Here is a 57,219-nt window from a genome sequence, read left to right on the forward strand (position 1 = left end):
CGGCGGGCTTCATCAGGTCGAGCTTATTGGCCAGGCGGCGGAAGCCGGCAAAACCGTTGTAGCTCACCACCACCTTGCCTTCGCGGCCCTTTTTGGTGGTGATAATCACAACGCCGTTGGCGCCACGGGCACCGTAGATGGCCGTAGCCGAAGCATCCTTGAGCACGTCAACGGAGGCAATATCCTGGGGTGAAATCACGCTCAGCGCGTTTTCCACCTGGATACCATCCACTACATACAGCGGCGAGTTGTCCTGCGTGATAGAGCCACCACCCCGCACCCGAATCTGCACGTTGGCGTTGCCGGGCGTGCCTTCGGCGGAGGTGAGCTGCACGCCGGCCAGACGGCCCGTCAGGGCTTCGGCGGCGGAGTTCACCGGAACGTCTTTAATCTGCTGCGCACCCACCGACGAAACGGAACCAGTCACGTCGCGGCGCTGCACTTCCTGGTAGCCAATTACCACCACGTCTTCCAGCACCTTGCTGTCTTCGCGCAGCGTGATGCTCACGTCAGTCCGGTCGCCGACTGTCACTTCCTGCGCTACGTAGCCGATGTAGCTGATGCTGAGCGTCGGGTTGCCGCCGGGCGGCAGCGTGAGCGAGAAGCGGCCGTCGCCGTCGGTGGAGGCCCCGTTGGTGGTGCCTTTTACCACTACTGTCACGCCGGGCAGGCCTTCGCCCTTATCCGATTTCACAACCCCCTGCACCCGGCGCTGCTGCGCCCAGGCGGGAGCCGCTGCGCACACCATGAGTGGTGCGAGCAACAGTAAATTTCTTTTCATGGTGTGGGAATTTGGTAAGTGAAGAGCAAAGCAAGCCGTGAGTGTCAGCGCCGAACTGGCTAGCGCAAGTCCGGAATGGCCACGGGGTCCATGTCGGTGTATTCCTGGTTTTCGCCGCCCATGCCCCAGATGAAGGTGTAGCCGGCCGTGCCGCAGCCTGAGTGAACAGACCACGGCGGCGAAAGAATGGCCTGCCCCTCGCCTACCCACAAATGGCGGGTTTCCTGGGGCTGGCCCATGAGGTGCAGCACGCGCTGGCCCTCGGCCAGATCGAAGTAGAGGTAGGCTTCCATGCGCCGGTCGTGGGTGTGGGCGGGCATGGTGTTCCAGACGCTGCCGGCGTGCAGCTGCGTGAGGCCCATTACCAGCTGGCAGCTCTGGATGCCTTCGGAGTAGATGTACTTGTAGATCGTGCGCTGATTGGCGGTTTCCAGGGCGCCCATGGTCACGGGCGTGGCCTCGGCCTGCGTCAGGCGGGTGGTAGGATATGCGGCGTGGGCCGGCGTGGAAAGCAGATAGAACTTGGCCGGCTCGGCGGCATCAGCGCTGGCAAATGTCACCTCGCGGGCGTCCTTGCCCACGTACAGGCAGTCCTGGCGGCCCAGCTCGTAGGTGGTGCCATCTACGGTCACGGTGCCGGCCGCACCAGTGTTCAGGATACCTAACTCACGGCGCTGCAGAAAGAACTCGGCCTTCAGGTTAGCGGGGTTCGGCAGCTCGATGGGCGTAGCAGTGGGCACCACCCCGCCTATCATCATCCGGTCGTAGTGCGTGTATACCAGCTGAATTTCACCGGCCACAAACAAGTTTTCGAGCAGGAAATTCTCCCGCAGCTCGGCAGTGTTCATTGCTGCTGTTTCGCGTGGGCCGATGGCGTAATACTGACGCATGTTTGGGTGCTGATTGTTGAGAGGTTAATTGATGATGGCGTGTTGTTGATTTGCTGCCGAAGTGGCCGATGCAAAGTGCAATCAGCCAATCAACACATCAATAATCAGCACATCACCTACCCATCCAGCCGCCATCGACGGTAAGGATGGTGCCATGGATATAGTCGGCGGCTTCGGAAGCCAGAAAAACGGCAGGGCCTTTGAAGTCATCGGGGGTGCCCCAGCGGCCGGCCGGAATGCGGCCCAGGATGCTGCTGCTGCGTTCGGGGTCCTGGCGCAGGGCCTCGGTGTTGTCGGTGGCAATGTAGCCGGGCGCAATGCCGTTCACGTTCACGCCGCGGCCGGCCCACTCGTTGGCCAGCGCCTTCACCACGCTACCAATGGCACCCTTGCTGGCCGCGTAGCCCGGCACGTTGATGCCGCCCTGAAACGAGAGCAGCGAGGCCGTGAAGATGATTTTGCCACTCCCCTGCTGCAGCATGCGGCCGCCAATGGCCCGCGCCAGCCGAAACGGCGCGTCCAGGTTGATGGCTAGCACATTGTCCCAGTCGGCGTCGGAGTGCTCGGCGGCGGGGGCGCGCCGGATGGTGCCGGCGTTGTTGATCAGAATATCGATGCGTGGAAAATCCTGCTGCACCTTTTCGAGGAAGGCGTCCACGGCGGTGCGGCTGCTGAAGTCGGCCTGATAGGCGTGAAACTGGCGGCCCAGGGCCTGCACTTGCTGCGCGGTTTCGGAGCCTTCCAGCGCCAGCGTGGCCGACACACCGATGATGTCGGCGCCAGCTTCGGCCAGGCCCAGCGCCATGCCCTGCCCAATGCCCCGGTTGCAGCCCGTCACCAAGGCTACTTTACCCGTTAAATCGAAGGCTTTGGCAAGTGACATACAGCGGGAACAGGTTTGTAGACTATTTGAAGAAGATCAGCCGGCGCGCAACCCAGTGAGGGTGTTTAGCCGTCAATAAGGTTAGTGTTTGCTTGCGCCAAACGGAAAAAAAGGCGGATGTTTATTCGCGCAATCGTTGTCGGGAACGTTGCCATTTTCGGTTTTGGCACCTCTGGCTCACTTGCATCGTTGATAATCAGTGAGGGGTCACTACTTTCAGCCCCTCAAGCGGCCTTGCCTGATTGCGGTGCGGTGTTGTACTTTAGACAGCCGCGCCATTTCCACCGCTTCCTTTTTCCCTAATCCGTTGGAAACCTACACCATCAAAGACATTGCCCGCGAGCTGGGACTTTCCACTTCCACGGTGTCGCGGGCCCTGCGGGGCAGCTACGAAATCAACCCCGAAACCAAGCGGCTGGTGATGGAGTGCGCCGAGCGGCTCAACTACCGCCCCAACCCCATTGCGCTCAGCCTAAAAGGCAGCGCCAGCCGCGCCATCGGCGTGATTCTGCCCCAGATTGCCAACTATTTTTTCTCGCAGGCCATCAACGGCATCGAGGCCATTGCCTACAACCGCGGCTACCACGTTATCATCTTCCAAAGCCAGGAAAGCTACGAGCGGGAAATGGCTAACGTGCAGCAGGCTATGTCGCGCAAAGTGGATGGCTTGCTGATGTCGCTGTCCAGTGAAACGTCGGATGTGACGCATTTGCAGGAAGTGCTGGACAAAAACGTGCCGCTGGTGCTATTCGACCGGGTTTCAGCTGATCTGAACGTAACGAAAGTGGTGGCCGATAACTTCGGTGGGGCCTTTGCGGCCACTGAGCACCTGATTCAAGCGGGGCGGCGGCGCATTGCCCACCTCACCATTCAGCCCTGGCTGAGCATCACGCAGGAACGGCTGGCTGGCTACCGCGCAGCATTGGAAAAATACGGGCTGGAGTACGACGAAAACCTGGTGCGCTACGGCAACTTTGGCCCTGACGAAGTAGGACCCATGATTGACGGCCTGATGCACCTCGATTTGCCGCCCGACGCCTTCTTCACCGCCTCCGACCGGCTTGCAGTAGGCTGCCTGCAGGCTCTGCGCCAGCGCAAGCTCCACATTCCCGATGATGTCTTGCTCATTGGCTTCACCAACCTGAATGTGGCCGACCTGCTGGACCCGCCCCTGAGCACCGTAGTACAACCCGCGCAGGAAATCGGCCAGATAGCCGCCGAGCGCCTTATCGACCAGATTGAGCGCAAGCTCCGCGCCTTGCCTATCGAAACCGTGCGGATTCCTACCGAGCTCATTGTGCGTAGCTCTACGCGCCTGGAAGCGGTGAAGCTGTAGACTGATGGTGCCATTCTGAGTTGCACAAAGGCCCCTGTTATCTTGCTGCTATCTTGAGCCCAGCGAAGAACCTTATCCTGTTAGCAAGTCGTAACAACGGCTTGTTCTAACTGCGTCAGGTTTTTTGCTGTGCTCAGGATGACGGGTTGTGGGGTTACTGCCCTGCTTCCACCCGAAACCTGTCAACATCGGCACTTCCCGCGTCGTTGGTTTTGCCAGTACGGGTGCAGAACAGCCCCATTTTGGCTCCAATCCACTTGCCTTCCCGAGCCTGAAACTCGGCACCCAACGGCGTGAACACCTGACCGTCGAGGCTGTAGCTGAACTGGCATTTGGCGCCCTTTTGCACTGCCACGCGCAGGTAAATGGGCTGGCGCGCGGGCATGGCTACGGGTGGAGCAGTGGCGGTTTCGGGGGTAAGCTTATCGGCATCTTTGCACACCGTCTGGTTTAGCTGCAACTGACCGCCGATATTGGTGAGCGTTAGCGTGGCGTAGTCGAGGCCCATCATTACCAGTCCTACCTTTTCGCCCTCGAAGCGGGGCATGACGGTTAGCTTGGCGGTGGCGGTGAACTGCTCGGCGGGCAGCTTCTGCAACAGTAGGTTGGGCACCTGCCAGAGGTTTTTGGCGCCATCTGGCAGTGGCACCGAGTAGAGGCGCAATGTACCTGAACTCTGGTTCAGAAATGCCCAGCCCGGCTGCGGATTGGCGTGCCACTGCCACTGCAGGCCCAGCGCGGCGCTGCTGAACTCATCGGAAGTGGCGGGTGTGGCCACAGGCTGCGCGGCCCCTTTCACGGCGGGTTTGCGGTGGGTTAGCACAGGCTGGCCTACTCCGTCACCGTCTGGGTCTTCCCCAATGGTGGGCCAGTCGTTGCGCCACTGCATGGGCTGCAGGTGCACCACGCGGCCGTAGGCACCCTGGTCTTGGAAGTGCAGAAACCAGTCTTCTTTGCCATCAGGCGTATCCACCCAGGCGCCCTGGTGCGGGCCGTTGATGGGCGTTTTGCCCTGGCTCATTACAATCCGGTCTTCATAGGGGCCGAATACGTTTTTGGACCGCAGCACCACCTGCCAGCCGGTACTAACGCCTCCGCCGGGCGCAAAAATGTAATAGTAGTCGTGGCGCTTGTAGAATTTGGGGCCTTCGATGGTGGGGTGCTTCTCATGGCCGTCGAATACCAGCACTTCATCACCCAATAAGCTCAAACCATCCGTACTCATGCGGCTCACGGCCAGCACACTCTTGAAGCCTGCCCGGGAGCCAGCAAAGCCATGCACCAAATAGGCCTGGCCATCCTCGTCCCAGAGCGGGCAGGGGTCAATCCACCCTTTGGCTTCCTTGATGCAGATCGGTGCACTCCAAGGCCCGGCCGGATTTTTCGCCTTGGTCACAAACAACCCCAAGTCGGGGTCGGGATAATAGATGTAGAACTCCTTGTTGTGGTAGCGGATGGCCGGAGCCCACACACCGTTGCCATGCTGGGGCTGGTTGTAGCGCGCCAAAGGTGGCTGCTGACTGAACGCGGCCCCGATGATGGTCCAGTTCACCAAGTCGCGGGAATGCAGAATCTGCAGGCCGGGGGCGCTGTTGAAACTTGACGACGTGAGGTAGTAATCCGGTCCTACCCGCACCACGTCGGGGTCGGAATAATCGGCGTAGAGCACCGGATTTTTGTAGCTGCCGTTGCCCAGATCCGGCACCCACACCTGCGAGAGAGGCGACTGGGCGCAGGTAACAAGCGGCAATAGAAAGGCCAGCAGAACTAGGTGAAACTTCATGCAGAAGCAGTGTTAAGACATGGAAGCGGGCAGTGTAATAGCGCGAATTTTGTAGTTCGCGCTACTGCCGTTTGGTCTGGCTGGCTCTCTTGGCGCGAGGATGCGAACTGCACAGTTCGCGCGCTATTGCCCGGCGGCTGAGGCCAAAAACCGTCATTCCGACCAACCGGAGTCTTCTGCAGCAATCGGCTGGGCCGAACCTCAGATGGCTCCGGTTGGTCGGAATGACGGGCGGCAGCACCTGAACTGGCAACTCACTCACCAAGCAGCCAACCCAACTGCCTGCCGCTACTTGCGGCCAGACTGTTGCAGCAGCCAGGTTGCCAGGTCGCGGGCGGCGTTGTAGTTCTCGAACGAGGCGGGAATCTTGCGGCCGTCCACGTACTCGTTGTACAGCCACGGGTCGCCGACGGCCAGCACGGTGCCCTTGCCCACTTTGGCGGTAGCAATGACGGTGTGCTCCCCCATCTTGACGAGCGGCGTGGCCGGGGCCTGCACCTTCAGCGGGGCCAGCTCCTTGATGTAGGCCGATTTTGAGGTTTTGAACACCGGGCCGCCGGCCGGCAGGTTTACCCGGCCCTGCTCAAATTCGCTGCCTTTCACCATATTCAGATTCAGGGGCAGAAACTCCATGCCAAAGGCCCGGGCCAGGGTGTTGAAGCGCGGAATTTCGCAGTTGCTGGTGTCGTTAGCCATCAGCACCAGCGTACCGCCGTCCTTCACCCATTTGGTGAGCACCTGCACGTCGGCGGGCTGCACAAAGTTGGGCTGCGGGGTTTCCTTCCGGGTGTCGGGGTCTACGATGATGAACACGTCCACGCCTTTAAGCGCAGCGGCTGTGGGCGCGGTGCTGATGGTGGCGGTTTTCGCGCCCAGGTCGCGGAACTGCTGGCCCCAGAAGTAGAAGCCGCCGTGGGTGCGGTCGTCCCAGGTGTAGTGCCAGGTTTCGGGCTGGCCGCTCAGGGCATTTTTGCGCAACTCGTGGTTGAAGTAGTTGTCCACGGCTACGGTTTTGCTAGTTCCCACGGCGCTGGCGACGGCTTCCATCTCCACGCTGGCCAGAATGAACGGGCCCACGCCTTTCAGGTCGTTCTTGCGCAGCGGCTCGGTGAGGTAGTACTCGAAGCTACCGTCGCGGTAGGGCTTGCCGCCGAGGCCGCCCACGCTCACGGTGCCGTTGAAGGCCAGCGCGCCGTTTTCCTCGGCCACGAACTGCTTAATCAGGCCATCATACCCCTTACGGGCGGCGGCGGCGTACTTCTTATCGAGGTAGCCCATGCGCACGCCTTTCTGCAGGAAATACACGAACATGCTGCTGCCCGACGCTTCCTGGTAGTTGCCCTTCCGCGCGGCCTGATCCATCACCAGCGCCCAGGTACCGGCGGTGGCATCCTGATACTTCACCAGCACCGGCGCGAGGCGCTGCACGTTGCGGATGAGCTGCTGGCGCTGTGGGTGGTTTTGGGGGAAATAATCGAGCACGTCCACCAACGCCATGGCGTACCAGCCCAGACCCCGGTCCCAGAAATTGGCCGACTGGCCGGTGGTTTTGTTGGCCCACTGCTGCTCCCGGCTTTCGTCGTAGCCGTGGTATTTCAGGCCGGTTTTGGGGTCGGTGAGGTGCTGCTCAATCAGCGCAAACTGCTTGGCGATGTCGTCGAAGCCAGCGGGCTGGTGGAAAACCTGGCTGTACTCGGCGTAGAACGGCTCGGCCATGTACAAGCCATCGAGCCACATCTGGTTGGGGTAGATTTTCTTGTGCCAGAAGCCGCCGGCCTTGGTGCGCGGCTGCGTTTCCAGCTGCTGGCGCAGCTGCCGGGCCGCCTTCTGATACTTCTCGGCCTGCGGCACCGACATTTGGGCCAGCGTGAGCAAAGCGTGGCCGGTGGTCAGGTTGTCGAGGTTGTAGTCCTCCAGCTTGTAGGTGCGGATGCTGCCGTCGGGGCGCACAAACTGGTCGAGGTCCTTCTGAATGTAGGTGAAGTAGCGGGTGTCGCCGGTGCGATGCCACACGCGTTCCAGCGCCTTCAGCATCAGGCCCTGCTCATAGTCCCAGCGGGCAGTTTTGCGGCTGCCGATAAGGATGGAATCCGGGTGCCAGCTGATAAACGCATCAGCCATGCGCTGCGACATCGGCCGCGTGGCTGGCGCTGTCTGGGCCTGGGTGGAAAGCGAGGCCGTGAGCAGGCCGGCCAGTAGGAAAGGGCGGAAGGACATGGGTAGGAAGCTAGAGCTAAAAACTAGTTCCCCTCCTTGGAAAGGAGGGGCTAGGGGTGGTTGATTCGTTAGACGGTTCGGGGTTAGGTCGTTCAAGTAAACAACATCAGCACGAGGGTCAACCACCCCAGCGTCGGCTGCGCCGCCGCGTCCCCTCCTTTCCAAGGAGGGGAGCTTCGTTCATTACAGCTTGCTCACCGTCACCGTTTTCTTGGCCACCTTCTCCCCCATTTCCACGCCTTTTTTGGCGGGTTTGGTGTCGGTGTTGCGCAGGGTGACGGCTTTGCTGCGGGCACCCGTTACACGCAGCAGCAGCTCGGCGCCGGGCGTGTAACGCAGGTTATCGAAGCTGATGTTGCGGCTGTTCTGGACTTCCAGCACGGGCTTGGTTTCCTGGGAAAGCAGAGTCACGTTTTTAAGGCGGATACCGTCGGCTTCCTGGCACACCATTCCTTTGTTGCATTCCAGCACGGTGTTTTCAATTTCGATGCTTTGCACCGCCATTTCGGGCAAGCCGCGCACCAGAATGCCGGTGTTGGCGCCCTTGCAGGTCACGTTGGTGATGCGAAAGTTGCGGAACTGCGGCGTGCCTTCGCCTAAGGGCTCGGCCTTGATTTCGGGCAGGGCCTGGGCATCACCGTTCACCTGCACGGGGTCTTTGGCGGCGTAGTACATATCGAACAGGATGGCCTCGCCGGCAATGTCGGTCATGTCCACGCCATCCACGAAGATATTCTCCACCACGCCGCCCCGGCCGCGGGCCGTCTTGAAACGCAGGCCCACATCGGTGCCCATGAAGGTGCAGTTGCTCACGTACAGGTTGCGCGCGCCGCCCGACATTTCCGAGCCAATTACAAAGCCACCGTGGGCGTGGTACACTTTCGTATCCCGAATGATGAAGTTCTCGGTCGGCACGCCGCGGCGGCGGCCTTCCGCGTCGCGGCCCGATTTGATGCAGATACCGTCGTCGCCCACGTCAAAGGTGCAGCCTTCCACCAGCCCGTTGCGGCAGGATTCCAGGTCCAGGGCGTCGGTGTTCTGGCCGTACCAGGGGTTGCGGGCCGTCACGTTGCGCAGCGTGATGTTGTCGCAGAGCAGCGGGTGAATCGTCCAGGCCGGGGAGTTCTGGATGGTGAAGTCTTCCAGCAGAATCTGCTTGCAGCGCTGCAGGCTAAGCATGTTGGGCCGCAGGAAATCCTTGAACTCGGCGTACTTGCTGAAGTCGGGCTCCTGGCCGGCGGTCAGGGTCCAGGGCTTGCTGAGAGTGGAGCCTTTCAGCGAGCCGGCCGAGGGGTACCAGGTGGTGCCCTTCTCATCCACCACGCCGCCCGATTTTACGAGACGCTGCCACTGGCCAGCATTGAGCTTTTCCTTTTTCACCATGCGCCAAGCGTCGCCGGCCCCGTCGAAGGTGCCCTGGCCGGTAATGGCAATGTTTTCGAGGTCGTAGCCGGAAATAGGCGACTGGTTGCGCACGGCGTCCTCCCCTTCCCAGTTCGTTTTCACCAGTTGAAAATCGGACAGCCGGTTGCTGAACTGCACCAGCGCACCTTGAGCCACGTGCAGGTTCACGTTGCTTTTCAACTGAATGGGGCCGGTGAGCCAGAGGCCGCGCGGCACCAGCACTACGCCGCCCCGCTGGCTACATGCGTCGATGGCCTTGCGGAACGCCTCGGTGTTGAGCTGCTGCCCGTCGGCCACCGCGCCGTACTTGGTGATGTTGAAGGTATCCTTGCGGAAATACGGCTGCAGCACCACGGGCAGCTCGTAGGCGTATTTGCCGGCGAAGGCCAACGGCCGCAGGTGAGCGGCAATACCGAGGTTCTGTTTTTTCACCTCCTGGGCCACCAACTGGGCCACCCGCTCGGCTCCGTAGGCCGAGAAATGGGTGTTGTCGAGCTTGGGGGCGTCGGCCCCGTTCTGGTAGCTCCAGAACAGGGGCTTGGTGCCCGCGTCGCCGAGCTGGGAGTACATGGCCCAAGTGGCTTCGTGGGCGTCAATCAGCGGCACTTTCTGGGCTTTGGCTACTTCGCGCACCACGCCGGGGTATTCGCCGTGGTCGTCCTTGCGCTTGCCGGCCTCGTCGAAGTAGCGGCGGCCGACGGGCGTCAGCAGCACCGGGTTGGCACCTTTGGCGCGGGCTTCCTGCACGTAGCGGGTCAGGTTCTGGCGGTAGGCCGTTTGGGGGGCGGCGTAGCGGGCGGTGTCCTCCTGCTTGCTGTCGTTGTGGCCGAACTGAATGAACACCCAGTCGCCGGGCTTAAGCTGCTCCAGTACCTTGGCCCAGCGGCCTTCGTGGCGGAAGTTGCGGGTGCTGCGGCCGTTCATGGCATGGTTCTGCACGGCCACGCCTTCCTTGAAAAACTGCTGGAAGTACATGCCCCAGCCCCGCTCAGCCTTGTCCAGGGGCTTGTTGGACATCGTGGAGTCGCCGACGAGGAAAATAGTGGGATTCCGGTCGTCGGCGGCTGGGCGGAAGGCCAGCAGCAGCACGACCAGCATGGCAAGGCACAGGTATTTCATATCGGGTGGGAATGGAGGCGGGCGAAGCAGCGCAGCAGCCAACGAAACAGCAGTTTCCAAGGATGTTGCTGCCGGTCAGAGCAGTGGACTGGTTGATAAGGTTACTGGAATAGTTGGGGCCTTTTGCACCGGCCGTCCCTATTTTTTGCGCAATCGTTATCGGGAACGTTGCCAACACGCCGCAACACCCACTTGCAGGGGCGCGGCTCTGCCACTCAGGCACCTGTTCTGCTCATAGCTTAGGGCACTCCCGCTTCCACTATGAGCTGCCGGAATTGCATTATACCTGCTGAATTACGGCAATGGATAAAAGGGTTGCCTGCGCTGCACCTGACCAATTGCTGCCCGTAACAATTCAACCTTCTACATTCGCGCTACAGCGGATATAGCCCTGCAGCCAAGTACCCGATTTGCCAGTCTTTATGAAAGCTCTCCTGCTGATAGATATTCAGAATGATTTTGTGCCCGGCGGCGCACTGGCCGTACCCGGCGGCGACGCGGTAATCCCGTTGGCCAATGCGCTACAGCCCCGTTTTGAGTTGGTAGTAGCCACCCAGGACTGGCACCCGGCCGGCCACGGCAGCTTCGCCAGCAGCCACGCGGGCCGGCAGCCGTTCGAGCAAACCGACCTGCACGGCCTGCCCCAGACGCTCTGGCCCGACCACTGCGTGCAGGGCACGCCCGGCGCCGACTTCCACCCCGCCCTCGATCAGCACCGCATCGAAGCCATCTTCCGCAAAGGCACCAACCCCAACCTCGATTCTTACAGCGGCTTCTTTGACAACGGCCACCGCAAAAGCACCGGCCTCGCCGACTACTTGCGCGGCCGCGGCGTCAGGCAGGTGTACCTGGCCGGCCTCGCCGCCGACTACTGTGTGTACTTCTCCGCCAAAGATGCTTTGCAGGAAGGCTTCGAGGTATTTTTCATTGAAGACGCCACCCGTGCCATTTCCGCGGAAGGCTACCAACAGGCCCGCACTGACCTTTTGCAGCGCGGGGCAAAGTTTGTGACGGCAGCTGAGGTGCAGTAAGATGTCATTTCGAGCGGAGCGAGGAATCTGGGCTAATCGACTTTACAGATGCGGCCCAGATTCCTCGCTCCGCTCGGAATGACAAGCTACTTTTTTTGGGCTACCACCGAGTATATCATCGGCAGCTTACCGCGCAGGTGCGGAAACTGGTAGCGCCGCTCCCCCACGTCTTCCAGCCCGGCAAAGCAGTTGTAGGGCGAGTAGTCGTATTCGTCGAAGTGCTGGATTTCGAGGCCGTGGCGGAGCAGGGCGCCCAGCACTTCGCTCAGGCTGTGGTTCCAAGAAACCGACGTGGTTGCTATGGGCGCGGCGCGGTCGGCGTAGGTGCCGGTTTCCTGCTCCGTAATGGTTTCGCGGTTGAAATAGGAGTAGTCGAAGCGGGTGAAGGTGTTGTCGAACATCCAGACCACGGGGTGAAATTCCACCAGCAGCAGGCGGCCGCCGGGCTTCAGAAAGTGCGCCACCACGGTTGCCCAGCGGTCCAGGTCGGGCAGCCAGCCCAGCACACCGTAGGTGGTGAACACCACGTCGAACTGCTGCGCAAGATGCTGCGGCAGCTCGTACACATCGGAGCAGATGAACTGCGCATCCAGCCCCAGCTGCGTGTTCAGGGCGCGGGCTTCGGCAATGGCCTTGTCCGACAAATCCACGCCCGTTACCTGCGCGCCCATTCGGCTCATCGACAACGAATCCTGCCCGAAATGGCACTGCAAGTGTAGGACGCTTTGCCCGGCTACGTCGCCCAGCAACGCCAGCTCAATGGCGTTCAACGACGTTTCGCCGGCCACAAAGCCGGGCACGTTGTAGAACTCAGAGGACACATGATGCACGGTTTTGGTGTTCCAGAGCGTGCGGTTTATTTCGGTGTAGTTGGCGGGGTAGTCGGGCATGATGTGGGGGCGGCTATACGCCGGCAGTGTGTGCGGTGGCAAATTCGCGCAGCACTTCGAAAAACGCGCCGTCTATGCTGCGCAGCTTATTAGGCAGAAAGCCATTGCCGCTGAGTGGATGGTAGCCCGCCAGCTGCTCGAACTTCTCGGGCGAAGCAGTAGCAAAGCCCATCGACCAGTCGGGAAAAGACCGTCTGGTGATGGGGCCGTCGGCTAGCTTGCAGAGGTGGGTGTGGCGAATGTCGCGGGCAATAATGGCGTAGAGCTGCTCCACAGCAGACTGTTCGCCTTCCAGCACCTGCAGAACTTCGCCTTCGCTTACCAGCAGCAAACCGGTGATGGCGCGAGCCTGGTTTTTGCGCCGGGAGTGCAGCAGCAGTTGCTTTAGTTGCAACTCGTCCAATTCGCCGGTTGCGGAGCTGAGATATACAATCCGATGCATATAGTAAGTGTAACCTATTTTTTTGCTGGCTGCGGCAGAGTACGCAGGGAAACTACCGGCCAATGAAGCGAAATTTACGCGGTTAGCGGCACAACTCAATCAGGCAACAGCTAGCCCTGAGTGCTCATCCAGACTACAACCTTTGCGGGAGGACGTGGGTACAGGACAGCACGGCCCGCCGGTTTGTGGCGGCTTTTCGCCCTTTCCTTATGCCATTCCAACTTCCCGATTTGCTTCCCGACCAAGTGGAAACCTTGTTGCGTACGCTGGCTATTGTGGCAGGCAGCCTGGTGGCAGGGTGGTTGCTGAAGGTGGTGGTGTTTGGCACGCTGGCGGCTTATGTGCGGCGCGAGCCGACCAGCCTGCTGGCCAGCTCGGTGCTGCTTCACCTGCGCCAACCCAGCGCGTGGTTTTTTCCGGTACTGGTGCTGTCGTTTGTGTTGCCGCTCACAGCCTTGCAGGACCGCACGCTAGAAGTGGCGCGGCGGCTGGTAGAAACGGCGCTGCTTACCACTTTCGCCTGGGGTTTGGTGAAAACCGTGGACGTCATCCAGGATCTGGTGCAGCAGCACTACCAGATCAATGGCGAGGACAATCTGCGGGTGCGCAAGCTGTTTACGCAGCTGCAATTCGTGAAAAAGCTAACGGTGTCGCTCATCATCTTCGTGGCTATTGCGCTGGTTCTGATGAGCTTTGCCACGGTGCGCAAAATCGGAACGGGCCTGCTGACGTCGGCGGGCATTGCCAGCGTAATTGTGGGCTTTGCGGCTCAGCGCTCCATCAGCAACCTGCTGGCTGGCTTCCAGATTGCCTTCACCCAGCCCATCCGCCTCGACGACGTGCTGGTAGTGGAAGGCGAATGGGGCCGGGTGGAGGAAATTACATTTACGTATGTGGTGCTGCGCATCTGGGACGAGCGGCGGCTGGTGCTGCCCCTCAACTACTTTATTGAGAAGCCCTTCCAGAACTGGACCCGCACCACTTCCCAACTGCTGGGCACGGTGTTCCTGTACACCGACTACACCATTCCGGTGGAAGCCGTGCGCGCCGAGTTGCAACGCGTGGTGGCCGCGCACCCGCTCTGGGACCAGCGTGTGTGTGTGCTGCAGGTTACGGATTCCAAGGAGCGCACCATTGAGCTGCGGTGCCTGGTGAGTGCAGCCAACTCCAGCCAGGCGTTTGATTTGCGGTGCGCAGTGCGCGAGCAGCTGATTGCCTTCATTCAGCAGCGCTACCCGCACTGCCTGCCCAAAACCCGCACCCTCACCGAACCCACCGACCAGCCATTCACGCCGAGCATAGTGGAGGAGTAAGTGCCGCGCCTGGATGGTATCAGCCTTGTATCAGCCGGCAAATACAAACCGGCGCTGCCGCAGCCAGCTCTCCAGCAAGTGTGCATCCGCCGAAATGCATCCAACCACGCGGTATTTGGAGCGCAGCGCTGCCGAAGTAGTGGCATCCTCGTCCACTACCTGGGCCTTGCCCAAATAGGTAGAATGGATAAACCGTACTCGCCCAGCCTGCACCAGCAAAAAGCCCACGTGAAAGTCCAGCCCTACAATGTAGAGGCCACTGCCAAGCTGCTGCATCTGCTCCACAAACCGGACCTGCGGCACTTGGCGGTAGCGCCGGATGTGGGCTTCATCAGTCAGGTTCTGAATGAGCTTTTCGGAGGTGGTTTTGGCCAGGGCTATCCGGTCGAGGCGCAGGCCGGCGTCGCGCAGCGTGGTAGTTACGAAGTAGCCACAGGCAATAGAATCCTGTTGTGGCTGCTGGCTGGTACCATAGAAGGCCCACGGCGTGCCGTACCACGCCGGCCAAATGGTGGTGTCCAGACTCGCAACCAGCAAGTGCCGCGCCTGCTGTAGCACTACGGCTTTCTGCGCGGTGGTGCGGGCCTGCCGGTAGCGTGCGGCCAGCATTGCCCGTTGGGCTGCCAGCCGCGCCACACGAGGCCTGTACTCGGCTGCCGCAGCAGGATCGGGTACTGGTTCTATGGAAGCTGTAGCGTTAGCAGATGTATCAGAATGACAGGCCCCGGCAAGCACAGCCAGCAACAGCGGCAGGTATTTCAACGACATGGCAGCAACAGAAATGGAGAGGCCGCAAGCTAACGTCGTGTACGTCGTTTATTGTACTATCCATCTATAGCATGCTACTATTCGACCGCTGCGCAGAATAATCAGGGCCGGCCGGTGCAAGCACAACAATCGGCCCGCGCGCCGCCGTACCTTCGTGTGGCCGGCCGGGCTGATGTTCCGGTTTCCTGCGCACGGCAGCTTTTCCCTGATGCTTTCATGATCCGACTCGAATACTTCACCCCGGCCGACTTTCCGCAGCTTATCGACTGGATAACCGATGCCAAGCTGCTCATGAACTGGTCGGGCTCTTTGTTCAGCTTCCCGCTCACCGAAGACAAGCTGGCCTGGTACCTCGAAGACACCAACGACCCCGCTACTTCCGACGCTCTGATTTACAAGGCCATCGAAACCAGAACCGGCGAGGTAGTGGGCCACATTTCGCTGGGCGGAATCAGCCGTAAGAATAGCGCCGCCCGCATCAGCCGGGTGCTGGTGGGCAACAGCACGGCGCGGCGGCGCGGCATCTGCCAGGGCATGATGCAGGCCATTTTGCGCATCGGTTTCGAGGATCTGGGTTTGCACCGCATCGATCTGGGCGTGTACGATTTCAACACGGCCGCCATCCGCTGCTACGAGAAGGCCGGCATGCAGCAGGAAGGCCTCTCGCGCGACATTCTGCGCTACAATGACGAGTACTGGAGCCTCATTGAAATGAGCATGCTCGACCACGAGTGGCAGGCCCTGCACCCGGCATCCTGAGCCATAAGCCATAAGCCGCAAGCTGACGTTGGAGAGTCAGCTTGCGGCTTATGGCTTAGCACACTACGTCCAGTACAATACCGGAGCCTGCGGAAAGCGGCGCTGCCACTCTTCGTAGAAGAACTGCCGGAGTGGCCGCATGTCCTCGGGCTGGTACACGTATTTCACGCCGCCAAACTTATTGCGCTTGGCCGCCCGCAGGCTTTCATCGAAGTTGAGGGCCGTGTTGGGGTACCATTCCTGCAGCACGTCGCGCGAGTTGGGCGTGAAGCGGTGCGTGATGAACTCCACTGTCAGGTCGCACTCAAAATCCAGGGCAGCGGCCAGCTGGTCGAGCAATTGAGTGTAGTGCTGCTGCCAGTCGGGAACGAGCATAATGGGCGCCAGCACCACCCCCACCGGGTAGCCGCCCCCGCCCTGCGACACGGGTAGCGCCAGTTGCCGCAACGCCTGCAGCCGCGCCTCCACCGAGGCCGTACCGCCTTCCATGCGGCGCACCACCGGCTCGGCATTTAAGCTGATGCGGGCGCGCGTGCGGCCCTGGTGCGGCAGCCCTAGCAGCGGTTCTACATGGCCATATTTGCTCACGAAGCGCAGCCGGGCTCCTTCACGGGCGCCAAAGTAGCGGATGCACTCGGCCAAGCTGCCGGTGAGGTGCTCAATGCCCAGCACATCGGTGTAGCAGCTCACCTCGAAGCTGGTGAGGCGGCCGGGCTGTTCGTAGCTTTCGGTGTTTGCCAGCAGCTGCGGCAGGTTGGCGAATACGCGCACCACTGGCGGCCCCTGCAGGCTGCCGGCCAGGTAGCAGTATTGGCAATGGGCCGGGCAGCCTTCGGCCAGGTTCATCTGCCAGTCGGCAGACGGCGGCGTGGGCTGCAGACGTAGAGCGCCGGGTGGCGCTTTCACCACGGCCAGCGTGTTTTTGGCGTTGCGGTAGGTTTCGCGGGGGTCGGCGCCGCGCAGGTTGGTCAGGCGGTTGCTCTTCAGGAGTTCCACTTCCAGTCCGTGCGCCTTCACGCGGGTTAGTATCTGCTGGCCAAACGGCTCGTCCAGCGCGTCGGGCGTAAACAGTACGCGCTTGGGCAGCCACACCTTGGCAGAGCGCGCTACTGGCTGGTTTTCCAATGGTGGCAGGCCAGCGGCCGGCTGGTTGAACAACGGCAAAACGGGCAGAGAATCGAGCATCAAACGGCAGCTTGGTGAGTCATACTGGCAACATCAAACTGCGCCGGATAAGTCCGTAGAAAAGGGCAAATCATTGTTTTTTGAGGCATTTTTGCGCTGAATTTTAGCTTCTCCGACTTCTGTCCTGATGCCGCTAGCGCAGAGGGCTGGGTGGGCGCTGCCCGCGTAGAGAAAAGCTTGCATTGCTGCTGGCCGGGCAGCATTTGCCCGCAATGGCAACTGGCTCATTTTACATGCTGGCACTACTTTTCTGCAACTTCCCTCGTAGTATGGCTGCTTCACCTTCTGACTGTATGACCACCACCAATACCTCTGCTACTCCGACCACTGATGTTGTGCTGATTGGGGCCGGCATCATGAGTGCCACCCTGGGTTTGATGCTCAAGGAGCTGGACCCAAACCTGACCATCACAATTCTGGAGCGCCTGGACGTAGCGGCCGCCGAAAGCTCTGACGCCTGGAACAACGCCGGCACCGGCCACTCGGCTTTTTGCGAGCTGAACTACACGCCCGAAAAGCCCGACGGCACTATCGACATCAGCAAGGCCCTTAAAATTGCCGAGCAGTTCGAGGAAAGCAAGCAGTTCTGGGCCTACCTCACCGAGCAATACAGCGTGAAAGAAATCCAGCGCTTCATCAACCATATTCCGCACATCAGCTTTGTGTGGGGCGCCGAAAATGTAGAGTATCTGCGCAAGCGCCACGAGGCTCTCACGCAGTCGGCCTTGTTTGAGGGCATGGAATTCAGCACCGACCCCGCCGAGCTCCGTACCTGGATGCCGCTGGTGATGGAAGGCCGCGACCCGCAGCAGCCCGTAGCTGCCACCCGCATGGATTTGGGCACCGACGTTAATTTCGGCTCCCTTACGCGCGGTATGTTCTATCTGCTGCAGGAAAAGCCCGGCGTCACGATGCACTTTCATCATGAGGTTAAGAAGCTGCGCCGCAAAGATGATGGCTCGTGGAGCGTGAAAGCAGAAGACCGCACCACCGGCCAAACCGTGAAAGTGCGGGCTAAATTCGTGTTTATCGGGGCTGGTGGGGGCTCGTTGCCGCTGCTCGAAAAATCCGGAATTCCGGAGGCGGATGGGTTTGGCGGTTTCCCGGTGAGCGGGCAGTGGCTGAAGTGCACCAACCCCGCCGTTATTGCCCGTCACGATGCCAAAGTCTACGGCAAAGCCAGCGTCGGCTCGCCGCCTATGTCGGTGCCGCACCTCGACTCGCGCATGATTGACGGCCGCAAGGAGCTGCTGTTCGGCCCTTACGCCGGCTTTAGCACCAAGTTTCTCAAAACCGGTTCTTACCTGGACTTGCCCGGCTCCATTCAGCTCAGCAACCTGCGCCCCATGATTATGGCGGGCCTGAAAAACCTGCCGCTCACTAAATACCTGATTCAGCAGGTGCGCCAGTCGCCGCAGGACCGGGTGGCGGCCCTGCGGGAGTACCTGCCCGAGGCCCAACCCCAGGACTGGGAGCTGGCCGTGGCCGGCCAGCGCGTGCAGGTTATCAAGAAAGACGAAAAGCAGGGCGGCGTGCTGGAGTTTGGCACCGAGGTAGTCACCAGTGCCGACGGCTCCATTGCTGCCTTACTGGGCGCTTCGCCCGGTGCTTCTACGGCTGTAAGCATCATGGTGCATCTGGTGCAGAAGTGCTTTCCGCAGCAGGCTGCCTCGCCGGAGTGGCAACAGAAGTTTCATGACATGCTACCCTCTTTCGGGCAGTCGTTGGCTACCAAGCCAGAGCTGGTAGCCGAAGTGCGGGCCCGTACCAGCGCGGTGCTGGGTTTGGTGCAGCCTTCTTCAGAGCAGATCAGCCGCTAGCAATTGTTAGCCAGATACCGGCTGCCCATCATCCTGAGCATATGCGGTGTTCCGCCGTTGCGCTCCGGATGACGGGCAGTCTGCGCTTATCCGGCGCTGCCCGTTTGGGCCTGCTCCGGCAAAAACACCTCGGCCAGCATGCATCGCACACTTCCGCCGCCTACCGTTTCGATGGTAGGAATGGGCAGCGGCAGCAGCTTGGCATAGGTGCTGAGTGTTTGGCGCTGAGCGGGCGTAAGGATATCGTGGGCACTTTGCGAAAGCGCCAGCAGCGCTGGCCCGCCTGCCGGCTGCAAAGCCAGCATATTGCCGGCAAACCGCGCCACCTGTGCCAGCGAAATATCCACGAGCTCGTGGCCGGTTTCCTGCAGTGAGAGCACCACGGCAGCGCGCTCCGCTGCATCCCGGATGCTTTCCAAACACACCACCGCAAACCCCGGCCCGACGCTCATCAGCACATTGGTGTGGTAGATTTCCTGGCCCTGCACATCCTGCGCCCGAAACAACACCGGCCGGTAGTCTAAGCGCGCGCACACTTCCGCCAGCAGGCCCGCATCGGTGCGGGGCGAAAGGCCAGCATAGGCCACCCGGTGCTCGTGGTCGAAAATGATGCTGCCGGTACCTTCCAGAAACACTGCCTGCTGCTCCCACACGCCAAAGTCCACTAGTTCCGTCACGACAAACTCCTGCGCTAGCGCGGCCACAATATCGGGCCGGCGCTCCGGGCGGCGGTTGGGTGCGCACATTGGGTAGAGCAGCACCCGGCCATCTGCATGCAGCGAAACCCAGTTGTTGGGAAATACGGCGTCTGGGCAAGCAGGCGTGGCCAGGTCATCGAAGATTAGCACCCGCATACCGTGGGCGCGTAGCTGCGCTACGGCTGCATCAAATTCAGCTAATGCCCGGGCCTGCAGCACAGCCGGCGTTTGCCCGGCAATAAGTTGCTGAAACGAATTGGAAGGCGCGGTTTCGGCATTAAAGCCAAAGCTGGCCGGGCGCACCATAAAGACCGTGAAGGCAGATTGCATAGCGGAAACGAAAAGAAGCAAGTTTGCAAAAATGCAGCGTGCCACTCAATCTAGCTCAACCATGGGTCGGGGCCCGCGTACACCTTATTTCCTCCACGCCAATCCTGCATGTACCACGCCTTACCTGCCCGCGACTTTCTCGACCTTACCTATCGGGACGACGTCTGCTTTATCATCAACCGGATTCTGCGGCCGCTGGCCCCCACAGAAGCGCAGGAGGCCTACGCGCTGATGCTGGATGCGGCCAACCAGCATGGCTGCCAGCATTGGCTGATTGACCTGCGCCGCAACACCACCTACCAGCCCGAGCTGCTCACCACTTTCTTCCCGCAGCCCGGCGACCAGCCTGGCAAGCTCACGTATCTGGCCTATCTGGTGTCGCCGATGCTACTTGCCGAAATCCAGGATCAGCAAGGCGCTCTGCTACCGGGGCGCCAGGATGACCTGCCTTTTCGGGTTCAGATTTTTGTGGATGAGCTGGCCGCGCAGGAATGGCTGACCACCAACAACTAGGCTGTGTCTGGAAAGTCGATGGCAATTCACTGAACGTCATGCTGAGCTTGTTGAAGCATGGCTGTTTTATAGCTCTCAGACACTACCTAAGAAGTAGCCTGACCGGCTTAACAACGACGCTCAATCCGTTAGCCGGCAAGTAGTTCGCTATTTCCTGAGAATGTTGCTTGCTGTGAAGTAGCAGCAGGCATGGAGACGTATCTTTACAATTCGCCTCTGTAAAGTCTCCATGAAACACATTCTACTTCTTTTCTCACTGTTGCTCGGCGTTGCCGGGGCACGGGCAGGCCAGCTCACATTTCGGGTAAACCTGGGCGCGCGCACCGTGCCGGCCGGCGGGGTACACGTAGCAGGCACGTTTCAGGCGCCAGCTGGTTTCCCGACCAACTGGAATCCGGCCACCACGGCCCTCTCCGACCCCGACGGCGACCATATCTGGGAAGCCACCGTAACGGTACCGGCCGGCGTGTATCTCTACAAATTTGTGAACGGCAACAGCTGGGGCGGCGCAGAGCTGGTGCCCGCCAGCTGCGGACTTGACGATGGCGGCGGCAACGTAAACCGCCAGGTAGTAGTAGGTGGCACAACTGTGCGGTTACCCATTGTGGCCTTCGGCGACTGCGCCACCCAGGTGCGTTTTGCTGTGGACATGAGCGGGCAGACTGTATCCGCAAACGGTGTGCATGTGGCCGGCAACTTCCAGGCGCTGGCTGGCTATGGCGCCAACGACGACCCCACGGCCCTGCCCCTCCGCGACGATAATGCCGACGGCATCTATGAAGCGCAGATTTCATTGCCGGCACCAGGCCGGTTTCAGTACCGCTTCGTGAATGGCAACACGCTGGCAGCTGCCGAGATTGTGCCGGCTGCCTGCGGCACGGCCAATGCCGTCGGTACGCTTACCCGCATACTTGATGCCACCGCTGCCGTCACGACCACACCCAGCTTCTGCTTTGGCTCGTGCACAGCCTGCGGCAGCACGCAGCCCAGCACCAATTATGCTACCCATTGGTGGAACGACGCCGTGTTCTACGAAATTCTGGTGCGCAGCTTCCAGGACAGCAACGGCGACGGCAAAGGCGACTTCGCGGGCATGACGCAGAAGCTGGACTACCTCAACGACAACAACCCCGCTACCACCACCGACCTAGGCATTACCGGCATCTGGCTGATGCCCATGATGGAGTCGCCGAGCTACCATGGCTATGATGTAAGCAACTACAAAGCCACCGAAGCTGATTACGGCAGCATGGCCGAGTTTGAAGCCTTTCTGGCTGCAGCCCACCAACGCGGCATCAAAGTCATCATCGACCTGGTGCTCAACCATTCTTCCAGCCGGCATCCGTGGTTTACACAGGCCGTCGGCAACGCCAACAGCCCTACCCGCGACTGGTACCGGTGGTCGGCCACCAACCCGGGCTACCTGGGCCCGTGGGGCCAGACGGTGTGGTACCCGCGCAACGGCAGCTTCAACTACGCGCTGTTCTGGAGCGAAATGCCCGACCTGAACTGGCGCAATCCGCAGCTTCGGGCCGCTATGTGGGATATAAGCCGGTTCTGGCTGCGCAAAGGCGTAGACGGCTACCGCCTCGATGCCGTGAAATATCTGGTGGAAGATGGCCCCACTCTGCTGGATACGCCTGAGACCCTGGCTACTCTAGAAGAATTACACGACTCTGTGCGGGCCGTAAATCCGGCCGCCGTGACCGTGGGAGAAGCATGGAGCACCACTCGCCTAGTGATACCCTACGTCAACAACGACCGGCTGGACCTGTGCTTTGATTTCGATCTGGCGGAAAGCATCCTCAATGCTGTTAACCAGGGCAGCGCCACAGCTCTGCGTACTCAGCTCAACCTTGTGAACACGCTTTACCCAAAGCTGCAGTACGCCACCTTCCTCACCAACCACGACCAGAACCGGGTATTTGATGTGCTGGGCAGCAACCCGGCTCGTATGAAACAGGCTGCCGCGCTGTACCTGACAATGCCGGGCGTGCCGTTTTTGTACTATGGCGAAGAGCTGGGTATGGCGGGCTCCGGCCCCGACGAGGATAAGCGCCGGCCCATGCAATGGTCAGACGGCCCCCAGGCCGGCTTCACGACCGGCACGCCCTGGCGCGCCCTCAATGCCAACTACCGCCAGTATAATGTCGCCACTGCGCAAGCCGATCCGGCTTCGCTGCTCAACCACTATAAAAAGCTGATTGGCCTGCGCACCACCCATGCTGCTTTGCGCAAAGGCTACTACCTGCCGGTGGCAGCTTCAGTGCCGGCGGTGCTGGCGTACGCGCGGGTCTACGAGCAGCAGGCAGTAGTGGTGGCCACCAATCTGAGTGGTAACGCCACCAGCACCCCGGCTTTGTCGCTGGGCATTTCCACGCTGGCCGCTGGCACTTATCAGGTTACGGAGCTATACAGCGGGCAGGCGGCCGGCACCGTTATGGTAGATGCGCAAGGTGGCATCAGCAACTGGACGGCCAGCTTACCCGCCCTGGCCGCTAATGGCACCTGGATGCTGCACCTGCGTGCGGCCACCATCAACAGCACCGTTAGTGCTACACCTGCATTTTCCTTTGCATTGTATCCGAACCCAGCCACGGGCCCGGTGCGCCTTAACTTGGCCGCGGCGCCCGCTGCCAGCAGCCAGGTGCAGGTATTCGACCTGACGGGCCGGCTGGTGCACGCTGCCCGGTTTGTGGGCAGCAGCCATTCCCTGGCTACTGCCGGCCTGGCGGCTGGCACTTATTTCGTGCGGGTGCAGTCGGGCACGGCGGTGGCAGTGCAGCGGCTGGTGCTGGAGCAGTAGGTAGCCAGCACTGCCACTGCCTGCTACAGTAGCAGGCAGTGGCAGTGCCACAGTACACAGCTCAAGGATTCTTTAGTTTGCATGTCGCATTTGAGCATGCACAGTTGGCGTTCCAGGATGCTGCATTCAAGGAGCAGGCACAAAAAAAGGAGCATGCCGGGTGGCATGCTCCTTTTTTGTAGGTGATGAGGGAAACTACGCGCGGCGTACTTTCACAGCGTTCAGGCCTTTGCGGCCTTCTTCTACCTCGAATTCAACCTTGTCGTTGTCACGAATTTCGTCGATCAGACCGGTTACGTGTACGAATACGTCTTGGCCGGTAGCGGCGTCGTTGATGAAACCAAAGCCTTTGGTTTCATTGAAGAATTTTACTGTTCCTGTTGACATGATGCTTAGGAAATGAAAAAAATTGAAGCAACAGGCAACGGAACTCTACAATAATTCAGCATAGCGAATCAATGGTAGTGGTACGAGGCTATTTGCCTTTAACGCTGTAAATATAGAGCTTATTTTTATTTCGCCAGACCTACGCGACTGTAAAGTGGCGGAATGGTGGCCCTATCTGCGGCGGCAACCCCTGCTTTATGGAATGTTCACGGCATGGATACTACGTTTCCTGCACTCAAGGCGCGTATTTCAGCTTTATTTCTTGCTGGGCGGCCATTCCAGTAAATAGTGGCGAATACCAGCAAAGCACTCCTGCAGAAAGCATCAACAGCGCAATTACGTGCGTTAACTGCCTGCTGCCGCCCGCATTATACTTCAGATCTGCCAGCCGTCCTCTACCACAAACGAGCGGAGCAGATAAAGCACTCCATCGTCCATCACAGGCAAGTGCTTATCCAGAAAGTCGGAGCGGTACGGATTTATATAGCCGGTTAACCGGACAAAATCCTCGCCAGTGAGCGACTGAAAGCCCATGGACCAGTCGGGGAAAATTCGCTGCTGGATAGAACCGTTGGAGAGAGTCTGGATACCAGAATGGCGGTGGTCGGCTTTGATGCGGGAAAACAGGTCTTCTGTAGCGTGTTGCTCACCTTCCAGCACTTGCAGGAAGCTGTCGTGGCTGAATAGCAGCAAGCCGGTAATTCCCAGCTGCCGGTTATTGGCCCGCGCCTGGTTAAGCAGCTGCCGGAGGGCAGCAGTGGTAGGGTGGCCGACAGCCGTACTTTGATAAACGATATGGTGCATGTGCCAGGTATTGAGCAAAAAGCCGCCTTTCCAGACCACAGCCGCCGCTAGCCGCCGCTAGCCGCCGCTAGCCGCCGCTACTGAAAATATCGATTTGCTGCGACAGAAACAAGCCGAACCGTTACGGCCTGCGGCAGTTCCTTTCTTTCGATGGTTACCAGAGCCATAGCTGCTACAACCTTCAGATGCATAACCGGGTATTACGGCTTCACACCACCAATTTCTGCTATCCGTATGCCAACTACCAATCTGCCACACACTGGCGGCGCCTCTACTTCTGCAAAGCAACTTGTTGTGCTGGCTGGTGCCACAGGGCAGCTGGGGCTGCTGATTGCCCACTTTCTGCGCCAGCGCGGAGCCACGGTGCGCGCCCTGGTACGCCCCGGTGCCGTAGCTGGGGCCGAGGCCACCTCGCTACGGTTGCAGGGCGTGGACGTGGTAGCAGCCGACTATTCTGATGCCACAGCTCTGGCGGAGGCCTGCGCTGGTGCGTCATGCGTGGTTTCGGCGCTTTCAGGACTGCGGGAGGTGATTGTAGACACGCAGACGCAGCTGCTGGAAGCGGCCGTGGCGGCTGGTATACCGCGCTTTATTCCGTCGGACTTTTCGGCGGATTTCACGCGGCTACCGGAAGGCTCGAACCGCAATTTTGACTTGCGGCGGGAGTTTCAGCGGCGGCTGGACAAGACTCCTATCAAAGCTACTTCCATCCTCAACGGTATGTTCATGGACCTGCTGACCGGGCAGGCACCTGTGGTGCTGCCGGGCCCAAAGCGGGTGGTATACTGGGGCGACGCCGACCAGCCGCTTGATTTCACAACCATGACCAATACCGCCGAATTCACGGCGGCGGCAGCTCTCGACCCGGGCACACCCCGCTACTTGCGGGTAGCGGGCGAGGTAGCCAGCATCCGGGAGTTGCAGGCGGCCGCTACGCAGGCCACCGGGCAGCCGTTTAAGTTATTTCGGGTAGGAAGCCTGAGAGCCTTCAGCAAGGTGATAAAACTTACAAAAGCTCTGCTCCCAGCCAGCAACGACGTATTTCCACCGTGGCAGGGCATGCAATACCTCCACAACATGTTCAGTGGGCAGGCCAAACTGGCCGAGCCGCTGGACAACAACCGGTATCCGGAAATCCGGTGGACGCAGGTGCACGAGGTGTTGGCCGGAGCGCGCAAATAGCTGCTGCTACCTTGTTCAGCCTGGAGAGCCAGACGGAGTAGAAATTAGTTAAAACGGGCCCTGGAGGTGGTGGCACGTCGCTATCAGCAGCTTATGCTGGCGGCCTTTGCGATGTTTCCGAACTTCCGCCCCTAGCTACCTGCTGCTATTTATGGACATCCGCCCTCGTGAAAACGCCGCCACCTGGCAGGAAAAAGCTTACCGCGTCATCTTTGAATCGGATACGCGAGCCGGCCAGCTCTTTGATATTGCGCTGCTGCTAGCCATCGTTCTTAGCGTATTGGCGGTGATGCTGGAAAGCGTTACAAGCATCAGTGCCCGCTATGGAGCAGCGCTGCGAACTGTGGAATGGGTGTTCACCGGCATATTCCTGGTCGAATACCTGATGCGCCTGCTAGTGGTACGACGGCCGCTGAACTATGCTTTTAGCTGGCTGGGCATTATCGACTTTCTGGCCATTGTGCCCACACTGGCAGCACTGGTGCTGGCAGGCAGTCGCTACCTGCTCGTAATCCGGACTCTGCGGCTGCTGCGTGTGTTCCGCATCTTTAAGTTGGGGCAGTTCGTTGGCGAGGGCGAATTCATTATCAGTGCTCTTAAAGCCAGCCGCTTCAAGATTCTGGTGTTTCTGAGTTCCGTTGTGACGTTGGCTGTAGTGGTAGGCACGCTGATGTACGTGGTGGAAGGCGGGAAAAACGGCTTCACCAGCATTCCTAAAAGCATTTACTGGGCCATCGTGACGATGACAACAGTGGGCTACGGCGACATTTCGCCTGCCACGGTATTGGGCCAGACGCTGGCCTCGGCACTTATGATTATGGGCTACGCCATTATTGCTGTGCCCACCGGCATCGTCTCGGCCCAGATGGCGCTGCCTACCGCCAGCCGCCCTATTTACAAGCAGGTTGCGTGCCACGTGTGCCAGGCTACCGACCACCGCAACGACGCCGAATTTTGCTGGCGTTGCGGCGAGAAGCTGTAGCAGGGCACGCTTACGTTACTTTGCCCGCAATTCTGGCCGTATTATCAACCACTTAAAACTGATGCCTTTTGCGTCGTTGGGAGCTAGATCCGGCTTGCCGGGCTTAGGTGTGGGTTTAGCATAAGAGCTCTGTGAGCCGTCGGCAGCTACTACCAGCAGGTTTTTGTAGGGGATGAACACAAAAAGATGGTCGCCAGGCTGGGCGACCTGCTGGAAGGGCCGCAGATCGAGGCGGGACTGAGACACGAGCATGATAGGCAGCACTGGCCGGCCAGCCCGGATCAGCGTGACTTCGGCGCCGGTGGCACGGTAGCTGCTGGCCTGCTGGCAGCCCGGCGCGGGCATCAGGCGCATTTGCGCGCTGGCAGGCAGAGGGCCACCGGTGGCCGGCACCTCCTGGCCGTTGTGCAGCACTTTCAGTACGGGCACGGAGCAGTTGACCTGGGCAATGGCCGCAGTGGCAATCAGGCAACTACAAACTGTGAGCAATACTTTCACCATATAAATCAGCGCAGCCCGTGGCTACGGATACGGGGTAGAATATGGTGGCATATGGCACCGTCTTTCCTCAACGCAGCTACCGCCACCCAGCGTATTCGCTGCAGAAAATAACCAAGCTATTTCACTGGACTAGCCGCAACAAGCTTAACTTAGGCACTGTGCGGCACGCTGCTAGTTTTTGACAGCGGAAAATAGCGCGTGCCGTAAATGGTCGTTGGTGAACTGGAAACGGATAGACCCGCCGGGGCGGCTGATGTGGCTGGTGTAGGTTTTCGCCCATAAAAACGTTTCTTCCTGCACCGGCCCGAAGGCCGACCAGGGAATGAACAGTGGCGGATGGCCCACGAAGAATATTTTCCAGGTAGACAGGTACACGCCTTGGGGCGTCAGGCCCATACGGGCGGCGTTGTTGTACTTCGCCACCCCGATGCGCAGGTAAGCCTGCGTTTGCAGGTTCACGGTGGCGGGCACTTCGGTTGTGGCATATGCTTCGGCCAGGCGGCTCCAGCCCATGCGGGAAACCATAAAGACGACCAAACACCAGAAGGCCCCGAAAACGGGCAGGAACAGCAGCGGAAGCCAGGGCACGATTGGATGCATGCGTTGCCATACGCGGGAGCTTGGGCTAGAGTTGAAACCGGGGTTTTCGTGGTAATCACCTAAAACAAAAAGTGCCGCCCCAGTTTCCTGAGGCGACACTGTTCGGTATGCCACTGCACTTTTATGACCTCATAGCCGGAGTTTCCGCACAGTAGCACGAACTTTATAATTCGCGCTACTATGCTATTCGAACGATTCTATCGGCGCGGAGACGCGAACTACAAAGTGCGCGCTGCTGTGCGGCGGCTCCAGACCTGCTCCGGCTGTTGGCTATTTTAGCTTGATGCCCTGGGCTTCCATTTGTTGCTCCGCTTTGGCGTGGTTAGCCTGGTATTCGGCGTGCTGGGCCTCGGTGCGCTCGGTACCAAGGCTCTCGAAATGCTCGCGCAGCTTGTCGGCGGGCAGGTCGGCGCCGTAGGACGGGGTGCCGGGCTGCTGCCGCCACGACTGGTGCAACGTGCCGTCGTCCACGGCGTCGAAGCCCAGCTCGTCTACCAAGGCCATTACTTTCTGCTTTGCGGCGGTATCATCGGAGGCCACGGGCAGGGCAATGCGACCGGGTGTACCGGTAGGCTGGCCCTTGCCTTCGAGATGATGAGCGTAGATGTTGTTGAACACCTTCACCACGGGGCGGCCCAGGTGCTGCTGCACCCACTCGCTTTCGGTCAGCGAGCCGGACTCCAGCTCCGGAATCCGGCCGTCGCGCAGGTGGGGGTAGTAGTTGCTGGTATCGATGATGGGCGTTTCCTGGGGTACGCTGGCCAGTAGGTCTTTGGGCAGGTCGGGAATATTCTTGAGCGGGATGGTCACCACCACGAGGTCGGTGCCGCGCTGAGCGGCTTCCTCGGCCGTAACGGGCGTAGCGCCAGTTTTCTGGGCTACCTCTTTGAGCGTCTCAGGGCCCCGAGAGTTGGCAATGTATACTTTATGGCCGAGGCTGGTGAGCCGCACGGCCAGGGCGCTGCCGATGTGGCCGGCGCCAATGATTCCGATGTTCATAGTTGCGTGATTTTGGGTTTGAACGGCCGCTCGGTGCTGCCGCAGGGAGGTAAACAACGGGAGCAGGCGTTTTGCTTTTTTCTTGTTGGATGGGGTTAGAACGAGCAACGCCGCCGGAGCAGGGCTCGGGCGGCGTTGAAACCATGAAAAGCATCTGACTAACAGAGAAGCCTCTACTCACCTAATCAAGCCAGTATGCATTCGCCCATATATTACCCTTCTCAATAATGATAAGCGGTTCAGGGTCGAACCGATTATTGTCTTCAAACCTTGTGCCTTCACTCAACATTACCACTTGCTTACCAAACATCGTGGATAGGGTCGTCAGATAATTCATCAACTGCGAATGGTCTTCGGGCTGCTTGAACTGCTTCGGGTCAATATCACCATCAATGATATCCTCGGCGAGAAAGAAGCAATTGATCTGTACCTCCCCTACGGAAATGCTTGCGAAAGGCCAGCCGTCTGCCTCGTTATCATTCCAGCATTTCAAAACCGCTGTAAAGTCTATGCGCTCATGTTCCTGCTCATGCGCATCTCGGAACATGACTTTATAGGTAGCATTTACGAAGTCAACCCATTTGCGCCAGTCGTCGCGGGTGGTGTCCAGCACGTAGGTATCAGGTAATGAGCTGTCAGAAGCATAGATGTATCTTTTCACATCTGCCCAGCTTAGTTCCGTCACGCTGACTTTCATATACTGCGCACTAACACTTACGCCCGACCCGGAATCTGCACGCCCCGCTCCCGCGCCACGTCTTGGGCCAGCTCGTAGCCGGCATCGGCGTGGCGAAAGACGCCGATGCCAGGGTCGGTGGTGAGTACGCGGCGCAGGCGTTCGGCTTTTTCGGGGGTGCCTGTGGCCACTATCACCATGCCGGAATGGGTGGAGTTGCCGATGCCCACGCCGCCGCCGTTGTGCAGCGACACCCAGTCGGCGCCGCTGGCGCAGTTGGCCAGGGCGTTGAGCAAAGGCCAGTCGGCTACGGCGTCGGAGCCGTCCTTCATGCCTTCGGTTTCGCGGTTGGGCGAGGCCACGGAGCCGCAGTCGAGGTGGTCGCGGCCGATGACGATAGGGGCTGAAACCTCCCCTCGCGCTACCAGGTCGTTGATGACCAGGCCGAACTTCTCCCGCTCGCCGTAGCCCAGCCAGCACACGCGGGCCGGCAAGCCGATGAAGGGCACCTTGGCCTGGGCCTTTTCAATCCAGCGGGCCAGCATCTTGTTGTCGGGGAAGGTTTCCAGTAGGGCCCGGTCGATGCGCAGAATATCCGCCGGGTTGCCGGAGAGGGCGGCCCAGCGGAAGGGGCCTTTGCCCTCGCAGAACAGCGGCCGGATGTAGCCGGGCACGAAACCGGGGTAGAGAAACTGGCCGTGCTCGTCGCGCACTTTCAAGCCGCCTTTTTCGGCCTGGCCGCGCAGGTTGTTGCCATAGTCGAGGGCTACGGCGCCGGCGGCCTGCATATCGATAATGGCTTGGCAGTGCTTGATAATGGACTGTAGAGCCTGGCGCTTGAACTCCTCGGGGTTATCCTTGCGCAGCTGCAACACAGTGTCAATGTTGCCCTCGGGAATGTAGTCCATCAGGTCGTGGGCCGAGGTCTGGTCGGTCACAATATCCACCTTATGGCCCTGGGCCAGCAGCTCGGGCAGCACGGTGGCGGCGTTGCCGGTGAGGCCGATGCTCCAGCCTTTGCGGGCCTGCTTGTATTGCTCGCACAGCTCCAGGGCGTGGTTCAGGTCGCGGGCCTGCTCGTCGAGGTAGCCTTCCTGCACTTTCTGCTTTACGCGGGCGTCGATGGGCTCGATAACCAGGCACACGCCGTCGTTCATGGTCACGGCCAGGGGCTGGGCGCCGCTCATGCCGCCCAGCCCAGCCGTGACGGTAACGGTACCGGCCAGCGTGCCCGAAAAGTGCTTGTCGGCTACGGCAGCAAAGGTTTCGTAGGTGCCCTGCAGAATGCCCTGGGTGGCTATGTAAATCCAGGAGCCAGCCGTCATTTGCCCGTACATCATCAGCCCCAGGCGGTCCAGCTCATCGAAATACTCCTGGGTGCTCCAGGCCGGTACCAGGTTGGAGTTGGCAATGAGCACGCGCGGGGCGTGGGCCCAGGTGCGCAGCACGCCCACCGCCTTGCCGCTCTGCACCAGCATGGTTTCGTCGGGCTCCAGATTTTTGAGGGTCTTGACTATCGTCTGGTACTCCTTCCAGTTGCGGGCAGCGCGGCCGGCCCCGCCGTACACAATCAGCTCGTCGTACACGAGGCTTACGGCCGGGTCGAGGTTGTTTTCCAGCATGCGCAGGGCCGCTTCAGCTTCCCAGGTTTTGCAGCGCAGCGTAGTGCCGTGCATGGCGCGCACGGTTTCATCGGGCTTGTACTCGTAGTACATGGGCCGGGAGGCAGGCGCGGCGGGCATGGCAGATTGGCTGGTAGCTTCGAGATTTAGCTCAGGCGTATCGAGGGCGGAATGGGGCATGATGAGGGAACGTTTGGGTGGGGAGCGGCAAGATATTGATTTTCAACGGGCACCGGAACCGCACCAGTTGCTGTTGCGCGCGGGTTGGCAGGAACAGGAACACGGGCCGCTACTACAGCCCGCTGATGGCTTACCCCAGGAAAATTACCAGCTCAATTATTTATCTATAAACAGCTATTTTTTATTGCTTATCAATAAATACTAGTTCTTATTTGCGGCAGGTATTCGTCTCACCCCAACCGTTACGCCTCATGAACCAATTAACCGGGTTGCTGCTAAAATTCCTCCATGCCATTTTCCTGCTGATGAGTATTGCGGGGCTATTATTCGTGGTACCCTTTATTGCCTACCAGATCGTGTTTCCCGGCACTCCCGGCAACGTGGTTATGCTGAACGTCCGGCAGCGCATAGCGGGCTCCGAATCGTTTGATGAGGCGCAGCAACAAGTGGCTCGCGGCAAGCCGGCAAAACTGCTGCTGCACGCTCAAACCGGCACCTTAGTCGTGCAGGAGTCCAACGCCGCCCGGCGCATGCTGCTACGCCTCGTCAATGCTGAAAGAGGGCCGCTGCCGATGGTAGTGGCGGGTGTGGTATTTACGCTGCTCATGGCCAAAATTCTGGGTGACATCAAACCTGGCGCCCCCTTCACCGCATCCAACGTGCGGCGGCTGCGCTGGCTGGCTGTGCTGCTGCTTGGCTGCGAGGCCTACCAACGTGCGGCCAGTTGGTGGATGCAGGAGTACCTGAGTCGCCTGCCAGCAGCAGGCACAGCTCAGCTGGTGTCGAATGCGGACTTCGGGTCATCGTTGCTATCGAGCGGACTGGCGGCAGCTATTCTGGTACTGCTGGCCAGCAGCTACCAGCGCGGCGTAGAGCTGGCCGAAGAAGCTGAACTAACCGTCTGATTCCGATGCCTATTGTTGTTCGATTAGATGTCATGCTGGCACGGCGCAAAATGTCGCTCAGCGCGCTGGCTGCCGCCGTGGATATCACGCTGGCCAACCTGTCTATCCTGAAAAGCGACAAGGCCAGGGCCATACGGTTCAGCACCCTGGAAGCCATTTGCCAGGTGCTGGACTGCCAGCCCGGCGACCTGCTGGAATACGTGCCTGACGCCCCTGCCCCATCTGCCAGCTAATGTGCCGGCCAGGACAGAATCGTGGAATTTGCGGGCCGGGCGCAGCCCCACAGCTTACTTATGCGTATGCAACGGCACACCTTTACTGTTGTTTGCTATGAAACAGGTAGCCGCTGGCGTGACCCAGCTCCAGATTCAGCGTTTCGTTAATCTTTATTTTGTGGAAACCGGCACGCCCGGCGAATGGGTGCTGGTCGATACTGGTCTGCCAGGCTCCGACCAGGATATTATTGCCGCCGCCGACAAGCTGTTCTATCCCGGTACCCACCCTGAGGCCATCATCCTGACCCACGGCCACATGGACCACTCCGGGTCGGTGCAGGCGCTGGCCGAGCACTGGAAAGTGCCGGTACTGGCTCATCCACTGGAAATGCCGTTCCTGACGGCCCGCGCCGTGTATCCGGCCGCCGACCCCACGGTGGAAAATGGCGGCTCTCTGGCATTTGTATCCCGGTTTTTTCCGCCGCAGTCGTTTCAGCTTTCCCAATACGTGCAGGCTTTCCCGACTGACTCGGAAGAGGTGCCGTATCTGCCGGGCTGGCGCTGGGTGCACGTACCGGGCCACGCGCCCGGCCAGCTGGCACTGTTCCGCGAGTCAGACCGTACGTTGCTGGGGGCCGATGCCTTTGCCACGGCCAACCACGAGTCGGTGCCGAAGCTGCTGCTGCAGGTACCCGAAATCAGCGTGGCCGGCGCACCCTTCAATTACGACTGGCAGCAGGTGCGCGAGTCGGTGCAGAAGCTGGCGGCGTTGCGCCCCGCAGCCATTGGCTGCGGGCATGGCCCCGTCATCACCGGCCCCGAAGCCACTAAAGGACTGCAACATTTAGCTGACAATTTCCCCATGCCCACCAAAGGACGCTACGTACAGCAACCCGCCCGCCTCGACGCCACCGGTGTTGTGTCGGTGCCGCTTGCTCCCGCTGACCCGCTTCGCACTAAGCTTGCCATTACCGGCGTGGCCCTTGGAGCGCTGGCCGCTACAGCTTACTTCATCAAGAAGCAGAAGACGCATCAGCAAAACGACTACCCCAAGAAGCAGCCTGACTCGCCCCGCAACCCGCGCACCGAAGAAGTGAAACGCCATCAGCAGGCGTAACAGCCTTTCATACGCTGCGCCCCGGCAACCAGCCCTCCGCCACACCTGACATAGGTATAGCGGAGTGCTGGTTGCCGGGGCGCAGTTGCGTTGACTATTTCCCGATCAGACAGCAACGCTCCATCGGCTTCTTACCTGGCTTCGGGCTCTGAGGCGGGGCTGGCAGGCATCATACCTGTTTGCTGCACATCTATGCTGCCATGCACGGTGGCCAGCCGCAGTTGCGGGCCGCCCTTGCCGAAAGTGGCTATCAGGCTGCGCGGCAAAAGCTGCTTACGGGTGGCAGGCGCCAGCTTCGCTGTTACGCGGCCGTTGGTGGTGCGTGCGGTGAGGGTAGCGGCGTAGGTGGCGGGCAGCTGGCACCGGATGCTGCCGCTGGTGGTTTTCACATCAAAGCCAGTGCCGTCCCAGGTTGAGCCGCTGAGCGTGAGGGCAATGCTGCCGTTGGTGGTTTTGCCGCGCACGTCGCCGGCCAGGTTCAGCAGGCGCACGCTGCCGTTGGTGGTTTCGAAGGTAATAGTCCCCTGCACGTTTTCGAGGTGCAAACTACCATTGGTGGCGTGCAGCGCAATATTGGTGCGGGTGGGCACCAGCACCTCGTAGCTTACGGCCCAATCGTCGAGGCTGCCATTGGGGCGGGCGGCCTGCACCTGATGGCCGGTGGTGCTGATGCGGACATTAGCTGCCAATGCCCAGGCAGCCGCCAGCTCGCCGGAAGAAGCCTGCACCAGCGCCCGCACCCGCACTACGGCACCCGACCAGCTTCGCACCGATATACTTCCGTTCAGGCGAGCATCAATGGAAAGCGCCGTACCAGTGGGCGGTGCAGGCAGCGTCAGGTCACGGGTTTCACAGTAGGTTTTGCGCAGCTGCGTGTTGGGGTTGGCTTCACATTGAAGCTGAAAAGTAGCGGCGGCCGGCGCCTGAGCGGCCACCTGCCCAGCTAGCGTTGCGAGCAGAAAGGCAAAAAGCAGTTGTTTCATAGCAGTAGCAGCAGCAGTTCAGGACAATTGATGCGGAACAGTCGGCAGCAATTACTATTGCAATTCGGCCGCCACGCCGGTAAGGTAAGCCGCCAATACGGTTGCGGCCAGGCGGGTCGTCTGGTTGTCCCGGTCGAATACGGGATTAAGCTCCATGACTTCAAACAGGCGCACTTCGCGCTGGCGGCCGGCAAGAAAAGCCGCTTCCGTAGCCTGCCGTGGCGTGAAGCCGTCAGCACTCGGCGCCGATACGGCTGGTGCAAACGCCTCGGCGCAGCTGTCCACATCGAAGCTCACGAAGCACGCGCCGCTTTTGGCGGCCCGCGAAAGTGCCCGACTCATATACAGCGGTATGCCGTCGGTCTGCACGTGGGCCAGCGGCACTATGGTGGCCTGCTGTTGATGCAGAAACTCGATATCGGGCCAGGTGTTGAGGTTGGAATGCAGGCCCAGCTCGGTGAAGTGTGGGCCATGCAGAAATCCTTCGCGCAGCAGCCGGCCAAACGGGGTGCCACTGCTGATAACGGGCCGGTCTTTCACATCGGCGTGAGCATCCAGGTTGATACCACCAACCACCTGCCCGCCGGTGGCATCAAACAGGCCCCGAACGGTGCTATAGCTGCCATCGTGGGAGCCACCCAGCACCACCACCCGCGGGTATTGCCGCAGCAGCGCCGCCACCTGCTCCCGGATGTGGGCGTGGTTGGCGGCATGGCCGGGACGGTGCAGGGCTAGGTTGCCAGCATCGGCGATGCGCAGACGGTTGAGGTGCACATGGTGCTCCAGGTTGTAGGTTTTGTGGTAGCGGCGCAGTTCGCGCCGGATGGCCGCCGGAGCACCCACCGCCCCGGCCCGCCCCCCTTCCAGCACCGTCCCAAAATCCAGGGGCAAGCCTACCAGGCACACCTCGGCCTCGGGTAGCTCTGTGGCGGGCTTAATTAGCTCATGCAGGAAATTCACCATTCCTCAAAAGTAAGATCTGTGGGTGTCTTCAGCGGCTATCCATCAGTTTCGCTGAAAAGTACCGCGCCTCGCTGTGCAAATAACGTTTTCTATTGTTCTTTAGCTGAACGATACCGCGTATCCGTGTGTTTACTCACCGGTTTGGATTCCCGGTTATTCAACATTACTCATGGTTCTTAGTTTACCTCAGTTACATGTGCTAGTAGACTCGTCCTCGCTGATGATCTACTATAGTCCAACTCATACTTATCTGCTAGCCGAGTGGCTGGGGCATCATGATGCCGAGTCGACCCGGCTTGGCTGCCAGCTTCTGCTGCAGCAAGTGTACAAAACTGGCAGCACCCGCCTGCTCAATGATAGCAGTGAGGCTTTCGGCGACTGGAAGGAATTGGCTGTCTGGATTGGCACCACATATTCTTATCAGTTGCAGCAGGCTGGTATTGAAGCCATAGCCTGGGTGAATTCCATGGACTGGCCGGCCCGCAACTGCGTAGCTTCCTCGCTCCAGTACGTGCCCAAGCCGCTGGTTGCCAGCTTCGATTTCGACCAGCTGGAGGAAGCAAGAGCCTGGCTGCTGCAAACCGACCGCTAAGCCCGTTTAGCACCGTATCTTTCGGTCATGAACAAGCTTTTCTTGCTGCTGGCAGGGGCATTGCTGACGGCCCCGGCCGCACTGGCCCAGAGCCGGCCGGCGGCTACGGCCCGACCGGCACCGTCGTTTTTCAGCACTTACGCCTACCGCACCTACACCATTCTTGATAAGGCCACCAGTCCTACGCCGATGGCCGCAAGCGGCGTGGGCGGCACGCTCACGCTCCGTCCCGATGGCACCTACCAGAAGGCCCTGACCATTGCCGGCAACGGCGGCACCATGCGCTTCGACCAGAACGGCCGCTTCCGCTTCACCGCCGACCGAATTGCCTTCACCTACACCGATAAAAAAGGCCAGGCCCGCACCGATGAAGGCACTTTTCGGCTTGCCAACGGCCTGCTAAAGCTGACTATTCTGGGCTATCCAGCCGGCAACCAGAGCGTGTATACCCTGCAGGCCCAGTAGCTAAACTGCTTGTTTGGAGCAGCACCTTGGCACACGATGCCGGGGCGTGCGTTGCGCCCGGCCGGGCTTTCTGCTAACTTGCGGCCCGTTCGGCTCCGTCCGGGCCTGCTCACTGAATTTCCTCTTCACCAAATCACCTTACTTATAGATGGGACGCGCGTTTGAATTCCGCAAAGGCCGCAAAATGAAGCGCTGGGACCGGATGTCCAAAGATTTCACCCGCATCGGCCGCGAAATTGTGATGGCCGTGAAGGAATCGGGCTCCAACCCCGATACCAACTCGCGCCTGCGCACGGCTATGCAGAACGCCAAAGGCGTGAACATGCCCAAGGACCGGGTGGAAGCCGCCATCAAGCGCGCCAGCTCCCGCGAAGAGAAGGATTACTCGGAAGTGGTGTACGAAGGCTACGCGCCCCACGGCGTGGCTGTAGTCATCGAAACCGCCACCGACAACCCCACCCGCACCGTGGCCAACGTGCGCATGTATTTCAACCGCGGCAACGGCGCTCTGGGCACCGCCGGCTCCTCTGACTACACCTTCACCCGCAAAGGCGTGTTTAAGCTGGCCGCCGAAGGCTTGGAGCTGGATGAGCTGGAGTTGGAGCTGATTGACGCCGGCGCCGAGGACGTATACGCCGACCAGGATGAGGACGAGCACGGCAACGAGAAGCACTTTATCGTGGTGGAAACCGCCTTCACCGACTTCGGCCAGATGCAGAAGGCACTGGAGGAAAAAGGGCTGAACGTGGTATCGGCGCAGCTGCAGCGCATCCCCAACACCACCGTGCACCTCGAAGGTGAGCAATTGGAAGAAGTGATGAACCTCATCGAGAAATTCGAGGACGACGACGACGTGCAGGCAGTGTACCACACGCTCGGCTAATCACGGATTAGCACGGATTGTTCTCGGATTACACGGATTTTGTAGTCGATTCAGATTGTGGCGGGCCGCTCCGGTTGGGGCGGCCCGCCTTTGCGTTTGGTGGTGGCTGCGAAGTTGGCTAGGTTTAGTTTTTCCACCTTCACGCCTGCCTACGTGCTCCATCGAATTCTTGCCCTCGCCACACTCAGCCTGGCCCTGCTGGCCGCCTGTTCCTCACCTGCTCCCACCGAAACCAGCTCCCCTGAAACGCCCAGCCTCGCCAGCTACTTCCCCGCGCCCGATACCACGCAGTTGCAAACCGGCGGCGTGCAGATGGTGCCCATCAACACGCCCAAGGGCAAGTTCAATGTCTGGACCAAGCGCATCGGCCACAACCCGCGCCTGAAGCTGCTGCTGCTCAACGGCGGGCCGGGCGCCACGCACGAGTACTTTGAGTGCATGGAAAGCTTTCTGCCCCGCGAAGGCGTGGAAATCATCTACTACGACCAGCTTGGCTGCGGCAACTCCGACAACCCCAAGGACACCAGCATGTGGAGCCTGCCACGCTACGTGGAAGAAGTGGAGCAGGTGCGCCAGGCCTTAAACCTGGATAGCAGCAATTTTGTGCTGCTCGGCCACAGCTGGGGCGGCATCCTGGCCGCCGAGTACGCCCTCAAGTACCAGCAGCACCTCAAAGGCCTCGTCATCTCGAACATGATGATGAGCGTGCCCGACTACGGCAAGTACGCCGAAGAAGTGCTGGCCCCGCAGTTCAAGCCCGAGGTGCTCAAGGAAATCCGGGCCATTGAGGCGCGCAAGGATTTCCAGAATCCACGCTACATGGAACTGCTGCTGCCCAACTTCTACGCCGAGCACATCCTGCGCCGCCCGCCGGCCGAGTGGCCCGAGCCCGTGAACCGCTCCTTCGCCAAAATGAACCAGTCGTTGTACGTGACCATGCAGGGGCCCAGCGAGTTTGGCGTGTCGGGCAAGCTGCTGCACTGGAACCGCGTGCCCGACCTGCCGAAGCTGCGCGTGCCGGTGCTCAGCATCGGCGGCAAGCATGACACCATGGACCCCGAGCACATGCGCATGGTGGCCCAGAAAGTACAGCACGGCACAGCCCTTATCTGCCCCAATGGCTCGCACATGAGCTTCTACGATGACCAGCCCACCTACATGCGCGGCCTTATCAAGTGGCTGAAAGGTGTGGACCAGGGCGAGAAACAGGTGAAGCTGTAGCGAATTAAATCATGTATCTAGAATGACACGTTACCTTTCGACCTTAAAGCATAAATTGACCATAAACAAATCATTTATATACGGCAATTCGTTTACCGCCTTGCAAAATATCATTCGTCATAAATATAAGTAATGAATTACCAAGCAGGCCTTTTTACATAAACCCAATTGGCAGTAATCATTACGAATTGGTAGCGTACTCCTCATTGGGTGTGATGAGAGGCTTTGTCAGGCGCGTAGAAATTCGCGTTTATATGCACGTTGCAGAGCAAACAGAGTCATCCTGTATTATCTATTTATCAACGAACATAAGACCAGAGAACTGGTTCATATTGCTATTTTTTACAGTACCCCTTACAGCATGTATTGCCTCAAACGAACCTTATTACACGATACTATTCGTAATTTCACTTTTTCTATTAACAAGCACATGGTTTCACTTACTTTATAAATAGCAGGAAAATAATTTAATAAATTACTTACAAAGAATGCTCTTACTAAAGAAGAAGTAAAACACATCTTTTAATAAGGACAGTCATCTTTTTGCTTCGTTTCATGCCTATCCCCTACCGCCCCCTCTTCCTACTCGACGCCGACACAGCCAGCATCTGTGAAATCAAGCGCCTGGATGTGCAGAGCGCCAACCCCGCCGACGTGTATTTCTGGCTGTATTATGACCATGCCAGCCGCCAGCTCAGCCACCTCACTTTCGTTTCGATGCATGCCGACGGCGATGAACAGCAGCGCGAGTTTGCGCAGGGCCGGTTGCAGTTCAATGCCACGTCCGGCACCTACTCGCCCGCTGGCGCCGGCCCGGCGCTGGCCCTGCGGCCTGTGGTGCCACCCACGCTGCCAGCCGAGCTGGAAACGGCCTTGTTTGCGCTTTTCAACCAACCTGAAACTTCCAGGTAGGGCTGCCGCCGCGCTATGCCGTATCTTTGCAGGCTGCCGACCCTTCAGGGGCCGGCAGCCTGCTTTTTACCTGCCTGCCCAAGTGCCTAAGCACCAAGCGCCAGGCCCTACGCACTTACCACCCATGGCTACCCGTCTCAATAAATACATCAGTGAAAGCGGCGTGTGCTCCCGGCGCGAAGCCGACCGCCACATCGAGCAGGGCAACGTGCTGGTTAACGGCAAGCGCGCCCACATCGGCGACCAGGTGACCACCAAAGACCGGGTAGTGGTGAACGGCATTGCCATCGAGCCGCGGGCCGAGGAAGACGCCATTTACATTGCCTACAACAAGCCGCCGGGCATTGTCACGACCACCGACACGAGTGTGCGCGACAACATCATCCGCGACATCAAGCACTCGGTGCGCATTTTCCCTATCGGCCGCCTCGATAAGGAGTCGCAGGGCCTGATTCTGCTCACCAGCAACGGTGACATCGTCAACAAGATTCTGCGGGCCGGCAACCAGCACGAGAAGGAATACATTGTGATGGTCGACAAGCCCATCAACGACCAGTTCATCGACGCCATGGCCCACGGCGTGCCCATTCTGGGCGTGATGACGCAGAAATGCAAGGTCACGAAGGAGACGCCCTATATCTTCCGCATCACGCTCATTCAGGGCATGAACCGCCAGATCCGGCGCATGTGCGAGCATTTCGGCTACGAAGTGGTGCAGCTGGAGCGTATTCGGGTAATGAACGTCAACGTGAAAGGCCTCGGCCCCGGCGAGTGGCGCGAGCTGACCGAGAAGGAACTGAAGGTGCTCTTCGAGATGATCGAGCACTCCAGCGGCACCGACGACGGCGCCCTGCCGCGGCGCCGCAAAACCGTTTCCACCGCCGAAAGCTGGGCCGACCGGCCGTCGCGCAAAACATCGCGCCCCGGCACTGGCCTGCCCAAGACCATCATCCGCACCCCCGCCGGCGCACCCAACGATGACGCCCCACGCGCCCCCAAGGCAGCCCCGGCCGGCGCCTGGGTTGAGAAGCCTGCTGGCCGCAAGTCCAAGCCAGGCTTTCCGGGCAAAGGCTTGTCTACGGCGGGCCGGACTGCTGGCTCGGGCCGGCCTTCGGGCCAGGCGGGCACCCGGCCCGGCCGCCCGGCTGGCCCCGGCCGCCCAGTTGGCGCTGGCCGCCCAGTTGGCGCTGGCCGCCCGGCTGGTGCGGGCCGCAGCGCCGCCAGTGGCCCGCCCAAGAGCAAGCCATCAACCCGGGGCTCACGCGGGGCCAGCCGTCCTGGCAAGCGCAAATAAAGCGGCGCCCTTCGCTACCAGCGGGCCAGGAGAATATCAGGCTGAGTTATTCAAAGCCACTTCATTGCGTTGCATTTTCTACTCGGGCCGCCTGGAAACAGGTGGCCCGTTGTTGTTTCTGGTGGCGAATCATCAAGCAAAGGGGAAAATCAAAAAGTCTGATTTCGCTTTGCATTGAAGTAACCTAATACGGGTAAGACGAATACGGAAACCATTCTTATAGATAGATAAATTCAGTTTAAAAGTAATATACATGATTGTTGATCAAGTCAAATTTGCCTCACCACAGAGCTTGCTGTAAAGTCTGATTACAACGAAAAGTGCATAGCATATTCTATCGGCAACCTTCTATGTTTGAGGCGTCGGGGAATTACCCCGGTTCCAACCCTTTTCTACCTGATTGCCATGACTACCGCCAAACCCTCCAACGCCTTTATTGCTGCTTCCTGGTTTGCTCTGCTGGCCGGAATGGCTGCCTTCATCGTGGGCCTCTGGAACGCCGATATGGCGCTCAACGAGAAAGGCTATTACTTCACCGTGCTGATGTACGGGCTGTTTTCGGGAATTTCGCTGCAGAAGTCGGTGCGCGACCAGCTGGAAGGCATTCCCGTGACGGGCATTTACTACGGCCTGAGCTGGTTTTCCACCATTCTGGCCGTTGCCCTGCTGACGGTGGGCCTCTGGAACGCCACGCTGCTGCTGAGCGAAAAAGGCTTCTACGCCATGGCTTTTCTGCTGAGCTTATTCGGGGCCATTGCGGTACAGAAAAACACCCGCGACGCCAAGGCGGCTCCTGCGTCGGAGCCGGAAACAACGTTTCATAACTAGCAGCCGGCAGTAGCGCGAACTTTGTAGTTCGCGTCCCCACGCCGCTCGAACAATTCCGATGGCGCGGAGACGCGAACTACAAAGTTCGCGCTACTTTTAACCATGAGCCTGACCCCGAAACAACATATGCTGGCCGGCGAGCCGTACCTCGCCAACGACCCTGAGCTGGTAGCCGAGCGCCGGCGCGCCAGGCAGCTCTGCCACCGCTACAACCAGGAGCCCGTGGACCTCAACCGGCAGGTGCTGGCCGAGCTGCTCAGCCGGGAAACCAACGCCCACATCGAAGCTCCCTTCCGCTGCGACTATGGCTATAACATCCAGCTGGGCCGGAATTTCTACGCCAACTACAACTTCACGGTCCTCGACTGCGCCCCGGTCGTCATCGGCGACAACGTGTTTGTGGCACCCAACGTAGTGCTGAGCACGGCTGGCCACCCGGTGGAGGTAGAACCCCGCGTGGCGGGCTGGGAGTTTGCCAAGCCCATCCATATCGGCGACAACGTGTGGCTGGGCGCGGGCGTGCTGGTGCTGCCGGGCGTGACGATTGGCGCGGGCACCACCATCGGGGCCGGCAGCGTGGTTACGCGCGACATTCCGGCCGGCGTGGTAGCCGTGGGCAACCCCTGCCGGGTAATTCGGACGCTGTGAGCGGGGCTTCAACCGCTCACAGCCGGTCGTTTCCGGAAGCACTGTCGGCGCTGTATGCCACATTTTCGCATCTGCGGCTGCGGCAGCTGCTGGAAGCTTGCCCCTGCTGCATCACGGCCGCCGAAAATCTGGTTTTATGTACGGTGCCACTGGCCGACCTGACGGAAGCGCAACTGCAGCGCTATGCGTTCAAAGCCATGACAACCTGGGGCAACGCCGCCGATTTCCGGTATTTCCTGCCCCGCCTGTTGGAACTGTCGTTGCGGCCGGATGCGGACATTGAGAAAGAAACCGTGTTCGGCAAGCTGGAACTGGCCGATTGGACTTCCTGGCCGGCAGCGGAACAGGCAGCCATCCGGGAAATACTGCTGGCTTGGTGGGCCCATCATATCCAGCACGAGTGCTTTTTTGAGGAGGAAGTGATGGCTTGGCTGATACGACTGCTGGGAACCATCAGACCACTGTTGCTGGCGTGGGAGCCCGCCGCGCCGGGCTGGGCCTCCGAAAATCTGGTACGCATGGTACAGAATCTTGACACATTGGAGCAGCATATCCGCACGCTTAATCCGGCTGAGGCGGTTCACCGAATTACCACATTGCGGCAGTGGCTAAAGCAGCAGCTCCCGATTCTGGAGGCGGGCTTTTTTCAGGAAGAAACTCGCCATGAGGAATTTACTCAGGCAATTTCTCTGGCTCATACCCTGGTTGCGGCCCTTCCTGCCACCGGAACACCGCTGTAAATACCCGACAAATCCGCTTCTCCTGTATCTTGCGGGCCGCTGGCAGCTTTGGCGCCGGCGGCCCGCCCCGTTTGGCCCCGTTGCCACGCGACTATCAACCACCGAAACGCCTCCCACCCATGACGCTCCGTACCGACTGGACCCTCGACGAAGTACACGCTATTTACAACCAGCCCGTGCTGGAACTGGTCACCCAGGCCGCCGCCATCCACGCCGAAACCCAAGCCACCGGCGAAGTGCAGGTGTGCACCCTGCTGAGCGTGAAAACCGGCGGCTGCCCCGAAGACTGCGCCTACTGCCCCCAGGCCGCCCGTTACCACACCGGCGTGCAGGCCCACAAGCTGCTGCCCGACGCCGAAGTGCTGGCCTCGGCCCAACGCGCCAAAGACTCGGGCTCGACCCGCTTCTGCATGGGTGCCGCCTGGCGCGAAATCCGCGACAACAAGGACTTTGACCGCGTGCTGGGCATGGTGGAGCAGGTGAACGGCCTGGGCCTGGAGGTGTGCTGCACGCTGGGCATGCTGAACGAGTACCAGGCCGAGCGCCTCAAGCAGGCCGGCCTCTACGCCTACAACCACAACCTCGACACCAGCCGCGAGAAGTACGACGACATCATCACCACCCGCACCTACGACGACCGGCTGAACACGCTGGAGCACGTGCGCAAAGCCGGTATTTCGGTGTGCTCGGGCGGCATCATTGGCCTGGGTGAAACCGACGAGGACCGTATTGCCATGCTGCATACGCTGGCCACCCTGCCCGCCCACCCCGAGAGCGTGCCCGTAAACGCGCTGGTGCCCGTGGAAGGCACGCCCCTGGCCGACCAGCCCCGCGTGAGCGTGTGGGAAATGCTGCGCATGATTGCCACGGCCCGCATCCTGATGCCCCACACCATGGTGCGCCTTTCGGCTGGCCGCCAGGAAATGCCCGTGACAGAGCAGGCCCTGTGCTTCCTGGCTGGGGCCAACTCCATCTTCTCGGGTGAGAAGCTGCTGACCACGCCCAACCCCGACTTCGACGCCGACAAGCAGATGTTTGCCCTGCTCGGCCTCAAGCCCCGCAAGTCGTTCAAAGACGTGCCCGAGGGTGCCACGGTGCTCGGCCGCACGGCGGCAGTGGAGGCGTAGGCAGGCTTCCCCCATTTGTTAACGCTCCTTCGGCCACGACTTTTGTGCCGAAGGAGCGTTTCTTTTCTGGACTAATTCATGCTCTGCGGTGAGTAAATCAGGTATTTGGCTGCTACTTGTGCTTCCGGTTTTCGGGTATGCTCAAGGTCGGATTAAGGAGAAACCGTACCTGACGTCGCTCGATTCTGCTTATGCTGTGCACGGCGTGCCGTTCGGAGCAGCCGAAGGCATAATTCCTTACCTGCGGCCCCAGTTTTCCGGAACCGGAAAACGCTGGAAAATCAGCCGGGTATATGGCCTGCTGCCCCAAGCTGATACCGTGACCCTGGCCCGCCAGCTGGTGCACCCAGAGTTTTGGTTTCGGGGCGGAAAGTTTGTCGGCATCACGTATCAGTTGCGGAAGGAGCAGAAAACCCGTCTCATTCTGCAGGAGCTTACCCGCCGCTATGGGCCGCCAAGCCCCGGCAACGTGGCCGGCATGTGGTACTGGCTGGGGCAGCGCACGTACATCCTATATGAAGATGCACTGCCTGATGTGGCCCTGCACGTAGCCAGCCTGGGCATGCTCAATGAGCAGGTGATTGAAACAGCCGTCCGCCGGGAAGCCCGCCAGAAGCTGGGGTGGCAGCCCGATTCACTGGGTTTACCGCGCCAATTCCCTTTACCCGGCGAGAAAACAAATAAGTAATGTCCTCTCCTCTCCACCAACGCCTGCAGGTAGAATTAGCCAAGCGCGAGGCGGCCGGCACCCGCCGCCGCCTGCCCGCCCCGCCCGCTCCCGGCCTCGTGGATTTAAGCTCCAACGACTACCTGGGGCTGAGTTGGCACCCGCAGGTGCGGGCGGCCGTGCAGCAGGCCGCGCAGATGCCAGCCGGCAGCACCGGCTCGCGCCTGCTTACTGGCAACTCCGCCGCCGCCGAAGCCTTGGAAACCCACCTGGCCCGCTTCCACCGCGCCGAGGCGGCGCTGCTGTTCAACTCCGGCTACGCGGCCAACCTGGGCTTCTTCGCCGCCGTGCCCAAGCGCGGCGACACGATCCTCTACGACGAGGCCTCCCACGCCTCCGTCAAGGACGGTATCCGGGGCTCCTTTGCCACGGCCTGGAGCTTCCGCCACAACGACGTGGCCGACTTGCGCCGCAAGCTGGCCCGCGCTACCGGCAGCGTATTTGTGGCCGTGGAAGCGTTGTATTCCATGGATGGCGACGTGGCCCCGCTAGCGGACTTGGCTGAAGTGTGCCAGGCCGAAGGGCTGTATCTGGTGGTGGATGAAGCCCACACCAACGGCCTCTATGGCCCCCAGGGCGAAGGTTTGATGGTGGAGCTGGGAATGGAAGACGCGGTATTTGCCCGCATCCTCACCTTCGGCAAGGCCTTGGGCAGCCAAGGCGCCGCCGTGGCCGGCCCGACCGTGTTGCGCGACTATCTACTGAGCTTCAGCCGGCCGTTCATCTACACCACAGCCCTGCCCCCGCTTACGGTGGCCGCCCTCACGGCCGCCTACGCGCTGCTACCCCAGCTCGGCTTGGAGCGCGCCCGGCTGTTTGCGCTTTCCGACTACCTGAAAGCCCGCCTGAACACCGTGCCGGGCCTGCACGTCCCGCCCGCAAGCCACGTGATTCACCCGGTCTTCTTCACCACCAACCCCGGCCCGGCCCACGTGCGCGCCATAGCCACCGCCGCCCAGGCCGCCGGCTTCGACGTGCGCGCCATCGTGTCGCCTACCGTGCCGGTGGGTACGGAGCGGCTGCGCCTCATCATCCATTCGTATAATTCGGAAGCGGATATTGACGGGCTGGCGGCGGTGCTGGCGGCAGGCACGGCGTAAAGATGCATAGTTGCGTCTTGTTGGGGTGTAGCGCGAACTTTGTAGTTCGCGTCCCCGCGCCGTTCGGGTGATTTCGCTGTGGTAGTCCGGGGACGCGAACTACAAAGTTCGCGCTACTGCCTGCTCCGAAACTTCAGTCACTGCCGTGCCAACGACCACCGCTCCATAGCCCAGGGTTTAAACCCTGGGATAGTAAACCGAACAAAGCGGTAGAGATGCTTCGACTGCGCTCCGCATGATGGGCTGGTAAAGCAGCCGCCAACCGTTCAACGAAAACCACGCGCCCAAACCCTTTCATCCCCAACCCCAACCGCGTATGAACGACCAGGAAGTTGGCGAATACTGGAACCGCAACGCGCCGGCCTGGACCACCCTGGTCCGCGCCGGCTACGACGTGTACCGCAACCACCTGAACACGCCCGCCTTCTTCGAACTGCTGCCCCCCATAGCCGGCCTCCACGGCCTCGATATCGGCTGCGGCGAGGGGTACAATACGCGCCTGCTGGCCCAGCAGGGCGCCCGCGTCACGGCCCTCGACATTGCCCCGGCGTTTGTGGAAGCGGCACAGCAGGCCGAAGCGGCCGAGCCGCTGGGCATCCAGTACCAGACGGGCAGCGCCGCTGCCTTGCCGTTTGCGGCGGCAGCGTTTGATTTCGCCACCTCCTTCATGTGCCTGATGGATGTGCCCGACCCGGCGCTGGCGTTGCGCGAGGCGTTTCGGGTGCTACGGCCGGGCGGGTTTCTGCAGTTTTCCATCAGCCACCCCTGCTTCACCACGCCCCACCGCCGCAACCTCCGCGACGCCCAGGGCCAGCCCTACGCCGTGGAAGTGGGCGGCTACTTCGACTACCAGCACGGCCAGCCCGAGGAGTGGATGTTTCACGCCGCCCCGGCCCAGGAGCAGGCCCGCCACGCGCCCTTCCGGGTGCCGGTGTTCAACCTAACCATGAGCCAGTGGGTGAATGCCATTGTAGCAGCCGGTTTCGTGTTGGAAGCCCTGCAGGAACCCTGCCCCACCGAGGAACAGATGTCCCAGCGCCCATTCCTGCGCAAAGCCCGGGTGGTGCCCTACTTCCTGCATGTCCGCTGCCGCAAGCCGCTGATGTAAACACCAGTTGTCATTCCGAGCGGAGCGAGGAATCTGAGTCAAACTTTTGAATGATGAACTCAGATTCCTCGCTCCGCTCGGAATGACAATCCGCCCTAAATTCCCCTAATCATTCTCTCCCTTTTGGAACGACTCTTTATCACCGGCATCGGCACCGACGTGGGCAAAACCTTCGTCTCCGCCATTCTCACCGAAGCCCTGCAGGCCGACTACTGGAAGCCCGTGCAGGCCGGCCTCACCCCTACCACCGACGCGGCCACCGTGCGCGAGCTGGTGCAGAACCCCATCAGCTACTTCTGGCCAGAGCGGTACCGGCTGCAGCTGCCGGCCTCACCCCACGCTGCTGCCGCCGCCGAGGGGCTCACGCTGCGCCCCGAGGACTTTCAGCTGCCCCAAACCGACAACCATCTGCTGGTAGAAGGGGCGGGCGGCCTGCTGGTGCCTTTGGCCCCCGGTTTCCTGCTGGCCGATCTGGTCCGGCAATTTGACCTCGATGTGGTGGTGATATCGCGCAACTACCTGGGCAGCATCAATCACACGCTGCTCACGCTGGAAGCCCTTCAGGCCCGCGGCCTGCGCGTGCGCGGCCTCGTGTTCAACGGCGAGCCAACGCCCGCTACCGAAACCTTCATTGCCGAGTACACGGGCGTCCCCCTCATGCCCCGCATCCTCCCCGAGCCTGAGGTAGCACCTGCCGTAGTCAGCCGCTATGCCGCCGAGTTCCGGGCATGGTTTGGGCTGTAAATATGTCGTCCTGAGCTTACGAGGGACCTTACTACAACGAAACGCATGTCGTATTGCAATGGCAAGGTCCTTCGCTTTGCTCAGGATGACAAACCAGCAGCAACACCAGCGCTTATAGAGACGCGACACTTCGCGTCTCGTCGTTGAACGGCCGAAACCGCGTCAGGTAAACAACCTCAGCAACGACGAGACGCGAAGTGTCGCGTCTCTACACCGCCACCCGAAAATCCCCCGCGAAACCACCACCTGCGCGGGCGGTTGTAGCTTTGCAGCGGCCGCTACCTCCGGCCCCACCCGCAATGCCCCATCCTACTTCCCTTGCCCAGCGCGACCACGCCGTACTGTGGCACCCCTACACCCAGATGCAGACCGCTCCGCTGCCCATCCCCATTGTGCGGGGCGAAGGCAGCTGGCTGGTGGCCGAAGACGGCACCCGCTACCTAGACGCCATTTCCTCGTGGTGGGTGAACCTGCACGGCCACAGCCATCCTGCCATTGCTGCCCGCGTGAGCGAGCAGCTGCGCACCCTGGAGCACGTGCTGTTTGCCGGCTTCACCCACCCCGCCGCCGTGGAGCTGGCCGAGCAGCTGCTGGCGCTGCTGCCCGCCAACCAGGCCCGCGTGTTCTACTCCGACAACGGCTCGACGGCCGTGGAAGTGGCCCTGAAAATGGTGCTGCAATACTTCCACAACCAGGACCAGCCCGCGCGCCGCACCTTCCTCTGCTTCCAGAACTCCTACCACGGCGACACCTTTGGGGCCATGGCTGTGAGTGCCCGCGGGACCTTTACCGAGCCGTTCTGGCCCCTGCTGTTCGACGTGGAGTTCCTTGACGTACCAGTACCGGGCCGCGAGGCCGAAACCCTAACCCAGCTCGACGCCCTGCTGCTGCGCCCCGATGTGGCCGGCTTCATCTTCGAGCCGCTGGTGCTGGGCACGGCCGGCATGGTGATGTACGAGCCCGAGGTGCTGAGCGAGATGCTGCGCCGCTGCCACCAGGCCGGCGTGCTCTGCATCTCGGATGAAGTAATGACCGGTTTCGGCCGCACCGGGCCGCTGTTTGCTTCCGAGCTGCTTACCGAGCAACCCGACATCATGTGCTTCTCCAAAGGCCTGACCGGCGGCACGTTGGCCATGGGTTTGACTACCTGCGCCGCGCCCATCTATGAGGCTTTTCTGAGCCACGACAAGATGCGGGCCCTCTTCCACGGCCACTCCTACACGGCCAACCCGGTGGCCTGCGCCGCCGCGCTGGCCAGTCTGGAGCTCACGCGGGCCGACGAATGCACCCAGCAGCGCCAGCGCATCGAAGCCGAGCACGCCGCGTTCCGGCAGGAAATTGAAGCACTGCCGGGCGTACGGGCGGTGCGGCACCTGGGCACCATTTTGGCCGTGGAATACGACCCCGGCGAGGGCACCAGCTACTTCAGCCGCCTCCGCGACGCCTTCTACCAGCTCGCCCTCGACCACCACGTTGTGTTGCGCCCCCTGGGCAACGTGGTGTACCTGCTGCCGCCTTACTGCACCACCAACGAGGAGCTAGACTTACTCTACACCGTGCTGCGTCGCATGCGCGAATTAGTGCTTGACTTCACCCCTGCCCCCAACCTGCCCGAAATCCTGCATGACTAACCCCCTAGGTAACGCTGCCCACGCTGCCGGTCCGGTGACAGTCATCCGGGGTCGGGGCCGGGTATCGGCGCTGGGCCTGGCAGCAGCTCCGGCTGATCTGGCTGCCTCTCCCTTCACGCCCCACGCCACCGGCATACCCGTGGCCGCCCTGCCCCCCGCCGCCGAAACGGCCGTAGCGGAGCTGCGCCGCAGCCAGCCCGCCTTCCGCCAGCTCGACCGCACCGTGCTGCTGGCCGTGCTGGCCGCCCGCCAGGCCACCACCCAAGCCGGCTGGCGAACTGGTGGTGAGCTGTCAGTTGGTAGTGGTCAGTTGTCAGTAGTTACTGGCCAAAACGATTTTATTGGCATTGAGCAGGCTGTTACTGCTACTGATGATTCGGCCACAATGCCGAATTCGGAGGGCACCAGCAACTACGATGGCGCCGCCACCTCATCCTCCCTGCTGACAACCATCAGCCAACAGCCAACAACTGACAACCAACAACCATCAACTGACAACTATCAACTGACAACTCACTTAGCCGTGAGCATTGGGAGCAGCCGGGGAGCTACGGGGCGGCTGGAGGAGTTTCATGCCGGGTTTCTGGCCGGGGGCAGCGTGCCGGCAATGGCTTCACCGCTAACCACGCTGGGCAACGTAGCCAGTTGGGTGGCCTTTGATGCAGGCAGCCCGGGAGGCGCGGCCCTGAGTCATTCCAGCACCTGTAGCAGCGCGTTTCAGGCCTTAGGCAACGCGCTGGCCTGGCTGAAAGCCGGCATGGCCACCCGGTTTATGGCCGGCGGCACCGAGGCCCCGCTCACCGATTTCACGTTGGCCCAGATGCGCGCCATCGGCATCTACTCGCCCCTGCCAGCCACCGACTGGCCCTGCCGGCCCGGGGCGGGCCGCCCCTCCACGTTTGTGCTGGGCGAAGGCGCGGCCGTATTTGCCCTGGAGCAGTTTTCCGCCGCCCAGGTGGCTGCCGAAACCCGGCCGCTTCTGGTGCTGGCCGGCGTGGGTTTTGGCTTCGAAGCCATCAGCAGCAAAACCGGCCTCTCGCCCGAGGGCCGGCACTTCCAGCAAGCTATCCGTCAGGCCCTCACCCAAGCCGCCCTCTCCCCCGCCGACATCGACGCTGTGGTGCTACACAGTCCCGGCACGCCCGCCGGCGACGCAGCCGAGCGGGCCGCCCTGCGCGCCATCTTCGGGGCGGAGCTGCCGCTGCTGCTGTCCAATAAGTGGCTGCTCGGCCACACGCTGGGCGCTTCGGCGGCGCTGAGCCTGGATTTCGCCTGCCACGTGCTGGAAACCCAGCAGTGGCCCGCGCCTCCGTTTACGACCGATCTGGCTTCTGCAGCTGACAAACCCATTCGGCGCATTCTGGTAAATGCCGCCGGCTTCGGCGGCAACGCGGCCAGCGTGGTGGTGTTGCGGCAGTAGCGCAGTAGCGCGAACTGCAAAGTTCGCGCTACTGCGCTACTGCCGCAACACTGGCGGTAATCCTGCGTCTATACCCTTCCACACCCCAACCACCGTCTATGCGTCGTTTTTCCCCTTTGCTGCTGGCCCTCGGCCTTTCCGTGCCGGCCCTGGCCCAAACCAAGCCCGCCACCGCGCCCAATCCGCTTATCCTGAAGATGGTGGAGGAAATCTCCGAAAAGAACCTCCGCGACGACATCGACAAGCTCGTGAGCTTCGGCACGCGGCACACCCTGAGTGACACCAAAAGCAAAAAGCGCGGCATTGGGGCTTCCCGCAACTGGGTGGAAGGCGAGTTCCGCAAGTACAGCAAGGCCAGCGGCGGCCGGCTCAAAGTCGAGCAGGACACGTTCACCATCAAGCCCGACGGCCGCCGCATCGACCGGCCCGTGCTGATGGCTAACGTCATGGCCACACTGCCCGGCACCGACCCCACCGACAAGCGCGTGTTCATCGTGAGCGGCCACATCGACTCGCGGGTGTCGGACGTGATGAACGCCACTGCCGACGCGCCCGGCGCCAACGACGACGGCTCGGGCACGGTGGCCGTGATGGAGCTGGCCCGCGTGATGAGCAAGCAGCAGTTCCCGGCCACCATCATCTTCGTGGCGGTTCAGGGCGAGGAACAAGGCCTCTATGGCTCCACCTACCTGGCCAAGCGCGCCAAAAAGGAAGGCTGGAATCTGGTGGCCATGCTCAACAACGACATCATGGGCAACTCCACTGGCCACGACCCCGAAATTAAGAACACCACCCAGCTGCGCGTGTTCAGCGAAGGCGTGCCCGCCACCGAAACGCCCGACGAAGCCAAAGTGCGCCGCACGCTGAGCAGCGAAAATGACTCGCCCAGCCGCAACCTGGCCCGCTACACCCGCACGGCCACCAAGCAGTATGTGCCCGGCCACGAGGTAATTCTGGAGTACCGCCCCGACCGGTTTCTGCGCGGCGGCGACCATACACCCTTCAACCAGCAGGGCTTCACGGCGGTGCGCTTCTCGGAGGTGAACGAGGACTTCCGCCACCAGCACCAGGACCTGCGCACCGAAAACGGCGAGGAATACGGTGACCACGCCAAGTTCATGGACTTCGCCTACCTGCGCAAAAACACCGGCGTGAACCTGGCCACCCTGGCCTCCCTGGCCCTGGCCCCCGCCGCCCCCGAGAATGTGGGCGTACTTACGGCCAACCTCACCAACCGCACCGAGCTGAAGTGGGAAGCCCCCAAAGCCGGCGAAAAGCCGGCCGGCTACTACGTGCTGATGCGCGAAACCAGCGCCCCCGAGTGGCAGCAGAAGTTCTTCGTAACCGACACCAAAGCCGACCTGCCCCACAGCAAAGACAACTTCATCTTCGGAGTGGTAAGTGTGGACGCCGAGGGCCACGAGAGCCTACCGGTGCTACCCAAGCCGGTGCGGTAATTCAGCCAATCTTCTTATTCAAAAGCCCATTGTGCAGTGCATGATGGGCTTTTGCTCGTAATTTCAGGCTGAATACAGCTCATTTCTATGCGTTACTGCTTTCCCCTTCTAGCTGTGTTTCTACTGCTCACTGCCGGGCAGTCGTTGTATGCGGAGTGCGTAGAACAACCAGTTATTGCAGTGTGGCCTGACGAACATGCGGCAACCATTCAGCCACGCCAGATATTCCTGTTTCCGCTAACAGCCGCACCTACGGCCGCCGCGACATGCTGAATTTTGGTCGGCAGATTCAGGTGTATTTGTGGTCTGCGCACGATTCGGTCCCGTTGCGGCTGCATGATCAGACAGCTAACCCACTCAGTAGCGACCGGCAAATACTAATGCAGCCAGCCCGGCCTTTGCTGCCCGACACGGTGTACCATTTGCGCACCAGCCTGCCACCGCCCGCTGGCGCCAGACTGTTTTGGATGCAGCGCGCCCAGCCTGGCAGCGAAAAACTCGTTGTTGCGCTCCGCTGGCGCGTCAGTAGCACGCCACCTGATACCCAGGCACCGCGCTGGATGGCTACGCCCACTGTCGTGCGCAAAGAGTATTCCGAGAACAGCGAGGGAATCAATAATTACGTGCAATTCTCCTACACTGTGCAGGACGCTTCGCCAGTGCTGGTGCGGGCCACCATCCGAAGTGAGCGGCAAAAGAAACCAATCGTCAGCTACCTTACGCCCTGGCAGAATCAACTGGTCATTGGCTGGTTTACGTGTGGCGGCAACTTCACCTTCTGGCCGAATGAAGTCTGCACCGTGACCTTTGAGGCGCTTGATGCAGCCGGCAACCGCAGCCAGGCTACCGGCCGCCCTATCCCGTTCCGGGGTCCGACGTGGCCGCAACGGGCAGCTACTGACATGGGCCCGCGCGAAGTCAGGCCGTTTGCTCCGCAACGGTAGCAGTGTCCTATCCCAACCATTCTAACCATCACATACTGCCTGCATAATGAGAGCCGGCCGCCCCCAACTCCCGGCTGGCTGACAGCTTTTTTTCGGGGGCTGGCTGGCAGAATGCTATTTGTGTACTTTCTTTGCGGAGCCGGAAGCTGCTTTTGCGCCGGCCTGATGCTTCACTTTTTCCGCCATGTGCGCTGCCCACTCCCGTTTCGCTCTGATGCCGCTGGCCACCGCCGGGGCGAAGTGCGCATGCGTGTTGGTCAAGAAATGCAAGAAACGTCGCCCGGCCTGACCGTCGCCGCTGTTCACTGCATCTTTTCCTTGCTGAACTCCCCGCGCCGGTCCTCTTGGGCCGGCGCTTTTTGTTTGTCTGATTGTCTGCTGATTTTCCGTTTATTCCTCTCATGAAAGTTCTCAAGTTTGGCGGTACGTCCGTCGGGTCAGCGCAGCGGATGCGCGAAGTAGCCGAGCTGATTCATGCGCCTCAGGAGCGGCGCATCGTGGTGCTGTCGGCCATGAGCGGCACCACCAACACGCTGGTGGGCATTGCCGGACTGCTGCAGACCGGCGACGTAGCGGCCGCCACGGCCCGCATCGAAATCATGCGCCAGGACTACCAGATGGTGGCCCGCGAGCTGCTGCCCGATGCCACTCTCGCCACTGCCGCCAGCAAGGATATGGATACTACTTTCCGCACCCTGTTCGACCTCACGCGGCAGCCACTTTCAGCCGCTGGCGAGCGGGTGATTCTCGCCCAGGGTGAGCTACTGAGCACCTGCCTGTTTCATCACTATCTGACTGGCGTGCTGCACCGCGACGCCGTGCTGCTGCCGGCACTGGAGTTCATGCGCCTCGACCAGAACGACGAGCCCGACGCCGACTACATCCGGGAGCATCTGCAGGCCCAGCTGGCGCAGCATAAAGGCCAGCACCTGTTTGTTACGCAGGGCTACATCTGCCGCAACGCGCACGGTAAAACCGACAACCTCAAGCGCGGCGGCTCCGACTACTCGGCCTCGCTGATTGGGGCCGCGGCCGACGCCACCGAAATCCAGATCTGGACCGACATCGACGGGCTGCACAACAACGACCCGCGCGTGGTGGAGGGCACCTATCCAATCCGCGAACTGTCGTTTGACGAGGCTGCCGAGCTGGCGTATTTCGGGGCCAAGATCCTGCACCCCAGCTCTATTCTGCCGGCCGCCAAGCACGGTATCCCGGTGCGGTTGCTGAACACTATGCAGCCCGAGGCGCCCGGCACGCTCATCTCCAGCCAGACCGGCTCTGAGCCCATCAAGGCGGTAGCGGCCAAAGACGGGCTGGTGGCTATTAACATCAAGTCGAGCCGGATGCTGCTGGCGCATGGTTTTCTGCGCAGCGTGTTCGAGGTGTTTGAGCGGCACCGCACGTCCATCGACATGATTACCACCTCGGAAGTGGCCGTGTCGCTCACCATCGACGACGCCACGCACCTGCCTCAGATTCTGGAAGAGCTGCGCCACTTCGGCACCGTGACGGTGGACCGCGACCAGACCATTATCTGCCTCGTGGGCAACCTGATTCAGGAAACCAACGGCGCCGCCCGCCTCGTGTTCGACTCGCTGGCCGACGTGCCGCTGCGTATGATTTCCTACGGCGGCTCGCCCAACAACATCAGTTTGCTGGTGCACTCCTCCGACAAAGTGCGGACCCTGAAAGCGCTGAATGCCGGCCTGTTTCAGCGCAAGATCGTAGCATAACCTCCGATTGTGCCAGCTTGCGGTTGAGCCACACGCAATAACTTATTGTGCGGCACTATCCAGTGTTGCATGAAACGGCAAGGGCACACGCCTCTGCTACATTTCCTCATTATGCCTTTCATCCTTGCTCCCGAGCTGCACGCGCAGCCCACACCTTTTTATCACTACGACCTGGGTTTGCTGGATGCCACGCTCACGGCGCTGCAGCAGGCGGCCCGGCCGCGCAATTTCCAGGTGCACTACGCCCTCAAAGCCAACGCCAACCTGCCCGTACTGGCCCGCATCAAGGCCCACGGCCTAGGTGCCGACTGCGTGAGCGGCGGCGAGGTGCAGCGCGCCTTAGAAGCCGGCTTTGCGCCAGCACACGTAGTGTTTGCGGGCGTGGGCAAGTCAGATGCGGAAATCAAGCTGGCGCTGGCCGCCGACATCTGGTGCTTCAATGCCGAGTCGGCGGAGGAGTTGGCAGTGCTGAACGAGCTGGCCGGCGCGCAGAACCGCACGGCGCGGGTAGCCCTGCGCGTGAACCCCAACGTGGACGCGCACACCCACGCCTACATCACCACCGGCCTGGAAACTAATAAGTTCGGCATTAGCCTCGCCGATTTGCCAGCCGTGGTAGCGCAATTCCCTGGCTGGCCGCATCTGGAGCTGGTAGGTTTGCACGCACATATCGGCTCCCAAATTACCGACCTGACCGTATTTGCCGAACTCAGCCAGCGCCTCAACGAGCTGCAAACCTGGCTGGAAAGCCAGGGCCACCAACTGCCGCACCTTAATGTGGGCGGCGGCCTCGGCATCAACTACAAGCAGCCCGATGGCCAGCTGATTCCGGATTTTGAGGGCTACTTCTCGATGTTTGAGAAGCACCTGGTGCGCCGCCCGGGCCAGCAGGTGCACGTGGAGCTGGGCCGCGCCGTGGTGGCGCAGTGCGGCACACTGCTGAGCCGGGTGCTCTATGTGAAGCAAAGCCAGTCCACGCGCTTCGCCATTCTGGATGCCGGCATGACCGAGCTGATGCGCCCGGCTCTTTACGGCAGCTACCACCACATCCAAAACCTGAGCAGCACCGCCCCCGAGCAGCTCTACGACGTAGTTGGACCGATCTGCGAGTCGTCGGATACGTTCCGCAAAGCCGTGCCGCTGCCCGAAACCCAGCGCGGCGACCTGGTAGCCATCCGTTCGGCCGGCGCCTATGGCGAGGTAATGTCGTCGGGCTATAACCTGCGCGAGAAGGCGGCAGCGGTGTACGTGGGCGGGTAGTTGGTGTCTTTAGGTGTGAGTGAAAGAACGTCATGCTGAGCTGGTCGAAGCATCTCTGCCTCTGCTTAACTCAGGCATGAGGACGAAGCGGTAGAGATGCTTCTACCAGCTCAGCATGAAAGTTAGCTTCTAGCGAGATGCTTCAGCTGCGCCTCTGCGTAACGTTCTGCTTTTCTGGAATTCGGACGTGCTACGGCACGCGGCAACCTCTGCGCTGTCTGGCAGTTACATAGCTACACCTACCGCGCTGCGCCATGAATATTCTGCTTACCGGAGCCAACGGCTACATTGGCCAGCGTTTGCTGCCGCTGCTGGCCGCGGCCGGCCACCACGTGGTTTGTCTGGTGCGCGACCCGCGCCGCTTCGAGATTCCGAACAGTTTGCGCGCCAGCATGACCGTGGCGGAAGGCGACCTGCTCAAGCCCGAAACGCTGACCAGCCTGCCTCTGGAAATCGATGCGGCCTACTACCTCGTGCATTCCATGAGCGGGCACGACAAAGACTTTTTCCGGCTGGAGCAGCAGTCGGCGCGCAACTTCCGCGACTACCTTGACCGCACCAGCGCCCGGCAGGTCATTTACCTGTCAGGCATCGCCAACGACCGGGCCTTGAGCGTGCACCTTCGTTCGCGCAAGGGCGTGGAGAAAATTCTGGGAAAGGGCCGCGTGCCACTCACGGTACTGCGGGCCAGCATCATTATCGGCTCGGGGTCGGCGTCGTTTGAGATTATCCGCGACTTAGTGGAAAAGCTGCCCGTGATGATTACGCCGCGCTGGCTGAACTCGCGCTGCCAGCCCATCGGCATCCGCGACGTGATGCACTACCTCATGCAGGTGCTCGACAACGACGCCTGCCGCGGCCGTTCCTTCGATATCGGCGGGCCCGATGTACTGACCTACCGGCAGATGCTGCTGGAGCTGGCCGCCGTACGCGGCTACCGGCGCTACATCATCACGGTGCCAGTGCTCACGCCACGGCTGTCGTCGTGGTGGCTGTTTCTGGTAACGCGCACCACGTTTTCATTGGCCCAGAGCCTCGTGGAAAGTTTGCGCAACGACACCGTGGCCAACCCCAAGCGCAGCATTGCGGCCGTAGTGCCGCACCCTTGCATGAGCTATTGGCAGGCGGTGGAGCTGGCCTTCCAGCGCATCGAGCAGAACGAGGTGGTGAGCAGCTGGAGCGACGCACTGAGCAGCGGCGTGATGCCCCGCAACTACATGGACCACATCCGGATTCCGCAGTATGGCCTGCTACAGGACCGCCAGACGCTGCGCTTCACCCGCGACCCGCAGCAGGTG

The 57,219-nt window shown here is 60.7% G+C and carries 53 protein-coding genes (2 of these 53 only partly in view); 33 read left to right on the top strand and 20 right to left on the bottom strand.

All coding sequences use genetic code 11. The annotated features are described in order from the left end of the window. The 3 genes from H8B14_RS13730 to kduD form a co-directional block, all read right to left on the bottom strand. Positions 1-781 carry the beginning of a SusC/RagA family TonB-linked outer membrane protein gene (locus tag H8B14_RS13730; protein ID WP_261990018.1) on the bottom strand. It extends 2,456 nt beyond the left edge of the window, so the window shows 781 of its 3,237 coding nt (coding positions 1-781); it begins with the start codon at positions 779-781; its stop codon lies beyond the left edge, outside the window. A gap of 59 nt (positions 782-840) precedes the next feature. Then, entirely contained in the window at positions 841-1,671 is an 831-nt protein-coding gene (gene kduI, locus H8B14_RS13735) for a 5-dehydro-4-deoxy-D-glucuronate isomerase (RefSeq protein WP_187316206.1), read from the bottom strand. A 112-nt stretch (positions 1,672-1,783) separates the two neighbouring features. Continuing rightward, positions 1,784-2,554 (bottom strand): 2-dehydro-3-deoxy-D-gluconate 5-dehydrogenase KduD, encoded by a 771-nt coding sequence (kduD, locus tag H8B14_RS13740; RefSeq protein ID WP_187316207.1) that lies wholly within the window; start codon positions 2,552-2,554, stop codon positions 1,784-1,786. Positions 2,555-2,861: 307 nt separating this feature from the next. Between kduD and H8B14_RS13745 the strand changes: the two genes are divergently transcribed. Beyond that, the gene (locus tag H8B14_RS13745; protein ID WP_187316208.1) at positions 2,862-3,890 is read left to right on the top strand and encodes a LacI family DNA-binding transcriptional regulator; all 1,029 of its coding nucleotides are present in this window, start codon (positions 2,862-2,864) and stop codon (positions 3,888-3,890) included. 154 nt (positions 3,891-4,044) lie between these two features. Here the strand turns inward: H8B14_RS13745 and H8B14_RS13750 are convergent, their stop codons facing one another. From H8B14_RS13750 to H8B14_RS13760, 3 genes are all read right to left on the bottom strand, one after another. Beyond that, a complete protein-coding gene (locus tag H8B14_RS13750; protein ID WP_187316209.1) occupies positions 4,045-5,673 on the bottom strand; it encodes a glycoside hydrolase family 43 protein in 1,629 nt (542 codons plus the stop codon). 288 nt (positions 5,674-5,961) lie between these two features. Next, a complete protein-coding gene (locus H8B14_RS13755) occupies positions 5,962-7,890 on the bottom strand; it encodes a glycoside hydrolase family 88 protein (RefSeq protein WP_187316210.1) in 1,929 nt (642 codons plus the stop codon). Positions 7,891-8,073: 183 nt separating this feature from the next. Then, on the bottom strand, positions 8,074-10,413 hold the full coding sequence (locus H8B14_RS13760) for a glycosyl hydrolase family 28 protein (protein ID WP_187316211.1): 2,340 nt from the start codon (positions 10,411-10,413) through the stop codon (positions 8,074-8,076). 422 nt (positions 10,414-10,835) lie between these two features. Here H8B14_RS13760 and pncA point away from each other — a divergent pair, with 422 nt between their 5' ends. Continuing rightward, the gene (gene pncA, locus H8B14_RS13765; protein ID WP_187316212.1) at positions 10,836-11,444 is read left to right on the top strand and encodes a bifunctional nicotinamidase/pyrazinamidase; all 609 of its coding nucleotides are present in this window, start codon (positions 10,836-10,838) and stop codon (positions 11,442-11,444) included. Positions 11,445-11,530: 86 nt separating this feature from the next. On the opposite strand, the gene H8B14_RS13770 is transcribed toward pncA, so the two are convergent. Both H8B14_RS13770 and H8B14_RS13775 read right to left on the bottom strand, forming a co-directional pair. Continuing rightward, a complete protein-coding gene (locus tag H8B14_RS13770) occupies positions 11,531-12,334 on the bottom strand; it encodes a class I SAM-dependent methyltransferase (RefSeq protein WP_187316213.1) in 804 nt (267 codons plus the stop codon). A gap of 13 nt (positions 12,335-12,347) precedes the next feature. Then, positions 12,348-12,776: a BLUF domain-containing protein gene (locus tag H8B14_RS13775; RefSeq protein ID WP_187316214.1), complete on the bottom strand. Its 429-nt coding sequence runs from the start codon at positions 12,774-12,776 to the stop codon at positions 12,348-12,350. A gap of 209 nt (positions 12,777-12,985) precedes the next feature. Here H8B14_RS13775 and H8B14_RS13780 point away from each other — a divergent pair, with 209 nt between their 5' ends. Then, positions 12,986-14,089 carry a mechanosensitive ion channel family protein gene (locus tag H8B14_RS13780; protein ID WP_187316215.1) on the top strand — a complete coding sequence of 368 codons (1,104 nt, stop codon included), beginning with the start codon at positions 12,986-12,988 and terminating at the stop codon, positions 14,087-14,089. 30 nt (positions 14,090-14,119) lie between these two features. Here H8B14_RS13780 and H8B14_RS13785 read toward each other — a convergent pair whose 3' ends face one another. Continuing rightward, positions 14,120-14,857: a hypothetical protein gene (locus H8B14_RS13785; protein WP_187316216.1), complete on the bottom strand. Its 738-nt coding sequence runs from the start codon at positions 14,855-14,857 to the stop codon at positions 14,120-14,122. Positions 14,858-15,073: 216 nt separating this feature from the next. Here H8B14_RS13785 and H8B14_RS13790 point away from each other — a divergent pair, with 216 nt between their 5' ends. Beyond that, a complete protein-coding gene (locus H8B14_RS13790; protein ID WP_187316217.1) occupies positions 15,074-15,616 on the top strand; it encodes a GNAT family N-acetyltransferase in 543 nt (180 codons plus the stop codon). Between the two features lie 63 nt (positions 15,617-15,679). Here H8B14_RS13790 and H8B14_RS13795 read toward each other — a convergent pair whose 3' ends face one another. Then, positions 15,680-16,801, bottom strand: coding sequence for a spore photoproduct lyase family protein (locus tag H8B14_RS13795; protein ID WP_261990019.1), 1,122 nt, complete (start codon positions 16,799-16,801; stop codon positions 15,680-15,682). Between the two features lie 269 nt (positions 16,802-17,070). Between H8B14_RS13795 and H8B14_RS13800 the strand changes: the two genes are divergently transcribed. After that, complete coding sequence (locus H8B14_RS13800; RefSeq protein ID WP_187316218.1) at positions 17,071-18,621, top strand: malate:quinone oxidoreductase; 1,551 nt, start codon at positions 17,071-17,073, stop codon at positions 18,619-18,621. An 86-nt stretch (positions 18,622-18,707) separates the two neighbouring features. Here H8B14_RS13800 and ctlX read toward each other — a convergent pair whose 3' ends face one another. Continuing rightward, the gene (gene ctlX / locus H8B14_RS13805; protein WP_187316219.1) at positions 18,708-19,649 is read right to left on the bottom strand and encodes a citrulline utilization hydrolase CtlX; all 942 of its coding nucleotides are present in this window, start codon (positions 19,647-19,649) and stop codon (positions 18,708-18,710) included. Positions 19,650-19,757: 108 nt separating this feature from the next. On the opposite strand from ctlX, the gene H8B14_RS13810 reads away from it, so the two are divergent. Together H8B14_RS13810 and H8B14_RS13815 are read left to right on the top strand one after the other, a co-directional pair. Continuing rightward, positions 19,758-20,162 (top strand): hypothetical protein, encoded by a 405-nt coding sequence (locus tag H8B14_RS13810; protein WP_187316220.1) that lies wholly within the window; start codon positions 19,758-19,760, stop codon positions 20,160-20,162. Positions 20,163-20,391: 229 nt separating this feature from the next. Further along, entirely contained in the window at positions 20,392-22,968 is a 2,577-nt protein-coding gene (locus H8B14_RS13815) for an alpha-amylase family glycosyl hydrolase (RefSeq protein WP_187316221.1), read from the top strand. Positions 22,969-23,163: 195 nt separating this feature from the next. Here the strand turns inward: H8B14_RS13815 and H8B14_RS13820 are convergent, their stop codons facing one another. Together H8B14_RS13820 and H8B14_RS13825 are read right to left on the bottom strand one after the other, a co-directional pair. Then, positions 23,164-23,355, bottom strand: coding sequence for a cold-shock protein (locus tag H8B14_RS13820; protein ID WP_044013145.1), 192 nt, complete (start codon positions 23,353-23,355; stop codon positions 23,164-23,166). A 375-nt stretch (positions 23,356-23,730) separates the two neighbouring features. Next, positions 23,731-24,159 (bottom strand): BLUF domain-containing protein, encoded by a 429-nt coding sequence (locus H8B14_RS13825; protein WP_187316222.1) that lies wholly within the window; start codon positions 24,157-24,159, stop codon positions 23,731-23,733. A gap of 234 nt (positions 24,160-24,393) precedes the next feature. Between H8B14_RS13825 and H8B14_RS13830 the strand changes: the two genes are divergently transcribed. Then, a complete protein-coding gene (locus tag H8B14_RS13830; RefSeq protein WP_187316223.1) occupies positions 24,394-25,341 on the top strand; it encodes an NmrA family NAD(P)-binding protein in 948 nt (315 codons plus the stop codon). A 151-nt stretch (positions 25,342-25,492) separates the two neighbouring features. Then, the gene (locus tag H8B14_RS13835; RefSeq protein WP_187316224.1) at positions 25,493-26,323 is read left to right on the top strand and encodes an ion transporter; all 831 of its coding nucleotides are present in this window, start codon (positions 25,493-25,495) and stop codon (positions 26,321-26,323) included. Positions 26,324-26,338: 15 nt separating this feature from the next. Here the strand turns inward: H8B14_RS13835 and H8B14_RS13840 are convergent, their stop codons facing one another. From H8B14_RS13840 to hutU, 5 genes are all read right to left on the bottom strand, one after another. Further along, positions 26,339-26,824: a hypothetical protein gene (locus H8B14_RS13840; protein ID WP_187316225.1), complete on the bottom strand. Its 486-nt coding sequence runs from the start codon at positions 26,822-26,824 to the stop codon at positions 26,339-26,341. 171 nt (positions 26,825-26,995) lie between these two features. After that, positions 26,996-27,412: a hypothetical protein gene (locus H8B14_RS13845; RefSeq protein WP_187316226.1), complete on the bottom strand. Its 417-nt coding sequence runs from the start codon at positions 27,410-27,412 to the stop codon at positions 26,996-26,998. Positions 27,413-27,694: 282 nt separating this feature from the next. Next, positions 27,695-28,531: an NAD(P)-binding domain-containing protein gene (locus H8B14_RS13850; protein ID WP_315984830.1), complete on the bottom strand. Its 837-nt coding sequence runs from the start codon at positions 28,529-28,531 to the stop codon at positions 27,695-27,697. Positions 28,532-28,604: 73 nt separating this feature from the next. Next, the gene (locus H8B14_RS13855; RefSeq protein WP_187316228.1) at positions 28,605-29,120 is read right to left on the bottom strand and encodes a hypothetical protein; all 516 of its coding nucleotides are present in this window, start codon (positions 29,118-29,120) and stop codon (positions 28,605-28,607) included. A gap of 17 nt (positions 29,121-29,137) precedes the next feature. After that, a complete protein-coding gene (gene hutU, locus H8B14_RS13860) occupies positions 29,138-30,901 on the bottom strand; it encodes a urocanate hydratase (protein ID WP_222840604.1) in 1,764 nt (587 codons plus the stop codon). Positions 30,902-31,152: 251 nt separating this feature from the next. Here hutU and H8B14_RS13865 point away from each other — a divergent pair, with 251 nt between their 5' ends. The 3 genes from H8B14_RS13865 (at position 31,153) to H8B14_RS13875 (ending at position 33,138) form a co-directional block, all read left to right on the top strand. Further along, positions 31,153-31,806, top strand: a complete 654-nt coding sequence (locus H8B14_RS13865; RefSeq protein ID WP_187316229.1) for a DUF2975 domain-containing protein — start codon at positions 31,153-31,155, stop codon at positions 31,804-31,806. Between the two features lie 5 nt (positions 31,807-31,811). Next, entirely contained in the window at positions 31,812-32,039 is a 228-nt protein-coding gene (locus tag H8B14_RS13870; protein ID WP_187316230.1) for a helix-turn-helix domain-containing protein, read from the top strand. A gap of 97 nt (positions 32,040-32,136) precedes the next feature. After that, positions 32,137-33,138, top strand: a complete 1,002-nt coding sequence (locus tag H8B14_RS13875) for an MBL fold metallo-hydrolase (RefSeq protein ID WP_187316231.1) — start codon at positions 32,137-32,139, stop codon at positions 33,136-33,138. A 131-nt stretch (positions 33,139-33,269) separates the two neighbouring features. Here H8B14_RS13875 and H8B14_RS13880 read toward each other — a convergent pair whose 3' ends face one another. Then, positions 33,270-34,121, bottom strand: coding sequence for a DUF4097 family beta strand repeat-containing protein (locus H8B14_RS13880; RefSeq protein WP_187316232.1), 852 nt, complete (start codon positions 34,119-34,121; stop codon positions 33,270-33,272). A 54-nt stretch (positions 34,122-34,175) separates the two neighbouring features. After that, the gene (locus tag H8B14_RS13885; protein ID WP_187316233.1) at positions 34,176-35,084 is read right to left on the bottom strand and encodes an arginase family protein; all 909 of its coding nucleotides are present in this window, start codon (positions 35,082-35,084) and stop codon (positions 34,176-34,178) included. A gap of 196 nt (positions 35,085-35,280) precedes the next feature. On the opposite strand from H8B14_RS13885, the gene H8B14_RS13890 reads away from it, so the two are divergent. From H8B14_RS13890 to H8B14_RS13990, 21 genes are all read left to right on the top strand, one after another. Beyond that, complete coding sequence (locus tag H8B14_RS13890) at positions 35,281-35,676, top strand: SpoIIAA family protein (protein ID WP_187316234.1); 396 nt, start codon at positions 35,281-35,283, stop codon at positions 35,674-35,676. A 27-nt stretch (positions 35,677-35,703) separates the two neighbouring features. After that, positions 35,704-36,141 (top strand): hypothetical protein, encoded by a 438-nt coding sequence (locus tag H8B14_RS13895; protein ID WP_187316235.1) that lies wholly within the window; start codon positions 35,704-35,706, stop codon positions 36,139-36,141. A 148-nt stretch (positions 36,142-36,289) separates the two neighbouring features. Then, positions 36,290-37,024, top strand: coding sequence for a YebC/PmpR family DNA-binding transcriptional regulator (locus tag H8B14_RS13900; protein WP_187316236.1), 735 nt, complete (start codon positions 36,290-36,292; stop codon positions 37,022-37,024). Between the two features lie 153 nt (positions 37,025-37,177). Next, positions 37,178-38,245, top strand: a complete 1,068-nt coding sequence (locus H8B14_RS13905) for a proline iminopeptidase-family hydrolase (RefSeq protein ID WP_187316237.1) — start codon at positions 37,178-37,180, stop codon at positions 38,243-38,245. 555 nt (positions 38,246-38,800) lie between these two features. After that, positions 38,801-39,157, top strand: coding sequence for a hypothetical protein (locus H8B14_RS13910; protein ID WP_187316238.1), 357 nt, complete (start codon positions 38,801-38,803; stop codon positions 39,155-39,157). Between the two features lie 124 nt (positions 39,158-39,281). Further along, on the top strand, positions 39,282-40,451 hold the full coding sequence (gene rluF, locus H8B14_RS13915; RefSeq protein WP_187316239.1) for a 23S rRNA pseudouridine(2604) synthase RluF: 1,170 nt from the start codon (positions 39,282-39,284) through the stop codon (positions 40,449-40,451). Positions 40,452-40,856: 405 nt separating this feature from the next. Further along, positions 40,857-41,279 carry an inner membrane protein YiaA gene (gene yiaA / locus H8B14_RS13920; protein WP_187316240.1) on the top strand — a complete coding sequence of 141 codons (423 nt, stop codon included), beginning with the start codon at positions 40,857-40,859 and terminating at the stop codon, positions 41,277-41,279. A 102-nt stretch (positions 41,280-41,381) separates the two neighbouring features. After that, entirely contained in the window at positions 41,382-41,927 is a 546-nt protein-coding gene (locus H8B14_RS13925; RefSeq protein WP_187316241.1) for a sugar O-acetyltransferase, read from the top strand. Continuing rightward, a complete protein-coding gene (locus H8B14_RS13930) occupies positions 41,924-42,667 on the top strand; it encodes a hypothetical protein (protein WP_187316242.1) in 744 nt (247 codons plus the stop codon). Before H8B14_RS13925 ends, H8B14_RS13930 begins: the two co-directional genes overlap by 4 nt. Before the next feature lie 119 nt (positions 42,668-42,786). Further along, positions 42,787-43,794: a biotin synthase BioB gene (bioB, locus tag H8B14_RS13935; RefSeq protein WP_187316243.1), complete on the top strand. Its 1,008-nt coding sequence runs from the start codon at positions 42,787-42,789 to the stop codon at positions 43,792-43,794. Between the two features lie 118 nt (positions 43,795-43,912). After that, positions 43,913-44,482 (top strand): hypothetical protein, encoded by a 570-nt coding sequence (locus tag H8B14_RS13940; protein ID WP_187316244.1) that lies wholly within the window; start codon positions 43,913-43,915, stop codon positions 44,480-44,482. Continuing rightward, positions 44,482-45,621 (top strand): aminotransferase class I/II-fold pyridoxal phosphate-dependent enzyme, encoded by a 1,140-nt coding sequence (locus H8B14_RS13945; protein WP_187316245.1) that lies wholly within the window; start codon positions 44,482-44,484, stop codon positions 45,619-45,621. The genes H8B14_RS13940 and H8B14_RS13945 overlap by 1 nt, the downstream gene beginning before the upstream one ends. A gap of 316 nt (positions 45,622-45,937) precedes the next feature. Continuing rightward, the gene (locus H8B14_RS13950; protein ID WP_187316246.1) at positions 45,938-46,729 is read left to right on the top strand and encodes a class I SAM-dependent methyltransferase; all 792 of its coding nucleotides are present in this window, start codon (positions 45,938-45,940) and stop codon (positions 46,727-46,729) included. A gap of 123 nt (positions 46,730-46,852) precedes the next feature. Further along, positions 46,853-47,473 carry a dethiobiotin synthase gene (bioD, locus tag H8B14_RS13955; RefSeq protein WP_187316247.1) on the top strand — a complete coding sequence of 207 codons (621 nt, stop codon included), beginning with the start codon at positions 46,853-46,855 and terminating at the stop codon, positions 47,471-47,473. 299 nt (positions 47,474-47,772) lie between these two features. Then, positions 47,773-49,104 (top strand): adenosylmethionine--8-amino-7-oxononanoate transaminase, encoded by a 1,332-nt coding sequence (gene bioA, locus H8B14_RS13960; RefSeq protein ID WP_187316248.1) that lies wholly within the window; start codon positions 47,773-47,775, stop codon positions 49,102-49,104. Further along, entirely contained in the window at positions 49,097-50,524 is a 1,428-nt protein-coding gene (locus H8B14_RS13965) for a beta-ketoacyl synthase N-terminal-like domain-containing protein (RefSeq protein ID WP_187316249.1), read from the top strand. The genes bioA and H8B14_RS13965 overlap by 8 nt, the downstream gene beginning before the upstream one ends. Positions 50,525-50,622: 98 nt before the next feature. Continuing rightward, on the top strand, positions 50,623-51,981 hold the full coding sequence (locus H8B14_RS13970) for a M20/M25/M40 family metallo-hydrolase (RefSeq protein ID WP_187316250.1): 1,359 nt from the start codon (positions 50,623-50,625) through the stop codon (positions 51,979-51,981). A 266-nt stretch (positions 51,982-52,247) separates the two neighbouring features. Further along, a complete protein-coding gene (locus H8B14_RS13975) occupies positions 52,248-52,925 on the top strand; it encodes a hypothetical protein (protein WP_187316251.1) in 678 nt (225 codons plus the stop codon). A gap of 401 nt (positions 52,926-53,326) precedes the next feature. Beyond that, a complete protein-coding gene (locus H8B14_RS13980) occupies positions 53,327-54,661 on the top strand; it encodes an aspartate kinase (protein ID WP_187316252.1) in 1,335 nt (444 codons plus the stop codon). A 111-nt stretch (positions 54,662-54,772) separates the two neighbouring features. Further along, positions 54,773-55,921 carry a diaminopimelate decarboxylase gene (gene lysA / locus H8B14_RS13985; RefSeq protein WP_187316253.1) on the top strand — a complete coding sequence of 383 codons (1,149 nt, stop codon included), beginning with the start codon at positions 54,773-54,775 and terminating at the stop codon, positions 55,919-55,921. Positions 55,922-56,175: 254 nt separating this feature from the next. Next, on the top strand, positions 56,176-57,219 hold the 5' portion of the coding sequence (locus H8B14_RS13990) for an SDR family oxidoreductase (RefSeq protein WP_187316254.1). It continues 450 nt past the right edge of the window; 1,044 of the gene's 1,494 nt are visible here — the first part of the coding sequence; its start codon is at positions 56,176-56,178; its stop codon lies off the right edge, out of view.

The organism is Hymenobacter puniceus, from assembly GCF_014333525.1.
In the GTDB taxonomy this organism is placed as follows: Bacteria; Bacteroidota; Bacteroidia; order Cytophagales; family Hymenobacteraceae; genus Hymenobacter.

What these genes read in the sequence shown, in the direction of transcription:
- H8B14_RS13810 (WP_187316220.1), top strand. Translation starts at nt 19,758, where the DNA reads ATGTACCACGCCTTACCTGCCCGCGACTTTCTCGACCTTACCTATCGG.
- H8B14_RS13885 (WP_187316233.1), bottom strand. Translation starts at nt 35,084, where the DNA reads ATGGTGAATTTCCTGCATGAGCTAATTAAGCCCGCCACAGAGCTACCC.
- H8B14_RS13835 (WP_187316224.1), top strand. Translation starts at nt 25,493, where the DNA reads ATGGACATCCGCCCTCGTGAAAACGCCGCCACCTGGCAGGAAAAAGCT.
- H8B14_RS13840 (WP_187316225.1), bottom strand. Translation starts at nt 26,824, where the DNA reads ATGGTGAAAGTATTGCTCACAGTTTGTAGTTGCCTGATTGCCACTGCG.
- H8B14_RS13855 (WP_187316228.1), bottom strand. Translation starts at nt 29,120, where the DNA reads ATGAAAGTCAGCGTGACGGAACTAAGCTGGGCAGATGTGAAAAGATAC.
- H8B14_RS13965 (WP_187316249.1), top strand. Translation starts at nt 49,097, where the DNA reads ATGACTAACCCCCTAGGTAACGCTGCCCACGCTGCCGGTCCGGTGACA.
- H8B14_RS13950 (WP_187316246.1), top strand. Translation starts at nt 45,938, where the DNA reads ATGAACGACCAGGAAGTTGGCGAATACTGGAACCGCAACGCGCCGGCC.
- H8B14_RS13775 (WP_187316214.1), bottom strand. Translation starts at nt 12,776, where the DNA reads ATGCATCGGATTGTATATCTCAGCTCCGCAACCGGCGAATTGGACGAG.
- H8B14_RS13830 (WP_187316223.1), top strand. Translation starts at nt 24,394, where the DNA reads ATGCCAACTACCAATCTGCCACACACTGGCGGCGCCTCTACTTCTGCA.
- H8B14_RS13795 (WP_261990019.1), bottom strand. Translation starts at nt 16,801, where the DNA reads ATGCTCGATTCTCTGCCCGTTTTGCCGTTGTTCAACCAGCCGGCCGCT.
- H8B14_RS13750 (WP_187316209.1), bottom strand. Translation starts at nt 5,673, where the DNA reads ATGAAGTTTCACCTAGTTCTGCTGGCCTTTCTATTGCCGCTTGTTACC.
- ctlX (WP_187316219.1), bottom strand. Translation starts at nt 19,649, where the DNA reads ATGCAATCTGCCTTCACGGTCTTTATGGTGCGCCCGGCCAGCTTTGGC.
- H8B14_RS13900 (WP_187316236.1), top strand. Translation starts at nt 36,290, where the DNA reads ATGGGACGCGCGTTTGAATTCCGCAAAGGCCGCAAAATGAAGCGCTGG.
- H8B14_RS13790 (WP_187316217.1), top strand. Translation starts at nt 15,074, where the DNA reads ATGATCCGACTCGAATACTTCACCCCGGCCGACTTTCCGCAGCTTATC.
- hutU (WP_222840604.1), bottom strand. Translation starts at nt 30,901, where the DNA reads ATGCCCCATTCCGCCCTCGATACGCCTGAGCTAAATCTCGAAGCTACC.
- kduD (WP_187316207.1), bottom strand. Translation starts at nt 2,554, where the DNA reads ATGTCACTTGCCAAAGCCTTCGATTTAACGGGTAAAGTAGCCTTGGTG.
- H8B14_RS13925 (WP_187316241.1), top strand. Translation starts at nt 41,382, where the DNA reads ATGAGCCTGACCCCGAAACAACATATGCTGGCCGGCGAGCCGTACCTC.
- bioA (WP_187316248.1), top strand. Translation starts at nt 47,773, where the DNA reads ATGCCCCATCCTACTTCCCTTGCCCAGCGCGACCACGCCGTACTGTGG.
- H8B14_RS13865 (WP_187316229.1), top strand. Translation starts at nt 31,153, where the DNA reads ATGAACCAATTAACCGGGTTGCTGCTAAAATTCCTCCATGCCATTTTC.
- yiaA (WP_187316240.1), top strand. Translation starts at nt 40,857, where the DNA reads ATGACTACCGCCAAACCCTCCAACGCCTTTATTGCTGCTTCCTGGTTT.
- H8B14_RS13820 (WP_044013145.1), bottom strand. Translation starts at nt 23,355, where the DNA reads ATGTCAACAGGAACAGTAAAATTCTTCAATGAAACCAAAGGCTTTGGT.
- H8B14_RS13815 (WP_187316221.1), top strand. Translation starts at nt 20,392, where the DNA reads ATGAAACACATTCTACTTCTTTTCTCACTGTTGCTCGGCGTTGCCGGG.
- H8B14_RS13760 (WP_187316211.1), bottom strand. Translation starts at nt 10,413, where the DNA reads ATGAAATACCTGTGCCTTGCCATGCTGGTCGTGCTGCTGCTGGCCTTC.
- H8B14_RS13880 (WP_187316232.1), bottom strand. Translation starts at nt 34,121, where the DNA reads ATGAAACAACTGCTTTTTGCCTTTCTGCTCGCAACGCTAGCTGGGCAG.
- H8B14_RS13910 (WP_187316238.1), top strand. Translation starts at nt 38,801, where the DNA reads ATGCCTATCCCCTACCGCCCCCTCTTCCTACTCGACGCCGACACAGCC.
- lysA (WP_187316253.1), top strand. Translation starts at nt 54,773, where the DNA reads ATGCCTTTCATCCTTGCTCCCGAGCTGCACGCGCAGCCCACACCTTTT.
- rluF (WP_187316239.1), top strand. Translation starts at nt 39,282, where the DNA reads ATGGCTACCCGTCTCAATAAATACATCAGTGAAAGCGGCGTGTGCTCC.
- H8B14_RS13825 (WP_187316222.1), bottom strand. Translation starts at nt 24,159, where the DNA reads ATGCACCATATCGTTTATCAAAGTACGGCTGTCGGCCACCCTACCACT.
- bioB (WP_187316243.1), top strand. Translation starts at nt 42,787, where the DNA reads ATGACGCTCCGTACCGACTGGACCCTCGACGAAGTACACGCTATTTAC.
- pncA (WP_187316212.1), top strand. Translation starts at nt 10,836, where the DNA reads ATGAAAGCTCTCCTGCTGATAGATATTCAGAATGATTTTGTGCCCGGC.
- H8B14_RS13870 (WP_187316230.1), top strand. Translation starts at nt 31,812, where the DNA reads ATGCCTATTGTTGTTCGATTAGATGTCATGCTGGCACGGCGCAAAATG.
- H8B14_RS13755 (WP_187316210.1), bottom strand. Translation starts at nt 7,890, where the DNA reads ATGTCCTTCCGCCCTTTCCTACTGGCCGGCCTGCTCACGGCCTCGCTT.
- H8B14_RS13785 (WP_187316216.1), bottom strand. Translation starts at nt 14,857, where the DNA reads ATGTCGTTGAAATACCTGCCGCTGTTGCTGGCTGTGCTTGCCGGGGCC.
- kduI (WP_187316206.1), bottom strand. Translation starts at nt 1,671, where the DNA reads ATGCGTCAGTATTACGCCATCGGCCCACGCGAAACAGCAGCAATGAAC.
- H8B14_RS13945 (WP_187316245.1), top strand. Translation starts at nt 44,482, where the DNA reads ATGTCCTCTCCTCTCCACCAACGCCTGCAGGTAGAATTAGCCAAGCGC.
- H8B14_RS13970 (WP_187316250.1), top strand. Translation starts at nt 50,623, where the DNA reads ATGCGTCGTTTTTCCCCTTTGCTGCTGGCCCTCGGCCTTTCCGTGCCG.
- H8B14_RS13770 (WP_187316213.1), bottom strand. Translation starts at nt 12,334, where the DNA reads ATGCCCGACTACCCCGCCAACTACACCGAAATAAACCGCACGCTCTGG.
- H8B14_RS13980 (WP_187316252.1), top strand. Translation starts at nt 53,327, where the DNA reads ATGAAAGTTCTCAAGTTTGGCGGTACGTCCGTCGGGTCAGCGCAGCGG.
- H8B14_RS13875 (WP_187316231.1), top strand. Translation starts at nt 32,137, where the DNA reads ATGAAACAGGTAGCCGCTGGCGTGACCCAGCTCCAGATTCAGCGTTTC.
- H8B14_RS13975 (WP_187316251.1), top strand. Translation starts at nt 52,248, where the DNA reads ATGCTGAATTTTGGTCGGCAGATTCAGGTGTATTTGTGGTCTGCGCAC.
- H8B14_RS13780 (WP_187316215.1), top strand. Translation starts at nt 12,986, where the DNA reads ATGCCATTCCAACTTCCCGATTTGCTTCCCGACCAAGTGGAAACCTTG.
- H8B14_RS13895 (WP_187316235.1), top strand. Translation starts at nt 35,704, where the DNA reads ATGAACAAGCTTTTCTTGCTGCTGGCAGGGGCATTGCTGACGGCCCCG.
- H8B14_RS13800 (WP_187316218.1), top strand. Translation starts at nt 17,071, where the DNA reads ATGGCTGCTTCACCTTCTGACTGTATGACCACCACCAATACCTCTGCT.